General features: G+C 66.0%; 44 protein-coding genes, 2 tRNA genes and 3 rRNA genes (2 of these 49 cut by a window edge). 24 read left to right on the forward strand and 25 right to left on the reverse strand.

Going from position 1 to position 57,671, the window contains the following annotated elements:
* The 5 genes from OS889_RS09440 to OS889_RS09460 form a co-directional block, all read right to left on the reverse strand.
* Positions 1–873, reverse strand: partial view of an NAD(P)-dependent oxidoreductase gene (locus OS889_RS09440; protein WP_372389367.1) — the 5' portion only. It extends 75 nt beyond the left edge of the window; only the first 873 of its 948 coding nucleotides appear in the window; the start codon lies at positions 871–873; its stop codon lies off the left edge, out of view.
* A gap of 67 nt (positions 874–940) precedes the next feature.
* A complete protein-coding gene (gene lpdA, locus OS889_RS09445; protein ID WP_372389368.1) occupies positions 941–2,365 on the reverse strand; it encodes a dihydrolipoyl dehydrogenase in 1,425 nt (474 codons plus the stop codon).
* Positions 2,366–2,434: 69 nt separating this feature from the next.
* On the reverse strand, positions 2,435–4,147 hold the full coding sequence (locus tag OS889_RS09450; RefSeq protein ID WP_372389370.1) for a dihydrolipoamide acetyltransferase family protein: 1,713 nt from the start codon (positions 4,145–4,147) through the stop codon (positions 2,435–2,437).
* 60 nt (positions 4,148–4,207) lie between these two features.
* Positions 4,208–5,173, reverse strand: a complete 966-nt coding sequence (locus tag OS889_RS09455; protein WP_372389373.1) for an alpha-ketoacid dehydrogenase subunit beta — start codon at positions 5,171–5,173, stop codon at positions 4,208–4,210.
* A gap of 2 nt (positions 5,174–5,175) precedes the next feature.
* Positions 5,176–6,342, reverse strand: a complete 1,167-nt coding sequence (locus OS889_RS09460) for a thiamine pyrophosphate-dependent enzyme (protein WP_372389375.1) — start codon at positions 6,340–6,342, stop codon at positions 5,176–5,178.
* A gap of 138 nt (positions 6,343–6,480) precedes the next feature.
* Here OS889_RS09460 and OS889_RS09465 point away from each other — a divergent pair, with 138 nt between their 5' ends.
* The 8 genes from OS889_RS09465 (at position 6,481) to OS889_RS09500 (ending at position 14,557) form a co-directional block, all read left to right on the forward strand.
* Positions 6,481–6,981, forward strand: coding sequence for a universal stress protein (locus tag OS889_RS09465; protein ID WP_372389376.1), 501 nt, complete (start codon positions 6,481–6,483; stop codon positions 6,979–6,981).
* Positions 6,982–7,084: 103 nt separating this feature from the next.
* A complete protein-coding gene (locus OS889_RS09470) occupies positions 7,085–8,179 on the forward strand; it encodes a mandelate racemase/muconate lactonizing enzyme family protein (protein ID WP_372389378.1) in 1,095 nt (364 codons plus the stop codon).
* Between the two features lie 54 nt (positions 8,180–8,233).
* Complete coding sequence (locus tag OS889_RS09475; protein WP_372389381.1) at positions 8,234–8,980, forward strand: hypothetical protein; 747 nt, start codon at positions 8,234–8,236, stop codon at positions 8,978–8,980.
* 158 nt (positions 8,981–9,138) lie between these two features.
* Positions 9,139–10,206 carry a Bug family tripartite tricarboxylate transporter substrate binding protein gene (locus OS889_RS09480; RefSeq protein ID WP_372389382.1) on the forward strand — a complete coding sequence of 356 codons (1,068 nt, stop codon included), beginning with the start codon at positions 9,139–9,141 and terminating at the stop codon, positions 10,204–10,206.
* Between the two features lie 92 nt (positions 10,207–10,298).
* Positions 10,299–10,886 (forward strand): tripartite tricarboxylate transporter TctB family protein, encoded by a 588-nt coding sequence (locus OS889_RS09485; protein WP_372389383.1) that lies wholly within the window; start codon positions 10,299–10,301, stop codon positions 10,884–10,886.
* Entirely contained in the window at positions 10,886–12,379 is a 1,494-nt protein-coding gene (locus tag OS889_RS09490; RefSeq protein ID WP_372391594.1) for a tripartite tricarboxylate transporter permease, read from the forward strand. Before OS889_RS09485 ends, OS889_RS09490 begins: the two co-directional genes overlap by 1 nt.
* A gap of 114 nt (positions 12,380–12,493) precedes the next feature.
* Positions 12,494–13,465: an aminopeptidase gene (locus OS889_RS09495; protein WP_372389385.1), complete on the forward strand. Its 972-nt coding sequence runs from the start codon at positions 12,494–12,496 to the stop codon at positions 13,463–13,465.
* A 66-nt stretch (positions 13,466–13,531) separates the two neighbouring features.
* Complete coding sequence (locus tag OS889_RS09500) at positions 13,532–14,557, forward strand: ABC transporter substrate-binding protein (RefSeq protein WP_372389387.1); 1,026 nt, start codon at positions 13,532–13,534, stop codon at positions 14,555–14,557.
* 237 nt (positions 14,558–14,794) lie between these two features.
* Here OS889_RS09500 and OS889_RS09505 read toward each other — a convergent pair whose 3' ends face one another.
* From OS889_RS09505 to OS889_RS09535, 7 genes are all read right to left on the reverse strand, one after another.
* Positions 14,795–15,802 carry a malate dehydrogenase gene (locus OS889_RS09505; protein WP_372389388.1) on the reverse strand — a complete coding sequence of 336 codons (1,008 nt, stop codon included), beginning with the start codon at positions 15,800–15,802 and terminating at the stop codon, positions 14,795–14,797.
* A 71-nt stretch (positions 15,803–15,873) separates the two neighbouring features.
* Complete coding sequence (locus OS889_RS09510) at positions 15,874–16,254, reverse strand: Rieske (2Fe-2S) protein (protein ID WP_372389390.1); 381 nt, start codon at positions 16,252–16,254, stop codon at positions 15,874–15,876.
* Positions 16,251–17,339: an amidohydrolase family protein gene (locus tag OS889_RS09515; RefSeq protein WP_372389392.1), complete on the reverse strand. Its 1,089-nt coding sequence runs from the start codon at positions 17,337–17,339 to the stop codon at positions 16,251–16,253. The genes OS889_RS09510 and OS889_RS09515 overlap by 4 nt, the downstream gene beginning before the upstream one ends.
* A 148-nt stretch (positions 17,340–17,487) precedes the next feature.
* Positions 17,488–18,123 carry an IS6 family transposase gene (locus OS889_RS09520; RefSeq protein ID WP_372388799.1) on the reverse strand — a complete coding sequence of 212 codons (636 nt, stop codon included), beginning with the start codon at positions 18,121–18,123 and terminating at the stop codon, positions 17,488–17,490.
* A 112-nt stretch (positions 18,124–18,235) separates the two neighbouring features.
* Complete coding sequence (locus OS889_RS09525) at positions 18,236–19,021, reverse strand: ABC transporter permease (RefSeq protein ID WP_372389394.1); 786 nt, start codon at positions 19,019–19,021, stop codon at positions 18,236–18,238.
* Positions 19,012–19,803 carry an ABC transporter permease gene (locus OS889_RS09530; protein WP_372389396.1) on the reverse strand — a complete coding sequence of 264 codons (792 nt, stop codon included), beginning with the start codon at positions 19,801–19,803 and terminating at the stop codon, positions 19,012–19,014. The genes OS889_RS09525 and OS889_RS09530 overlap by 10 nt, the downstream gene beginning before the upstream one ends.
* 2 nt (positions 19,804–19,805) lie before the next feature.
* A complete protein-coding gene (locus OS889_RS09535; protein WP_372389399.1) occupies positions 19,806–20,588 on the reverse strand; it encodes an ABC transporter ATP-binding protein in 783 nt (260 codons plus the stop codon).
* Between the two features lie 557 nt (positions 20,589–21,145).
* Between OS889_RS09535 and OS889_RS09540 the strand changes: the two genes are divergently transcribed.
* Both OS889_RS09540 and OS889_RS09545 read left to right on the forward strand, forming a co-directional pair.
* Entirely contained in the window at positions 21,146–21,595 is a 450-nt protein-coding gene (locus tag OS889_RS09540; protein WP_372389401.1) for a universal stress protein, read from the forward strand.
* Positions 21,596–21,686: 91 nt separating this feature from the next.
* Positions 21,687–22,673: a hypothetical protein gene (locus OS889_RS09545; protein ID WP_372389403.1), complete on the forward strand. Its 987-nt coding sequence runs from the start codon at positions 21,687–21,689 to the stop codon at positions 22,671–22,673.
* A 33-nt stretch (positions 22,674–22,706) separates the two neighbouring features.
* Here OS889_RS09545 and OS889_RS09550 read toward each other — a convergent pair whose 3' ends face one another.
* From OS889_RS09550 to OS889_RS09560, 3 genes are all read right to left on the reverse strand, one after another.
* On the reverse strand, positions 22,707–24,536 hold the full coding sequence (locus OS889_RS09550) for a PAS domain S-box protein (protein WP_372389405.1): 1,830 nt from the start codon (positions 24,534–24,536) through the stop codon (positions 22,707–22,709).
* Positions 24,537–24,588: 52 nt separating this feature from the next.
* Entirely contained in the window at positions 24,589–25,185 is a 597-nt protein-coding gene (locus OS889_RS09555) for a cyclodeaminase/cyclohydrolase family protein (RefSeq protein WP_372389407.1), read from the reverse strand.
* 78 nt (positions 25,186–25,263) lie between these two features.
* Positions 25,264–26,454, reverse strand: a complete 1,191-nt coding sequence (locus tag OS889_RS09560; protein WP_372389409.1) for a redox-regulated ATPase YchF — start codon at positions 26,452–26,454, stop codon at positions 25,264–25,266.
* A 169-nt stretch (positions 26,455–26,623) separates the two neighbouring features.
* On the opposite strand from OS889_RS09560, the gene OS889_RS09565 reads away from it, so the two are divergent.
* Together OS889_RS09565 and OS889_RS09570 are read left to right on the forward strand one after the other, a co-directional pair.
* On the forward strand, positions 26,624–26,980 hold the full coding sequence (locus OS889_RS09565) for a DUF8124 family protein (RefSeq protein ID WP_372389410.1): 357 nt from the start codon (positions 26,624–26,626) through the stop codon (positions 26,978–26,980).
* The gene (locus OS889_RS09570; RefSeq protein ID WP_372389413.1) at positions 26,977–27,366 is read left to right on the forward strand and encodes a hypothetical protein; all 390 of its coding nucleotides are present in this window, start codon (positions 26,977–26,979) and stop codon (positions 27,364–27,366) included. The genes OS889_RS09565 and OS889_RS09570 overlap by 4 nt, the downstream gene beginning before the upstream one ends.
* Before the next feature lie 160 nt (positions 27,367–27,526).
* Here OS889_RS09570 and OS889_RS09575 read toward each other — a convergent pair whose 3' ends face one another.
* From OS889_RS09575 to OS889_RS09595, 5 genes are all read right to left on the reverse strand, one after another.
* On the reverse strand, positions 27,527–29,272 hold the full coding sequence (locus tag OS889_RS09575; RefSeq protein WP_372389415.1) for a hypothetical protein: 1,746 nt from the start codon (positions 29,270–29,272) through the stop codon (positions 27,527–27,529).
* Positions 29,273–29,501: 229 nt separating this feature from the next.
* Positions 29,502–29,623: ribosomal RNA gene (rrf, locus tag OS889_RS09580) — 5S ribosomal RNA — on the reverse strand.
* A gap of 211 nt (positions 29,624–29,834) precedes the next feature.
* A 23S ribosomal RNA gene (locus OS889_RS09585) occupies positions 29,835–32,748 on the reverse strand.
* Between the two features lie 349 nt (positions 32,749–33,097).
* Positions 33,098–33,169: transfer RNA gene (locus tag OS889_RS09590), tRNA-Ala, on the reverse strand.
* A 102-nt stretch (positions 33,170–33,271) separates the two neighbouring features.
* A 16S ribosomal RNA gene (locus OS889_RS09595) occupies positions 33,272–34,744 on the reverse strand.
* The 16S, 23S and 5S rRNA genes sit together here with 1 tRNA gene alongside, the layout of an rRNA operon.
* Before the next feature lie 560 nt (positions 34,745–35,304).
* Between OS889_RS09595 and OS889_RS09600 the strand changes: the two genes are divergently transcribed.
* Both OS889_RS09600 and OS889_RS09605 read left to right on the forward strand, forming a co-directional pair.
* Positions 35,305–35,865, forward strand: coding sequence for a TATA-box-binding protein (locus OS889_RS09600; RefSeq protein ID WP_372389416.1), 561 nt, complete (start codon positions 35,305–35,307; stop codon positions 35,863–35,865).
* A gap of 77 nt (positions 35,866–35,942) precedes the next feature.
* Entirely contained in the window at positions 35,943–36,716 is a 774-nt protein-coding gene (locus tag OS889_RS09605; protein WP_372389419.1) for a helix-turn-helix transcriptional regulator, read from the forward strand.
* Between the two features lie 62 nt (positions 36,717–36,778).
* Here OS889_RS09605 and OS889_RS09610 read toward each other — a convergent pair whose 3' ends face one another.
* Complete coding sequence (locus OS889_RS09610) at positions 36,779–37,984, reverse strand: Cdc6/Cdc18 family protein (protein ID WP_372389421.1); 1,206 nt, start codon at positions 37,982–37,984, stop codon at positions 36,779–36,781.
* An 810-nt stretch (positions 37,985–38,794) separates the two neighbouring features.
* Here OS889_RS09610 and OS889_RS09615 point away from each other — a divergent pair.
* The 7 genes from OS889_RS09615 to OS889_RS09645 all read left to right on the forward strand — a co-directional run bounded on the left by OS889_RS09615 (position 38,795) and on the right by OS889_RS09645 (position 45,985).
* The gene (locus tag OS889_RS09615) at positions 38,795–40,954 is read left to right on the forward strand and encodes a DEAD/DEAH box helicase (protein ID WP_372389423.1); all 2,160 of its coding nucleotides are present in this window, start codon (positions 38,795–38,797) and stop codon (positions 40,952–40,954) included.
* A 33-nt stretch (positions 40,955–40,987) separates the two neighbouring features.
* Entirely contained in the window at positions 40,988–43,573 is a 2,586-nt protein-coding gene (locus tag OS889_RS09620; protein ID WP_372389424.1) for a type I restriction endonuclease subunit M, read from the forward strand.
* 35 nt (positions 43,574–43,608) lie between these two features.
* Positions 43,609–43,682 (forward strand) — tRNA-Tyr (locus OS889_RS09625).
* A 224-nt stretch (positions 43,683–43,906) separates the two neighbouring features.
* A complete protein-coding gene (locus tag OS889_RS09630) occupies positions 43,907–44,770 on the forward strand; it encodes a hypothetical protein (protein ID WP_372389426.1) in 864 nt (287 codons plus the stop codon).
* Positions 44,771–44,812: 42 nt separating this feature from the next.
* Positions 44,813–45,118, forward strand: coding sequence for a divalent-cation tolerance protein CutA (gene cutA, locus OS889_RS09635; protein ID WP_372389428.1), 306 nt, complete (start codon positions 44,813–44,815; stop codon positions 45,116–45,118).
* 102 nt (positions 45,119–45,220) lie between these two features.
* On the forward strand, positions 45,221–45,511 hold the full coding sequence (locus OS889_RS09640; protein ID WP_372389430.1) for a DUF7999 family protein: 291 nt from the start codon (positions 45,221–45,223) through the stop codon (positions 45,509–45,511).
* 66 nt (positions 45,512–45,577) lie between these two features.
* Positions 45,578–45,985 carry an acyl-CoA thioesterase gene (locus OS889_RS09645; RefSeq protein WP_372389432.1) on the forward strand — a complete coding sequence of 136 codons (408 nt, stop codon included), beginning with the start codon at positions 45,578–45,580 and terminating at the stop codon, positions 45,983–45,985.
* Between the two features lie 9 nt (positions 45,986–45,994).
* Here OS889_RS09645 and OS889_RS09650 read toward each other — a convergent pair whose 3' ends face one another.
* Positions 45,995–48,502, reverse strand: a complete 2,508-nt coding sequence (locus tag OS889_RS09650) for an outer membrane protein assembly factor BamB family protein (protein ID WP_372389433.1) — start codon at positions 48,500–48,502, stop codon at positions 45,995–45,997.
* 147 nt (positions 48,503–48,649) lie between these two features.
* Here OS889_RS09650 and OS889_RS09655 point away from each other — a divergent pair, with 147 nt between their 5' ends.
* Together OS889_RS09655 and OS889_RS09660 are read left to right on the forward strand one after the other, a co-directional pair.
* On the forward strand, positions 48,650–49,552 hold the full coding sequence (locus OS889_RS09655; RefSeq protein ID WP_372389435.1) for a cell division protein CdpA domain-containing protein: 903 nt from the start codon (positions 48,650–48,652) through the stop codon (positions 49,550–49,552).
* A gap of 104 nt (positions 49,553–49,656) precedes the next feature.
* Entirely contained in the window at positions 49,657–50,685 is a 1,029-nt protein-coding gene (locus OS889_RS09660) for a disk-shape morphogenesis protein volactin (RefSeq protein ID WP_372389436.1), read from the forward strand.
* 113 nt (positions 50,686–50,798) lie between these two features.
* On the opposite strand, the gene OS889_RS09665 is transcribed toward OS889_RS09660, so the two are convergent.
* The 3 genes from OS889_RS09665 to OS889_RS09675 all read right to left on the reverse strand — a co-directional run bounded on the left by OS889_RS09665 (position 50,799) and on the right by OS889_RS09675 (position 56,531).
* The gene (locus OS889_RS09665; protein WP_372389438.1) at positions 50,799–51,398 is read right to left on the reverse strand and encodes a hypothetical protein; all 600 of its coding nucleotides are present in this window, start codon (positions 51,396–51,398) and stop codon (positions 50,799–50,801) included.
* Between the two features lie 11 nt (positions 51,399–51,409).
* On the reverse strand, positions 51,410–51,889 hold the full coding sequence (locus tag OS889_RS09670; RefSeq protein ID WP_372389440.1) for an SRPBCC family protein: 480 nt from the start codon (positions 51,887–51,889) through the stop codon (positions 51,410–51,412).
* Between the two features lie 85 nt (positions 51,890–51,974).
* Entirely contained in the window at positions 51,975–56,531 is a 4,557-nt protein-coding gene (locus OS889_RS09675) for a DUF7997 domain-containing protein (RefSeq protein ID WP_372389442.1), read from the reverse strand.
* Between the two features lie 145 nt (positions 56,532–56,676).
* Here OS889_RS09675 and malA point away from each other — a divergent pair, with 145 nt between their 5' ends.
* A protein-coding gene (gene malA, locus OS889_RS09680; RefSeq protein WP_372389444.1) for an alpha-amylase MalA crosses the window boundary here: on the forward strand, positions 56,677–57,671 show its beginning. It continues 1,105 nt past the right edge of the window; the window shows 995 of its 2,100 coding nt (coding positions 1–995); its start codon is at positions 56,677–56,679; its stop codon lies off the right edge, out of view.

A 57,671-nucleotide genomic window follows, 5' to 3' on the forward strand; every position in this document is an offset into this window, starting at 1 on the left:
GTCGCCGTACGTGACCGCCTGGGCGGCCGCGTGGGGCGTGACGATGACCTCCTCCATCTCCCAGAACGGCGAGTCCGCGGGCAGCGGTTCGTCGTAGAACACGTCGAGGGCCGCGCCGGCGATGTTGTCGGCCTCCAGCGCGTCCACGAGCGCCTCCTGGTCGACGATCTCGCCGCGGCTGACGTTGACCAGGTAGGCGTCTCCGCGCATCGCGTCGAGGACGTCGGCGTCGACGAGTCCGCGTGTCGCCTCGGTGAGCGGCGTGGTCAACACGACGAACCGCGCGTCAGCGACGGCTTCTTCGATGCGGGAGGCGTCGTAGACGCGGTCGAGACCCAGCCCCGAGACGGGGCGGATGTCCACGCCGTCGACGTCCATCCCGAGGACGCCGAGCCGCGTCGCGGCGCTCCCGCCGAGTTCGCCGAGCCCGACGACGCAGGCGCTGGATCCGCTCACCTCGAATGGTCGGCGCCACGGGAGGCGCTTCCACTCCCGGGCGGCCTGCTTGTCGCGATAGCGGTGGAAGCCCTTCGCCAGCGAGAGCACGAGGCCCGTGACGCTCTCGCCGACGAGGTCGCCCGCGACGCCCGTGCTGTTCGTCACCGTGATCCCTCGCTCCTCGTAGGCGTCCAGCGGGAAGTCCTCGTAGCCCGAGCGGATGTTGTGGACCCACTGGAGGCCCGATTCGAGGAACTCGTCGTGGTGATAGAGCGTGACGACCGCATCGAAATCCGCGAGATCGTCGGTCTCACACAGCTCGAACTCGCAATCAGGAAGAGACTCCGAAAGGAGATCGCGGAGGTAGTCGGGCGGACACGGGTGCGTGCCCCAGTCGTGGATGCCGATGCGCTCGATCGACGTGTCTCGGGCCATACCCCAGCCACCGCACGACGGAAAATAGTTCCTTGGTTCGGGGACGCCGACGATCGGCGTCGGACGCTCAGCGGTTCAGCGTGTGGATCGCCTGGCCCTGCGCGTTCTCGGCGGCCTCCATCACGGCCTCGGCGAGCGTCGGATGCGTGTGGACCGTGCCGGCGACGTCTTCGAGCGTCGCGCTCATCTCGACGGCGAGGGCGACCTCCGCGACGAGCTCGGAGGCGTTGGGACCGACGAGCTGGCCGCCCAGGACGATGCCGCTCGCCTCGTCGGCGACCACCCGGACGAAGCCCTCGGACTCGTTCATCGAGAGCGCGCGGCCGCTGGCCCGTAGCGGCATCTCGCCGACCACGGGCTCGAAGCCCTCTGCTTCGGCCTCCGCCTCGGTCAGCCCGACCGTCGCGATCTCGGGATCTGTAAACACCGCGGCGGGGATCGCCTGCTGGTCGAGCGCGTCCGGCTCGCCCGCGGCGACCTCGGCGGCGACGATGCCCTCGGCGCTGGCCGCGTGCGCGAGCATCGGCTCGCCCGCCACGTCGCCGATCGCGAAGACGTTCTCGACGTCGGTCCGGGCGCGGTCGTCGGTCTCGATGAAGCCGTTCTCGTTCGGCTCCAGGCCGATCGACTCCAGTTCGAGCGTGTCGGTGACGGGCTGGCGCCCGACCGCGACGAGGACGGCGTCGCCGGCGTACTCCGACACCTCGCCGTCTTCGGTCTCGGTCGAGACGACCACGCCGTCGCCCGCCTCCTCCCAGCCGGTCGCGCCCTCGCCGAAGTGGAACTCGACGCCGAGGTCCTCGGCGCGCGAGCGGACGATCCGCTTGATGTCGTCCTCGTACATCGGCAGCACGTCGTCCAGCATCTCGACGACGGTCACGTCGGTCCCGAGCTTCGCGAGCATCGTCGATAGCTCCATCCCGATGTAGCCCGCGCCGACGACGACGAGGCTGTCCGGGACCGACTCCATCTGGAGGAGTTCCGCCGAGGAGAGCACGGGGTCGTCGTCGAAGTCGAAGCCGGGAATCTGGAGGGGCCGCGACCCGGTCGCGATGATCGCCTGGTCGAACTCGACGGTCTCCATACCCTGCCCCTCGCCGCCGTGGGCGATCCGCGCGGTGTGTTCGTCCTCGAAGGCGGCCGTGCCCTCCAGGAGCGCGACGCCGTTGGCCTTACAGAGTTTCTCGACGCCGCTCGTGAGTTGGTCGACGACGCCGGACTTCCACTCCTGCATCTGGCGCATATCCACGGCGGGGTCGGCGTGGATGCCCAGTTCCTCGGCGTTCGCGGCCTCGTGTGCGACGTCGGCGCCGTGGATGAACGCCTTCGAGGGGATGCAGCCGCGGTTGAGACAGGTGCCGCCGTAGGCGTCCTTCTCGACGAGGGTCGTGTCCAGTCCGAGCTGTGCGCCGCGGATCGCGGCGACGTACCCGCCCGGTCCCGCACCGATGACGAGGAGGTCCGTCGCCGTCGCGATGTCGCCCATTACCATACCCGACTCCTCTCGGCCGCGAATCAAAAAGCCATCCGTCTGCGGTCGGGCGCCGGGGGAGATCCGGGCCTACTCCAGGAGGAGCCGCGTCGGGTCCGCCAGCAGTTCCTTCACGCGGTTCGAGAACCGCGCGGCGTCGGCGCCGTCGACGAGGCGGTGATCGACCGACATCGAGAATCGCATCGTGGTCCGCGCGACGACCTCGTCGTCGACGACCCACGGGCGCTTCTTGATCGGGCCCATCGCGAAGATGGCGGCCTCGGGGTGATTGATGATCGGCGAGGAGTACTCGCCGCCGATGACGCCGATGTTCGTGATGGTGAACGTCCCGCCCTGCATCTCCTCGGGCTTGATCTTCCGATTTCGGGCCCGCGTCGCGAGGTCGTCGATCTCGCGGGCCAGCTGCTTGAGCCCCTTCTCGTCGGCGTCGTCGACGACGGGGACCATCAGCCCGGCGTCGGTCGCGACCGCGATGCCGACGTTGTACTCGTCGTGGAGGACGATCTCTTCGGCCTCCTCGTCGAGGCTGGCGTTGAGGTACGGGTACTCCTTGAGCGCCGCGGTGATCGCCTTCACGACGAGCGGGAGGTAGGTGAGCTTCACGTCCTCGCCGGCGGCCGCGTCGAGTTCCTCGCGCAGCGAGACCAGATCGGTCGCGTCGAACTCGTCGTGGTGGGAGACGTGCGGCGCGGTGTACTTCGACTGGGCCATCTGCTCGCCGATCGTCCGCCGGACGCCGCGGTAGGGGACACGCTCGCCGGGGCGGTCCGAGAGGTCCGCCTCGCCGCCCCCGCTCGCGACGTCGGCCGAGGTATCCGCTTCCGCCGTCGACGCCGCGGTCGTCGCGTCCGCTTCGGATTCGGTCGTCGCCGACGCGTCGGCGACCGATTCAGCCGCGCCCTCGGCCGCCGCTTCCCCCCCGCGCTCGGCGAAGGCCCGGACGTCCTCGGGCGTCACGAACGGCTCGCCCTCCCGCTCCTCGCTGGCGGGCACGGCGTTCAGATCGACGCCGAGTTCCTCGGCCAGGCGCCGCGTGGCCGGCATCGCCAGCGTCCGCTCGCGGTCGGCGCTCTCGCTCGTGACGGCGACCGGCGCTCCGCCGGCTCGTCCCTCGTCGCTCCCGACGACGCCGTCTGTTGTCTGCGCGACGCTCGCCGCGTCGGCGCCCGATTCGGCCGCGCTCGCTCCGGCCGTCGCCGCTGTCCCGCTCGCTTCGGCCTCGCCCTCGGCGTGCGCTCGAACGTCCGACGCGGTCACGCGACCGCCCGGCCCGGTGCCCTCGACGCGGCCGATGTCGACGCCGAGCTCCCGGGCGAGCGAGCGCGTGCTCGGGGACGCGAACACGCGGCCGCTCGGGACAGAGGGCTCCTCGTCCCCGGCGGTCGATTCCGGTTCCGCGTCCGCGGCTGTTTGTGCGTCTGCCTCCGCGGCGGCGTCACCGCCTGCGGATTCGGCCGTCTCGTCGGCGTCTGTCGTCGACGACTCGGCCGCCGCTTCGGCCTCGCTCTCGGCGTCGGCGGTCCCGGCCGCTCCCTCGCCCTCGTCGACCTCGAAGGTCACGAACGTCGCGTCGACGGGGACGGTCTCGCCCTCGTCGTAGTGGAGTTCGGTCACGACCCCGTCGTACCGGCTCGGGATCTCTACGAGCGCCTTGTCGGTCTCGACCTCGGCGATGACCTGGTCTTCCTCGACGGCGTCTCCGGCCGCGACGAGCCAGGAGACGAGTTCGCCCTCGGCGATCCCCTCGCCGAGGTCCGGCAACTCGAAGGTGCGTTCTACCATACCGACCGGTCGACGCACAACCCTTTCAGTATTTCCCTGCGGTGTCGGACGGGGAGAAGCTCAGTCCGACAGCGCCCGCTCGATCCCGTCGCGGATCCGCGGCGGGTGCGGGAGGTAGAAGTCCTCCATCGAGAGCAGCGGGACCTGGGTGTCGAAGCCGGCCACGCGCTCGATCGGCGCCTCCAGGTACATCAGCGCCTCGTCGTTGATCCGCGCGACGAGCTCGCTCCCGACGCCGAGCGTCCGCGGGCCCTCGTGGACGACGACGCAGCGGCCGGTCTTCTTCACCGACTCCGCGACCGTCTCGGTGTCCATCGGCGAGATCGTCCGGAGGTCGATCACCTCGGCGTCGACGTCGCTGTCGTCGACCGCCTCCAGCGTCGGCGGCATCATCGCGCCCCAGCCGACGACGGTGACGTCCGCGCCCTCGCGGCGGACCGCCGCCTCGCCCAGCGGCACCTCGTGGTCGCCCTCGGGGATCTCCTCGCGCACGGAGCGGTAGATCCGCTTGGGCTCCATAAACAGCACCGGGTCGGGGTCGCGGATCGACGCCGTGAGCAGGCCCTTCGTGTCCGCGGGCGTGCTCGGCACGACCACCTTGAGCCCGGGGATGTGGGCGTAAGCGCCCTCCAGGCTCTCGGAGTGGTGTTCGAGCGCGCGGACGCCCGCGCCGTACGGCGTCCGTACCACCATCGGGGCGGTGAGTTCGCCGCGGGTCCGCCAGCGGATCCGGCTGGCGTTCGTGACGAGCTGGTCGAACGCCGGCGGGAGAAAGCCCGAGAACTGGATCTCCGCGACCGGACGGTAGCCGTACATCGCCATCCCGGTCGCGCCGCCGACGATCGCGATCTCCGACAGCGGCGTGTCGACGACGCGGTCGCTCCCGAACTCCTCGAGGAGGTCGTCGGTGGCGCGGAAGACGCCGCCGCTCTCGGCGACGTCCTCGCCGAAGACGACCACCCGGTCGTCGCGTTCCATCTCCCCGTGCAGTGCGTCGTTGACCGCCTGAACGATTGTTGCCTGCATCGTCATCCCTTGGGCCGCTGTTCGATGTGGTCGTACATCTCGGGTCGCTTTTCTAGCAACGCCTCGAACGCCTCCTGCTGCCGGGACAGCTCCGGCGGGAGCTCCTCGTAGACGTGCGCGAAGATCTCGGCGACCTGCCGCTCAGCCATCTCGTTGGCCGCCGCCAGCGCCGCGTCGAACTCGGCTTCGATGTCCTCGACGATGGCGTCGTGGTCGATCTGGGACCACAGCCCCTCCGACTTCAGGAAGGAGCGGTAGCGCTCGATGGGGTCGTTTTCCTCCCAGGCTCGGACCTCCTCGTCCTCGCGGTAGCGCGTCGGATCGTCGCTCGTGGTGTGGGCGTCCAGCCGGTAGGTGACCGACTCGACGAACACGGGCGTGCCGTTCTTCACCCGCTCGCGGGCGGTCTGGACCGCGTCGTAGACCGCGAGGACGTCCTGGCCGTCGACCCGGATCGCGTCGATGCCGTACGCCAGCGCCTTCTGCGCGAGCGTCTTCGCGCCGGTCTGTTCGTCGACCGGCATCGAGATCGCGTACTGATTGTTCTGGCAGAAGAACAGCGCCGGCAGCGAGAGCGCGCCCGCGAGGTTGATGCCCTCGTGGGCCGCGCCGGTGCTCGTCGCCCCGTCGCCGATGTACGCGGTCGCGACGGCGTCGGCGTCGTCCAGCTGCATCCCCCACGCCAGTCCGGCGACCAGGGGGACGTGCGAGCCGATCGAGATCGCGATCTGGGAGTTCTGCTTCGCGAACGCCTGCTGGCCCTCTTCGATCCCGCGCCAAAAGCGGATCATGTCGTCCATCGACGCGCCGCGCATAAACATCGGCGTCCACGCGCGGCCGACGTACAGCCAGTCCTGCGGTTCCAGCGTGAACGCGCTCCCGATGATGCTCGCTTCCTGTCCGCGGGTCGAGCCGAAGGTGCCCAGCTCGCCGCGGCGCTGGATGTTCACCATCCGGCGGGAAAACACCCGATCGGTCACCATCCAGCGGTAGAGGTCGCACAGTTCCTCCTCGGAGAGGTCGGGGACCACCTCGGGGTCGTAGGACCCGTCGGGCTCGACGATCTGGTGGGTGGGCACCGCGAGGTCCGCCTGGCTCAGGACCGCCACCTCTCCGTCGCCGTTGCCGACAGCCGACGGTACTCGCCTGTCTGATGCTCTGTCGCTCATTCGACGGCGGATGTGTTTCGTGGGCCCGGTAATAAAATCGCGGGTGCGCGGTCGCCGGCGTCGGTGCCACCGCCGGCGGTATCCGCGCGCGCGGAATCGGCACCACGATTTATGTGGACCCGCTCGGAGTATCCGGATATGACGATACTGACAGCGGTCGACGGCGAGACGACCCCGAGCGAGGCTGTCGAGCGGGGCGCGGAGTTGGCGGCGGCGCTCGGCGTCGAACACGTCGTGCTCCACGTGATGCCGCAGGACGTCTTCGAGGAGTTCCGGTCGGCCGCCGGCGGCTCGTCGAGCCGGTCAATCACGACGCCGGCCTCCTACGGGGGTGGCGACGCCCGGCCGCACCAGGAAGTCGACGAGTACACGATCGAGGACGGAGAGCGCCACGCGACCGGCGTCGCCCGCGACGTCGTCCGCGGAACCCTCGACGACCCCGCCGACACGGTCTTGATGGGTCGCGTCGGCGAGCCCGTCGAGGAGATCCTGGCCGAGGCGGACCGGCGCGAGGCCGACTACCTCGTCATCGGCGGGCGGAAGCGCTCGCCCACGGGGAAGGCCCTCTTCGGGAGCAAGACCCAGTCGATCCTGCTCTCGGCCGATCGCCCCGTGGTCGCCGTGATGGCTGTGGAGTGATCACCGGACGCGCGGCGTTGCTCTCCGTTCCCCGTTCGGTATCTGCTGCAGAGTTAGACATAGATTTTTGTCGGATAATGATCAATCACCGGGACAGATCCCAATGAGAATCACTGACGTAAGCGCCAACGCGTACGAGATCCCCGTGCAGCTTCCGTTACTCGACTCCACAGAAGATACTGCTGTCGTGTTCGCGACGGTGGAGACCGCCGACGGCGTCGTTGGCTACGGCGAGACAGGCTATCTTAATCCCCGCGCAACGGCGGATTTCATCAACAATGAGATAGCCGAGGAAATCGTGGGGATGGACCCACGCGAGACCAATCGGATATGGGATACCCTCTACGAGAAGTACAACCCCCGCTCCCAGACTGGTGTTTGGAGCACCGCCGTGAGCGCGGTTGACATCGCTCTTTGGGATATCAAAGGGAAGCACTACGGCGAACCCGTGTGGCGTCTTCTCGGCGGCGCGCGATCGGAAGTCCCTGCCTACGTCACCTTCGGATTCGCCGACTACGATATTGAACAGCTCCGGACCGCCGCGGAAAACCTCGTTGACAACGGCGCCGAACGGTTGAAGATGGTGGTTGCCGCCACCGAAAGCGCGACGCCACGGACCGACGCTGACCGCGTTCGCGCGGTCCGCGAGGCTGCGGGCGATGACGTCGAGCTGATGATAGATGCAAACTACGGATACTCTCTGCCAGAAGCGCTGGAGCTCAGCAACCGGATTGAGGACCAGCACATCGCTTGGTTCGAAGAGCCGGTCTACGGCAACGATGTCGACCTCCTATCGACGCTCCGGGAACGGACTCGGATCCCGATCGCTGCCGGACAGAACGAGGGCCACGCGTTCCGACACCGGGACCTGATCGAAGGCGGCGCTGTCGACATCAGTCACCCGAACGTCGCCTTCGTGGGTGGATTCACTGAGGCGCGGAGGGTTGCGGGGATCGCGAAGGCCAACAACGTGCGCGTCGCCAACGGAGGCGGCTGGCCGTTCCAGAATATGCACCTGCAGGGTGGTGTCTCCAACGGATGCCGCGTCGAGTTCCACGTCCCGGTATGGGAGGCAAACAAGCGGCTCTACGAGTCGCTCCCGGAACCCGAGGGTGGAACGGTCTCGCTTCCTGAGCGGCCCGGACTCGGGCTGCACCCAGATGAGGAGGCGCTTGAGAGCCTCGATACACTCGACTGAGCTGTTCTGGTCAGCGTAACTCTTTACTATCATCTGCGACCTTCGCTAACAATAATGTCTGAGTCGATCAGATCGGACGAGATGGTGAAGTTCCTCTGTTACGATGAGTTCTACGGAGAGATCCCGGAGCCGCGGCCGGCGAATCGCGAAGTCCCGAAGTGGTTCAGAGAAATGGACAACACTTTCGGCGACGGTAAGTCGACAGTGACGCAATGTCGGCCGTTCTTGGACGCGATGACCCTCGGTTGGATCGTCCCCCTGGCCGACCATGTGCGGGTGGAAGCTGACGAGGACGGTACGATCAACTTCCGCTGGAATTTCGATATCCCGTTGCTCCACCGTCAGGAAGAGGGAGTGATGAGCGACGAGTCTCCATTCGGAGGAGTGTCTATCTTTCAGTGGCTCAGTCCGTGGCGGATTCAGGTTCCCGAAAACCATAGTGTACTCGTAACTGCGCCGATGAATCGGCGAGAACCTCGTTTTAGCGTTTTCTCCGGAGTCATTGATGCCGATCAGGGATTTTTCAACCTCAACTGTCCCTTCATTTGGGAGCAGATTCCCTACGACGGGTGGGTCAAGAAGGGAACGCCGATTGTACAGGTGATTCCCTTCAACCGCGACGGGATCGTCTCCGACGGAGAGATCAGGAGTATGAATCCCGACGAGGAGAAAATTGCCGAAAAAGAGGACCAGCAAAAAATCGAACAGCCTTCCCGGTACAAGAACGAGAAGTGGGTTCCGAAGCGCGGTTCGCGCGTGGTCGCCGAGAAGCTAGATGACGGAAAAGGATCTGGGGAATAGGGTGCCAACATACTGCCTAACGGAATAATACCTAATTTTATCACGACAAAATATTGTTTTGCTTTTTGTAACTATTATTTCTCTATAGACATAACCAATATTGAGGGACTTATATACCACCCAAACATTTATTTACATATATTTTAACACAATAGGTGATGTCACGAAGTAGCAGACGTAAGTTTCTAGCATCGGTTGCCACCACCAGCGTCGCCGGCGTCGCCGGCTGTTCAGGAGGAGGTTCCGATGGTGGAGGGGGCTCCACGGATAGCGGCTCTATGGATAGTGGCTCGGGCGGAAGCACCGAAGCGAGCGGTGGGAGCAGCAGCGAGTTCCCCGACCAGCGGATCCGGGCGATCATCCCGTTCGGCCAGGGTGGCGGTACCGATATTTACGCCCGGAAGGTCTGGACGAAGGCGGCCGATATCGCAGGAGTCCCGGTCCAGTTCGAAAACATCACCGGCGCTGGAGGTATGCGCGGTGGCATCGAGCTCTACAACGCCGAGCCAGACGGTTACAGCGTCGCGCCGATGAATACTCCCGAGGTGACGACGACGCTCGTTGACCAGACGGAGTTCAAACTCTCCGAATTCCGGGGGATCGCGTCTCACGCAACGACGGCGATGGTTGTGATCACGAACACCGAACACAACGTCGAGAACTTCGAGGACTTCGCAGGGCGCTACGAGTCTGGAGAATTCGAATCCATCGGCGGGATGTCACCAGGAAGCCCGACGCACCTGATCGCCCTGCTATTCAAGAACGACTTCGAGATTCCGTGGGAGAACTACGTTCCCTACGACGGGTCGGGGCCAGTCGGACAGGCAGTGGCGAGTGGGGAATTGCCCGCGGGGATCGTCACGGAGACAACTGCGCAGAGCATCGAGGATACAGGCAACATCGACGTAGTCGCGGCACTGACGTCAGAGGGCAGCGCTGTTTTCCCTGATCTCGAACCTCACACGGAGTATGGTTACCCCAACATCGACTACGCCGGCCAGATTGGACGGTTCTTCCTCACCGCGCCGGAGACACCCGATGAACGCGTGCAGAAGCTCGCTGATCTCGTCGAACAGGCGATTAACTCGGACGAGCTCCAGAGTTGGTCTGAGGAAACTGGGAACCCCCTCCGGTTTATCGGCGGGCCGCAGTACGTTGATGACCTCATCAAACAGGCCTACGAGGAGATTCCGGAGAAGGTCGACATTGAACAGTTACGGGGATAAGATGAGAGGATTGGCTCATACCTACACCGTTCGGACGACGGCACCGAGGAGAGAATAACCGGTACGAAGATCGTTCACGACACATTATCAATATGGGAAAATCAGACAGTCTCTCACGTGCGTCGTCGCGGGTGAACTCCGAGCAGGTGATGCTGATGATTATGCTCCTCGTCGCTGGGTATATGTTCATCGGCTCCTACGATTTCAGCTGGGCGGCTGCCTTCTTTCCACGGTTTATGGCGGCGATGACCATTATTGGTGCGTCGCTCCTACTGTTCCGAAATTATCTTCCCGGCTTCCTTCAGCAGTACGTTACGACTTCTGTGAGCATTGTCAACGAGGACGTCCGCGCGGAGTCGACCGAAGAGATCGCAGAGGAGGCCGCGCAACGAGCAAAGGCAGAGCAGGCAGAAGCGGAGCCGTCTGAGGACCTGCTTTGGGGTTCGAACCCCGGTCTCATCACAGTGCTGTTGATGGCCGGGTACATCCTTGCGTCCTTCTTGGTAGGTATGCTGTGGATGACCCCTGTGTTCGTCTTCGCCTATCTCGTCTGGTTCCGCGTTCGCTTGAGCTACGCGGCGATCTTATCCGCGGTGTCGTTCGTACTCGCGTATACCTTTATGACCGTCCTGCTGCTCGATATCGATGGCGGGATACTCTTTGAGGGAGGGCTGCTGTGATCGAAGTCGCTCCACTCATACGAGCGTTCGACATCGTCACTAGTTGGCCCACTATCGGTTGGATCCTGTTCGGTCTCCTGTTCGGGACCGTGATCGGGATGATACCCGGACTCGGCCCGAATCTTGGGATGGCGGTCGTCCTTCCGCTCACTATCAAGATCGACGGTATCTCCGCCGTTCTGCTGCTCATCAGTATCTACAGCGGGGCGATGTACGGAGGCAGCGTCGCAGCCATCCTTATCAACGCGCCGGGGACCGCCGCAGCGGCCGCGACAACGTTCGACGGATATCCGATGTCGAGACAGGGAAGAGCCCGCGACGCCCTGTCAATATCTGCAATCTCCTCAGCGTTCGGCGGGGCGTTCACGATTTTGCTCCTCATCTTCCTTTCTCCCCTGTTGGTGTTCATCGTCCTGCTCTTCGGCTCTCCTGAGTACTTCCTGATCGCAATCCTCGGGCTGGCGCTGATAACGATAGTCGCCGAAGGGTCGATGGTTAAGGGGTTGACTGCCGGCGCGTTCGGACTACTCTTGACGAGTATCGGACTCCCTGTGATGACCGCCGAACCCCGCTACACACTCGGGCTCTACGAGCTGTACAATGGCATTCACTTCGTCGTCGCCCTCATCGGCGTGTTCGCCATCGGCGAGATGATCAAACTTGCCAACGAACAGGAGGGGAAAATCGCTCAGGGTGACATAGAAGTCGAGGGTAGCGTCCTCACCGGCGCGAAGGAGGTAATCTACAACCCGGTTACGACAATCAAATCGGCGCTCATCGGTGGTCTAATTGGCGCCATTCCGGGAGCGGGCGCCTCCATCTCGAATTTCATCTCCTACGGGGAGGCAATGCGGTCGAATAACGAGGAGGGCACGTTCGGAAACGGGGATCCGAAAGGCGTCATCGCTTCGGAGGCAGCCAACAACGGAACTGTCTCGGGGTCTCTCATCCCGACGTTGTCGTTCGGGATTCCGGGTAGTGGTTCGATGGCCGTGCTGCTCGGCGGTCTCCTTATGCACGGCATTAGGCCCGGCCCAGACCTGTTCACGACAAACCTGTACGTGACTCAGAGCATCTTCCTCGCGCTTCTGCTAGGCAACATCGTTATCCTCGTCGCGGGAGTACTGCTGTTCACCCGAGCGGGGATCATCACCCGTATCGACACCACATACATCATTCCCCTCGTGATCATCTTCGCCGTGCTGGGGTCATTCAGCCTGCGCGGCAACTGGTTCGACGTCCTCTCGGTGTTCGCGTTCGGTGTCCTCGGATTCTATATGAGTAAACACGATTACTCAATCATCGCGCTCGTATTGGGAATTGTCCTCGGGACGATCGTTGAGGAGAACCTATACCGGTCGATGCAACTGAGCGGGGACATACCTGTCTTCTTCACACGTCCGCTCTCGATCGTCTTGATCGTCGCGATTCTCGCGATTCTCTTCGCCCCCGTGATCAAAAACCGGTGGGGGCGAAGAGAGGCGACGTCCTGAGGCGACCCCCTCAGTGGGATGTCAACCGGGGCATCTTGCTCGCGACCACCTCAAAAAGGAAAATTTAACATAATTTACCGTTACTGTTAAGCGGTCCTGTACTGCAGTACGGATATGGCATTAGTCGAGGAAATCGATGGAGCAGCGACTATCGTCGAGACGTGTGCTGGAGTCAAGCCGGGAGAACAAGTCCTGATTGTCGGAGACTGGCGAACCGCAGACACCACGGAACGGCTCGCAACAGCGGCCGCCGGCGCCGGCGCTGATCCCACCGTCACGCTGATGGACATTCTGGACGAGGATGGGAACGAACCGCCTGAGACGGTCGCCGCAGCGATGCTCGAAGCCGACGTAATTATGCTGGTGCCGACGCGGGCGATCGCTCACTCGGCATCTGTGAAACGTGCCCTTGAGAACGACGCCCGCGTCCTCGCGATGGGACAGCTCTCCCCCGAAACGCTGGTCAACGACGGTTTGAAGATCGACTTCCACGAGGCGGCGACAGAGTGTGAGGCGATTGCTCGTCGGTTTACTGAGTCCGAGTCAGCGCGAGTCGTTGACGAGGGGACCGATCTGACGTTCGATCTGAGCGGCCGTGATGGGAACGCGTTCACGAGTCTCGTGGAGAACCCTGGTGAGTTCACGACCGCATACGCGACCGAGGCAAACGTGACGCCCTCGCCGATTGGGACTAATGGCCGGGCTGTCTTCGACGGTTCAATACCTAATCTTGGGATTGGACGGCTAGATGAAGCGCTAACCATCAAGGTCGAAGACGGTACAGTGACCGAACTGGAGGGCGGTGATGCTGCCCGAAAGGTGAAACGGACCTGGAATAAATACGACGATCCGGCGGTCCGGACCGTGGCCGAGTTGGCGGTCGGAACGAACCCGGGCCTCACCGAATTTACCGGTGGTGTAATCAATGATCACGGTGTCTATGGTACCGTCCACGTGGGGCTGGGAACAAGCAGCAACATCGGCGGCGAGACTCGCACACCCCTTCACTTCGACATCACGATGGACGATGCTTCGTTGTATCTCGATGGCGAGCTAGTGGTGGAGGATCGCGAGATCCTGCTCTGATCTACGGCAAGTTGTTCACGAAAGAACTGGCATAATTTATATACTATCGCTAATACCCTACGAGTGATGGTACAATATATCACAGGCCGCCGGTCTTTCCTGAAGGCCGGCGCAGCGACGGGAACAATTGGACTAACTGGACTCGCCGGCTGTTCCAGCATCACGGGTGGCGGGACCACTGAACTCGGCCTCGCGTACACCGTTCCGGTCGAGAATCTGGGCTCGCTCTTCGCGATTCCCGAGATCCAAGACGAACTGTCGAACCTAGGTTCCGCGTACGAACTCAGCGTCACGCGGAATGAGAGTACCCCCGACTCGCTGAACGCGATGGCGGCCGGCGAGGTCGATATGGCGTTGCTCACGACGGTGAGTTACGCGTCGGCCGTGCGTCAGGAGGCTGTCCCCGGAAACATCTCGATGATCTCGACGGACTTCTGGGACGCCCACCCCGAGTGGTACGGATTCAAGATTTATGCCCACCCGGACACTGACATCTCCGAGATCTCTGACCTCGAAGGGAAGAACGTCGGCGTCAACGCCCAGGGGACGGGAACCCACGCCGTTCTACGGAAGGGGGCGCGACAGGCGGGCTTCGAGTACGGCAGCGACGCCCAGATCGTCGAACTGCCGTTCCCGACGTTCGTCTCGGCGATGAACGACGGCCGGATCGACGCAGGTATTTTCCCGGCACTGTTCGCCGTCGCGGCGCGATCCGAGGGCTTCAACGAGGTGTACTCGAGCCAGGACCTCTGGGATGAGGCGTACCCGTTCGCCTACACGGTCGCCTCGAACAACTCACTCGATCAGAAGGGCGATGCGATCGGTGCGTTCGGCGAGGATCTCGACGAACTGGTCACGTACTGCTACGACAACCGCGACAGGGTTGTCTCGCTGGCCGCGGAGTACTTCGAGCTCCCGGAGGCCGTCGTTGACGGGTTCTTCCTCACGAACCAGGACTACTACCGACAGGACATCACGATCGACTACGAGCGCCTCCAGTTCGCGATCGACGAACTCGTCAACCTTGGGTTCGTCGAGGAAAGCTTCGACGTCCAGCAGTACGCGACCAACGAATACGTTCCCTCGAACTGAGTTCCGGTTCGACGGTCGGAGCGGCCATCCCGCGGCGTGAGCCGCACTCGCAGCCGCGGACGCCGCGAGCCGGTCCCGGATCGTCGCGAGGCGCTGTCGGCGAACGAACGCATCACGCGGGAACGCAGAGGCACCCCAGACACCCCCGCGTGATCGGCTTTCGGCCGAAAATCCACCCCCGGCGGTCGACCGCTGACCACCGGCCGCCACCCACGCTTTCTCGCTGTCGCTCCGGCGTCAGGGTAGGTCTGCCCGCACCGACTCGTAGGCCCGCCGGAGTTCCGCCGACTCGTCGTCTGCGAGGTCCCACTCGTGGATCGCCGCGACGCCGTCGGCATCGAGGTCGACCGGGACGCCGAGGGAGACGTCTTCGAAGCCGTATTCGCCGTCGAGCGGCGTCGACAGACAGAACGTCCAGTCGTCGCCCGCGGGCTCGACGCCCGCCGGCGTTCCGTCTATCGGGACGTCGTCGTCCGCGGCGGCCATCGCGCGGACCACCCGCGAGACGCCCGCGCTCGTCACCCACCGCGACGTCTCGTCGACGCCGCGCTCCTCGGCGATGTCGAACGGGATGTCGCGGACGTACTCCATCAGCTCTGTTCGCTCGGACTCGGTGACGTCGAGCGGGTCGCCGTCGACGCGAGCCCGGCTGAAGACTGGGACCATATGCTCGCCGTGTTCGCCCATCATCGGGCAGTAGACGTCGTTCCGGTGACCGTCGACGAGGTCGGCGATGCCGTCGACCATCCGGGCGGTCTCCGAGAGCGAGTAGCCGATGAAACACCGCCGCGGCCACTCCAACAGGGTATAAAAGTGGTAGACGAGCCGGTCGATCGGGTTCGTCACCACCAACAGCGGCGTCGGATCCAGCGACTGGAGGTCCTCGGCGACGTCCCGGACGATCGAGAGGTTCCGCTCCAGTTCGGCCTCCCGAGCGCTCGGATCGGTGGCGTCGTCAGGCTGTGGCGCCGCCGCGTTGAAGACGAGCAGGTCCGGGTCCAGGGCCCCGAGTTCGTCGGGCGTCGCCGACCGGATCGTCCCCACGGACTCCGTGTCGTGGCCGGGCACGGCGCCCGGCGCGTGCGCGAAGTGGTAGCTCGCGTGTTCGATGTCGGTCCCGTGGGCCCACGCGGCTCCCTCGTTGATATCGACGAGCGAGACGTCGACGCTCGGGGCCAGCCCCGACAGCGTGTACGCCACGGTCGTCCCGATCGTGCTCGCGCCGCCGATGATCGCAACGTGCATATCCGAACCTTACCGCTCGGACACAAGTAGATTGCCCCGGGGATTTCTGAAGTCCCCCGAACGCGCCCCGTTCAGTCGCCCTTATCGACGTAGACGATGCCGTCGTCGACGACGACGTCGTAGGTGGGGACGCGGATGCGGTCGTCGCCGATGTGGATGCCGGTATCGAGTTCGAAGGACCAGCCGTGCCAGGGGCAGGAGATGATGTCCGTGTCGCTGTACTGTTGGTCGACGCGCTTGCCCGTGCCTTTGAATTCGCCGACCAGTTCTTTCTGAACGTTGCCCTTGCAGACGGGGCCGCCGTCGTGGGGGCACTGATTGCGGATCGCGTAGAATTCTCCTTCTGCCCGGATGACGCCGACTTCCGCGCGACCGACCTGGACGATTTCCGCGTCGCCGTCCTCGAACTCCGAGGCGGGCCCGACCTCGACCAGATTCTCCGCATCACTCATATCTCGAACACCTCCAGGGCGTTGCCGCCGAGGATGGCTCGACGCTCGTCGTCGTCGAGCATCGGGAGTTCGTTGATGATCGAGGGGCTGTCGAAGTCCCAGTGGGGGTAATCGGAGGCATAGAGCAGGCGATCGGTGCCGATCATATCGAAGCACAGTTCCAAGAGATCGTTGCGCGCGGAGACTTCTAGTGGCTGAGTGCCGAAGTAGAAATCAGTGATGTACTCGCTGGGACGCGTATCCAAGAGCGGCGCTTCCTCGGGGCGCTTGAGATATTCTTCGTCCAGCCGGCTCACCAGGCCGGGAATATACGTAACGCCCGATTCCATGAAGACGATGTCGAGGTCAGGGTATTTCTCGGGGACGCCCTGGCAGGCGACGCTGACGATCTGGGACATATTCGATTCGAGGAAGCCGAGCGTGTGGGTCTCGATCATCTCCTGGTAGCCGGCGCGGACGTACTCGTCGAGACCCGATCCGCCCGTGTGATAGACGACGGGGAAGTCCATCTCCTCGCAGCGCTCGTAGATCGGGTCGTACTTCCGATTGCCGAGCGGGGGGCTCGCGCCCGCGGTGACGAAACACGCGCCCACGTAGGCTTCCTCGTCTTCGACGCGCTCTAAGATGTCGAGGGAGGCTTCGACGTCGCCGTAGGGCATCGGGGCGAGGCCGTAGACGCCCTCGTCGGGGTCCAGGACCTCTTCGAGCATGTACTCGATGTAGCCTTTGGTGAACGCTTGGACGCGCTCGTCGTCGGCGGTGACCCCGCCCATCGCGAGGATGAGATGCGAGATCTGCAGGGAGACGTCGATGTCGAGGAAGTCCATTCCCTCGGTGACGCGCTCGGGGTCCTCGGGCTCTTCGGGGTAGTTCGAGTGTTCGCGCAAGACCTTCCCGTAGTTCTGCCGATCCCCCGTCGACGTCGGAAAGAACGAACTGAGGTTCTGCTTCACGCCGGCGTCGTCCCAGTTGCTGTTCTTGTACTTGGTGTACCAGGGCTCGGGCATGTACTCGGCGACTTCCTTGAACGAGTCCTGGTAGTGCCAGTCGCAGTCGACGACGAGCTCCGACTCGGCGTCGATCATCGGTCTCCCTCCTGCTCACCTGCCGTCGCGCTCGCGACCGCTGGAGGGCGTTTCGACTCCGTCCGAACGTGCCTGGGTATGGCTGGCATACGGTCGTATCTTTGATGGACGACCATTTATGTTTTTGCGCTAGAATACGGGGCATTGTTCAGATTAGCTGATTGAAGCAGACGGCGAATGCTTGGAGCCACGCTTCTGCAGTGTTCGGATCGGCGTGTCTGAAGTGGTTTGCAAACGCCTCAGTTCGGCGTTTCAGCTCTTTAAACACGCGTTCGATGGCATTCCGATTCCCGTGGGTGACGTGTTGGAATCGGAGCGAGTGGCGGTGACAGGCCGCCTGGAGCCAGGGTGCGCCATCGACCAGGAAGATCGCGTCGGAAACGAGATGTTTCTCGCGGAGTTCCGCAAGGAACATCTCGGTCAGCGCTTGGGTCCTGGTCGGGAATAGTCGCACGTGCAGCAGGCGAGTCGTGTCGGGATCGACCGCCGCAAACAGCCAGTAGCGCTGGTCATTCACTCGAATTACAGTCTCATCAACCGCGACGTAATTCGGATTCTGTCCCTCGGCAGGCTGTAGGTCTGCCTTCTGAACCCAGTTGTGAACGGTCGAACGACACCGATCGACACCCAGGCTTGCAAGAACAGAGACGGTATCCGACAGCGATAATCCCGCCAAATGCAGTTGGATACCCAGCTTCATTGCCGACTCGGGTGTCGCCTCTCGCTCCACAAAACCTAACTCTGGAAAGTCGCTACCTCCGGTGAGGCGGTCCGGTTCTTGCATAGGCACCAACGAACTACGACCGCCTCACTTTTCGATCTTATCTGAACAGTGCCATACGGGCCGCCGGCGAGCGAAGAGAACGGGGGCGAAACGCGAGAGAGAGGTAGACGCCTCAGGTCCAGTGCAGGAGCCGACCGCGGGCGACCCGGAGCAGTCGGTCGAGGGCGATCCCGATGAGCATAATCGCGATGATCGCGGCGTAGACCTGCGTGGACTCGAACGACCGGACGCCCGCGATCTCCAGGGCGCCGAGACCGCCGCCGCCGGCGACCATCTCGAAGACGAAGGTGATGATGAGCGACAGCGGCATCGCGATCTGGAAGCCGGTCAGAATGCCCGGGAGCGCGGCCGGCATCACGACCCGCCACAGCAGGCGGCGGTCGTTCGTCCCCATCATCTTCGCCGACCAGATGAGGTTCGTCTCGACCTGACGGGTGCTGTCGCGGGCGTTGACCGCGACGGGCCAGAACGTCCCGACCGCGACCATGATGATCTTCGAGATGTCGCCGATGCCGAACCAGAGCATAAACACCGGGATCAGGGAGATGATCGGCACCGGGTATCCGATCTTGATGATCGGATCGAAGAACCAATCGACGAGGTCGTTCCGCGCCGACAGCACGCCGACGGCGACGCCGAAGACCGTGGCGATGGCGAGTCCGACGAGCGCGCGCATCAGCGTGAGATACGCGTTGTAGAGCATCTGGCCGTTGAGCGTCAGCTCGACGAACCGCAGGATGATGTCCGAAAGCGGCGGGAGGAAGTAGTAGTGAATCAGTCCGAGCTGGGCGACGGCTTCCCAGAGGACCAACACGATGACCAGCGAGTACACCGACTTCGCCATCTCGACCGCCTTCGAGAGATCGAACCGCGGGTTCGCGTCGGCGGTCACGTCCATACCAACCACCTCTCTCTGACCTCCTCGAAGAGGCGGACGGCGATGAAGGCGACCGCCGAGATGACGACGATGTTGGCGAACATCCGCGGGTAGTTACCGATCTGTCCGGAGGTGAGAATGAGGTAGCCCATCCCCTGATTCGACGCGATGAGTTCGGCGCTCACGAGGGCGATGAACGCGATCGGGACGGCCTGTCGAACCCCCGTCAGGATCTCGGGGATCGTCGCCGGGAAGACGACCTTGAGCAGGACGTCGCGGCCTTCGGTCCCCATCATCTTCGCCGACCAGATGAGGTTCTGGTCGACGTTGCCGGCGGCGTTGTACGCGTTGAGCACGATCGGGAGGAGACACGCGAGGAAGACGATGAGGATCGCGGTGCTCGTCCCCACGCCGAGCCACAGGATCGCAAGCGGCACCAGAGCGGTCTTGGGGATCGGGTAGGTCATCGCGAGGAACACGTCGAAGAAGTTCTCGATGGGGTCCGAGCGCGCCATCCCGATTCCGAGGAGGACGCCGACGAGGATGCTCAACGCGAGCCCGACGACGACGCGGAACAGCGAGATGTAGAGGTGGGAGAACACGCTGCCGGTGACGAAGAGGTCGACGATCTCGCCGGCGACCGTTGCCGGTGCGGGCAGGACGGCGGTCGCGACGATCGCGCCGCTGACCAGGTCCCACAGGACGACGACGATCGCCAGCGGGATCCAGTCGACGAGCGTCTGTGCGGCGCGCTGCAACGGCGCCGGGAGCCCTTCGATGCGTCGCGAGGTCGCGTATCGCACGGTTACAGGGTCACCTCGGTTTTCGTCTCCTCGTGGAGGGATTTCCAGACGGTATTCTTGTACTCGGCGAAGGCGTCGGACGTGACGATCTCCTCACGCGAGCCCGAGCGATCGAGGTCGACCTCGGTGACGGTCTTTTTCGTCCCGGGGTGACGCGTCATAATCATCACGCGCTCGGAGAGATAGACCGCCTCCTCGACGTCGTGGGTGATGAACACGATCGTCTTCCCGACGTCGTTCCAGATGTCGATCAGTTGATCTTGCAGGGCCTCGCGAAGCGGCTGGTCGAGCGCGCCGAAGGGCTCGTCCATAAGCAGGATCTTTGGTTCGTACGCGAGCGTGCGTGCGATGCCGACGCGCTGTTTCATCCCCCCGGAGAGCTCCTTGGGGTACTTGTCCTCGAACCCGTCGAGGTCGACCAGGTCGATGTACTGCTGGGCGAGGCTCTGGCGCTCTTCCTTCGGGACGCCGTCCTCTTCGAGGCCGTAGGTGACGTTCTCGAAGACGGTCCGCCAGGGGAACAGCGCGTAGTCCTGGAAGACGACGCCCCGGTCCGTGCCCGGTCCCTGGATCGGGTTGCCGTCGACCGAGATGGTGCCGCTCGTCACGTCGAGAAAGCCCGCGATGAGGTACAGGAGCGTACTCTTCCCGCAGCCGCTGGGCCCGACGACGCTGACGAACTCGCCGCCGTCGACCTCGAACGAGAGGTCCTCGATCGCTTTCGTTCGCTCTGCGCCCTCGCCGTACACCTTTTCGAGTTCGGAAATCGTGACTCGTCCGTCCATCAATACCACACCTCTGTTCTGGTGCGTCGAGCGTTCCGGTTCGTCGCGTGTTCGCCGTCGTCGCTGTCGTTCGTTATCATATGAATCTCCGTGTGAACCGCGCCGTGTCCCGTGTCCCCTCGCGCCGGCGGTCGCAAAGCGAAGACATCACCGACATCGCACCACCGGAGTACCGGACGAGATCCGCACGTATGACACGTTCAAGTGGTCGAGACCGCTATTGCTACCACGTAACACGATGTCGATACGGTCACCATCGTACAAAAACCTTCCTTCCGACGCATCGTGTGCCGCGCCGCGGCGATTCTATCGTGGTATCTTGGAATAGTATTATAAATTACAAACTTAAGTACTATTTTAGTTAATAAAGTATTATACGACTCAGAATCTATTTTGGGCCAACTCACAGTAGTAAATATAGAAACAACTCTTCTAGATTTATTTAATGACTCACTTTCCACCCTGTCGCCACGACCACTCGCCGATCCGACACCGCGATTCCGAAGACCCCGCAGCCACCATCGTGCTTTTTTACGGTTGGTATGCTACCTTCACCTATGTACAGTGACATCCTGCTCGCGACCGGCGGCGAGGCCGCATCGGACAGGGCGACGGACCACGCGATCCAGCTGGCGGCCCACCACGACGCCACGCTGCACGTGCTCTACGTCGTCGACAGCGACGTCTACGACGCCTACAGCGGCGACGAGTACGTCGACGAGCGCGAGGGCCCCGAACACGGGCTCGAAGAGGTCGGCGAGGAGGTGGTCGAAGCGGTCGCCGACCGCGCGCGGGACGCGGGCGTCGCCGTCGAGACGGCGCTCCGACACGGGCGTCCGCCCGAGACCATCGTCGAGTTCGCTCGCGAGACCGACGTCGACTTGGTCGTGATGGGGACGCGCCGCCGCCCGGACGAGTACCGGAGCCTGCTCGGCAGCGTCACCGACCGCGTCCTTCGGCTGGCCGAGATGCCCGTCACGGTGGTCAAAACCCCCGTCGAGGGGTAATCCACGCCTCTGGCGAGCGTCAGCCGAGAGGCCGACACCGCACCGCGGCTTTTTTGCGAGCGCGACGGAAATCGTGCGACGATCGTCCCCGATGACAGACCCTCTCCCCTCCAGACGACAGTTTCTCGGCGCCGTCGCGGCGTCGTCCCTGATCGCGACCGCCGGCTGTCTCAGTTCGTTCGACGGACGCACAGACGAGGCCGACGAGACCACGCTTGCGCTCGCGCTCTCGCGATCCGGCGATACGCTCCGGGACCCGTTCGTCGTCGACCTCGCCGATACGACCCCCGACTGGGACGAGGCCGCGTTCGAGGCCGTCCTCGACGGCGAGACGTACACGACCCAGTACCGGAAGCCGTTTTTCGCCACTCCCGACGATCCCGTCTACGCGAGGCGGGACGGGACGTACTATCGGCTCGGATCGATCGTCGTCGGCGAGGCCGAGGCGGTCCACCCGATCCTCCGGCTTCGCTGCGCCGACTCCGATACCGAGGACGGAGCCGACGCCGTCGCGGCCGATAGCCTCCCCGAGGGCGACGCGACGGCGGTTCGGATCGCGCAGATGGCGACCCGGGCCCGCGGGAATCCCGGCGGCGCGCCGTGGGGGCTCGTCCAGCGTGGCGGCTTCGTCTACCGCGGAACCGATCGGGTCGAGTCGAGCGAACTCCTCGCGAACGAACCGGCGTTCGTCACCTATCGCGACCGGCGGTACGCAGTCGAGATCTCGCGGGAGACGTTCTACGAGCCGATCTACCGCGCCGTCGCGGAGCCGGTCGCCGACTCGCCCGCGGAAATGGAGGCGATCCTCCGGGCGAGGTTCGTCGACGCGCGCTTCGACCGCGCCGACCTCTCGGCCGGCGCCCGCGACGTCGTCGACGCGGCCCGGCGGGACGCCTACGAGGAGTCACACCCCTACTCGGCGGCGTACCGGGAGCTCCTCCGGACGATGCACAAGCGGGCCTACCTCGACGGCAACATCAGGAAGGACGCCGGCGTCGACGACGAGGGGCGGACGTTCCTCCGCTACGATGGCGTGTACTACGACTATCGCCTCGCGTTCAGGGAGGCTCGGTCCTGACGGGCGGCGGCCCATCCCGGCGGAGCAGTCGCGTCAGGTATCCCTGATCTCGAACCGCGCCCCGCCGAGTGCGCTGGCGTCTGTCACCTCGATCTCCCAGCCGTGCCCGGCGACGACCTGGCGGACGCTCGCCATCCCCAGTCCGACGCCCGTGCCGTCCGGCTTCGTCGAGAACCCCGGCGCGAACAGCTCCTCCCTGATCGACGGATCGACGCCGGGACCGTCGTCCTCGTAGAAAAACCCGTCTTCGAGCGGGCCCATCCGGACGGTGACGTCGTCGTCGCCGTGCTCGATCGAGTTCCGCACGAGGTTCTGGAGGAGCCGGTGGAACGCCTCGGGGTCGGCCTCGATCTCGACGGGGTCGACGACCTCGTATGACGCCCCCGCGCCCGGGTCGGCCGTCGCCCACACGTATTCGAGGGCTTCCTCGACGGCGATCGGCTCGGGGTCGGCGACGACCTCGCCGTTCCGTAGGGTCTCGGCGAGGTCCGTTCTGAGTTCGTCGATCCGGTCGACGGCGTCGATAGCCCGCTCGATGTGCGCCTCGTCGTCGGTTTCGAGCGCGAGTTCGAGCCGGCCCCGAGCGGTCGCGATCGGCGTCTGGAAGTCGTGGGAGATGAAGCTCGCGAACTCGTCGAGCCGGTCGTGCTGCCGCCTGAGTTCCCGCTCGCGCTCCCGCCGGGCCGTGACGTCCCGCGCGGAGACGACGATCGCGGTCACGGCCCCCTCGTCGTCTGTGACCGGCCGGAACATCCCCTCGACGAAGACCGAGTCGCCGCCCGGAACCGGGTGTTTGCTCTCGAATTCGACGTACGCTCCCGAGGCCGCGCGTTCGATCCACTCGTCGACGTCCGGCCGCGACGTCTCGGGCCACCACGGCGTCTCCCGGAACGCCGCCCCGATCAGCTCCTCGCGCTCGGCGTCGACGTACTCCAGTGCGGTGCGGTTGACGTCCCTGACCGTCCCGTCGGGCGCGAGCAGTCCCACGAGGACGTTCGGGTCCTCGAAGATGGCGCGGAACCGCCGCTCGCTCCGCTCCAGTTCGGCCTCCCGCTCTTTGAGCGGCGTGATGTCCGTGATGAACCCTTCGAGCACCCGCTCTGTCTCACCGTCGACGGCCGTGAGTTCGGCGGCGCTCGGCGGCCGCTCGGTGATCCGCCCGCGCTCCCACATCCACTTGATCGAGCCGTCGGAGGCCACGACCCGATAGGTACACTCGAAGGGCTCGTCGTCCTCGATCGCCTCTTGGACGATCTCCCAGGTCCGCTCGCGTTCGTCGGGATGGAGGACGTCCGCGCCCCACTCGACGTCCCCGGACTGGAGTTCCTCGGGCGTGTATCCGACGAGGCGTTCGGTCTCGCCCGCGACGTACTCCATCGGCCACCCGGACTCGTTCCGGCACTGATAGATCATCCCCGGGAGGTTGCTCACGAGCGTCTCCAGGCGTCGCTTGCGGTTGTCCGCGGTCCGCTGGGACCGGAGCCGCTCGACCGCATGCTCGATGCGGTTCGCCAGCAGCTCGAACTGTTCGGTCCCGCGCTGCTTCTGGAGGTAGTCGGTGACGCCGGCGGAGATGGCGCGGCTCGCGACCTCCTCGGATCCCTTGCTCGTGAAGAGGATAAAGGGGAGATCCGGATAGCGCTCCCGCACCGTCTCGAGGAAGTCGATGCCGGTGGTCGCCGTGAGGTCGTGATCGGAGACGACGCAGTCGATCCGCTCGGCGTCGAGACGGGCGAGGGCGTCCTCGACGGTGTGGGCCGACTCGACCGTCAGGTCATCGCCGTGTCTCGGCAGAAACGCGGCGGCCAGGTCGGTGAACTGGGGATCGTCGTCGACGTGCAGCACCCGGATCCCCGAAGCCATAGACGATCCGTTCACGGGCGAGCGTATTAGAGATTTCTCGTCGCGACGACAGTTACGTGCCGGATCGACCGTGACGGTCGGCCCGGTCGCACGGGAGATCGAGGTCGGCGGCGGCCGCCTCCAGCGCGTCGACCCGCTCGCGGAGGTCGGCCCCGAAGTCAGGGTCGTCGAGCCACGCGAGGCTCCGGCGGGCCGTCGCCAGCGATCCCCGGAACGCGCTCTCGGCCAAACAGATCCCCGTTTCGGCGTCGGCGACGACCGCGCCGCGTCCCAGGTCGACGACGGTCTCGGCGAGCCGGAGGACTTCGAGTGTGGTCTCCGCGACCGTGAACGGGACGGTGGCGGCCCGCTTCCGGTCGCGCGCCGTCGACTCTTCCGACCCGCTCCCGAACAGTTCGTCGACGACGGCGGCGTCTTGGTCCGCGAGCGCGAGGAGCGTCTCGCGGTGGCGTTCGAGCGCCGCACGGCAGTCGGCGAGGCGCTCTGCGTCCCGGTCCGGAACGTCGCCCGCCGAGTGGACACAGCACATCTCACAGAGTGCGGCCCCCATCGCTCCCGAGACGGCGAGCGCCGTCCCGCCCGCCGGCGCGACGCGCTCGGCGGCGATCCCGTCGGTCAGTTCCGCGACCGTCCGCTCGGTTGGGGACATCGTCGGTGCTTCGGCCACGGCGGTGTTGAGTGTTTGGCCGTCGCCGGCGACGCCGCTTTGATCGGGTCGTCCCGACGCTCAGTTCGTGGTAACGATCTCGACGACGTCGCGGTGGGCGAGTTCGTGGTCGGCGCCGACCTGACGGTTCGAGCGGCAGTCGATGCCGTGGAGGAGGCCGTCGCCGATGTCCGAATGCAGGTGGTAGGCGAAGTCCTCGGTCGTCGAACCCTCGGGCAGGACGAAGCAGTCGCGGAAGACGCCTTGGGTGTCGGCGCGGCCGTTCGCGCTCCCGGGGAAGACCGCGATGGCGCCCATCACGTCGAAGAGCGCCGATTCGAGGACGTCCTGGACGCCCGTGCCGTCGTACTCCGCGACGTACTCGCGGATCTGTTCGAGCCCCGCGGCCTGCTCCTCGGAGGGGTCGCCGACGATCTCGAAGGTCGACGCGCCGGGCTGGTAGTCGACGACGCCGGCCTCGTCGGCCTTCTTGAGCGCCTTCTCCGCGTGCGCGCTCGTGGGGACGAAGGTGAGGTGGTCGTAGTCGGGGTCGGCGGTGATCTCCGCGTAGTTCTCCTGGGCCGCGTCGGTGTCCATCTTGTTCGCCGCGATCACGATCGGCTTGGTCCGCTTCCGGATCTCGCGGGCGACGCGCGCTTTCGTCTCGTCGTCCCACTCGTCGGGGTCGAGGCCCGCGCCCGTCGACAGCAGGACCTGCTTGATCTCGTCTTTGTTCGTCTTGAACGCCGACATCTGCTCTGCGAGGTCCTCCTCGACGTTCGCCTCCTCGCCGTGGTAGCCCGAGCGGTAGCGTTCGAGCCCCTTCTCCAAGATGTCGAGGTACCACATATCGAGCTCCTCTTCGAGGAAGTCGATGTCGTCGCGGGGGTCGTGGCCCTCTGTGGGCTCGCCCTCGATGTCCGTCGTCCCGGAGAAGTCGACGACGTGGACCAGGACGTCGGCCTCGTTGAGGTCGGTCAGGAACTGATTGCCGAGGCCGTTGCCCTCGTGGGCGCCGGGGATGAGCCCCGCGACGTCGACGAGCTTGACCGGGACGAACCGGACGCCGTCGTCGCAGAAGCCGACCGAGGGCGTGCAGGTCTCGTCGAACTCCGGGGCCGCGCAGTCGACGCGGACGTACGCCTCCCCCACGGAGGGATCGATCGTCGTGAAGGGGTACGCGCCCTCGGGCACGTCGTTCATCGTCGCCGCATTGAAGAAGGAGGACTTGCCGACGGAGGGCTTGCCGACGAGTCCGATCTTGTAGCTCATTGGGTCACGACAGCCCCTCGCCAGTCAAAAGGCGTGCTATCTATGCCCGCGCTGTGACGTGATCACATAGCTCAACGCGACCGTGTGGCGATAGCGTGACGGTCGCGCGCGGGTCGCTTCAGCCCCGTCCACCGCGGGGTATTTGCCTGACGCGCACGCACTGGTGGATATGACAGAGACGGGAGACGGGGACGACGCGCCGGCCGCCGGTGCCGACATCGACAGCGAAGGCGACGCTGCCGACCCGGACGCCGACACCTTCGGCGTCGGGATCCACGTCACCGAAACGGAGTTCCAGTTCGTGGTCCACGTGCCCGCCGACATCGATTCTGGGTGGTCCGACCCTGACGCGTTCCAGCGGCTCGTCGAGCGGACCGTCTGGGAGCGATTGGACCGGGAGGCGACGCTCCGGCGGATCGCGAAGGAGGCCGAGACGGGCGAGACGGTCACGCTCGGGCGCGTCTCGCTCCGCCCTGACGGGACCGTGACCGACGTCGACTTCCGGGAGACCGCGGTTCCAGCGTGACCGACGCGCTCGAAGATGTCGTCGACGCGGCGCTCCGACGGGCGCTCGTCGACGGGACCGACGCCCGCCGCTACTTCGCGCTCGCCGGTGCCCTCGACCGTGCGCGCGCCGGCGCGGAGGCGGATTCGCCGCCCGCGGAATCCGTGAGCGTCGATCGCGCGGGCGCGGCGCTCGTGAGCACCGTCGCCGTCCGGGCGCTCTCTGCCAGCCCGCGCGACGGCATCGACGCCGGTGCCTGGATTCCCGGCGACAGCGACCCGCACGAGGAGCTGGTCGTCGCGGGGGCGCGACTCGCCCGCCGTCGCTTCGACGTCGACGCGACGACCGTCGCGGCCGCGGCCGGCGTCGATCCCGTCAGGGTCGTTGACGCCGAGGCGTCGCGGTGAACTGACTGCGAAAAACGAATCGCGCGGAGTGTCGGAGGGCCGTTCGATGGGGATTCAGGGAGTCATAGTGATTACTCTCGCTGTTTACCGCCGAACGCCACCACCGGTGACGGCGTTGGGCGGGAAGAGACGAGAGTACTCACTATCAGTCGGGACTCGATTAGTTCTGGCCGGGGGCGTTGCCTGAGTTCCCGGGCGCGCCGCCCGAGTTGCCGTTTCCGTTGCCCGAACTGCTGGACGACCCGCCGCCGGCTTCGGACTCGTCATCCTCGGCTTCCTCGTTCTCGGCCTCCTCGTCTTCGGTCTCTGCCTCTTCGGACTCGACTTCGTCGTCTCCGTCCTCGTCCTCATCCGCGGCCTGGGGTCCGCCGTCGCGGCCGCGGTCGTCGGTCTCGTTTTCGGTGTCGTCGTCGGGACCGGCCTGACCGGAGCGACCCGGCGCGTCGCCGGACCGACCGGGAGCGTCTGCGGCGTTACCCGCGCCGCCGCTCCGCGCGCTCTCGGACTGTCCCGGTGCGTCGCCGGAGCGGCCGGGCGCGTCGGCAGCCTGCCCAGGGGCGTTGCCGGAGTTGCCCGGGGCATCGTCGGCCGCTTCGGGCGTTTCGGTCTCGTTTTCGGCCGTCTCGTTCTCGCTGTTGTCGTCCTGCCCGGGGGCGTTGCCTGAGTTCCCGGGCGCTTCGTCGGCGTTACCGGGGTTGTTGCCGGTGACGAAGTCCGAGATGATCTGTCCCGGCGGGCCGTCGAAGCCGGCCGACTGGAGCGCGCTCACGAACCCGGCGACGGCCTGGCCGAAGGGCCCCTGCTGGGCGAACTCGACGGTCAGCCGCTCCGTGGTCGTCGCGGTCTCGTTCTCCGCGCTGGCGGTCACGGTGATCGTGACATTCTCCTGCGGGAGCGGGAGGGCGACCTCGCCGTCGGCGTCGGTCGCGTACGTGCCCGTGCCCGAGTAGTCGCCGTCGGCCTCGATCTCGACGGTGGCGTTCTCGACCGCGTCGTCGCCGTGCGTGACGCGCACGAAGACGCCGTCGTCGTTCTGGACCGCCGAGACTTCGAGCTTCGCGTAGCCGGCGAGCTCGGACGTCGTCTCGGCGCTCGCACCTTCGACGCTCGCGGTCACCGTCACCTGCTGGGTATCTTCGGGCTGGTCCAGCGTGACGGTGCCGTTGGCGTCGGTGGCGTAGGTCCCCGCCTCGGAGTAGTTCTCCTCGCCGGTGACGTTCACGGTGGCGCCCTCGACGACCTCGCCGTACTGGGTGACCGTCACGGTCGCCGTGCCGTCGTCGCTCTGTTCGACGGCGACGTCAAGGGACTCGGAGAGCGGCACCAACTCGACGCTCGCGCTCGCGTTCGCGCCGTTGGCGCTCGCTTCGACGGTCACCGAAACCGTCTCGTTCGGGTTCGGCAGGGCGACCTCGCCGTCGGCGTCGGTCTCGTAGCTCCCGTTCCCGTCGTAGGCCGTCTCGGAACTGACCGCGACGGTCGCGTTCTCGATCGCCTGGTCGTACTGCGTGACGGTTATCGTCGCCGTGCCGTCGTCGTTCTGCGCCGCGGAGACGGCGAGTGCGTCCTCGCGGGGGCGCAGTTCGACCTGCTGGCTCGCGTTGACGCCGTCGCTGGAGGCGTTGATCGTCACGGTGACTGTCTCGGCCGGCTCGGGGAGCACGACGGTGCCGTCGGCGGCTGTCGTGTACGTCCCGTTGCCCGCGTACGCGCTTTCCCCTGTGACTTCGACTGTCGCGTTCTCGACTGCGCTCTCGTTTGCGGTCACGGTGACGACTGCCTCGCCCGTCTCGGGGCGCTGGTCGACGTCGACCGCGAGTCCGGTCGCCGCGCTCGCGGCCGACGGGACGACGGCCATCCCGAGGACCACGAACGCCGCGACGAGTGCGAACGTGCTGCGGTTCATTGCACTCGGCCGTTACACCGTATCCATCATAAACCGGGAACTCGCTCAGCCCGTCTTCCCGCCGATTTAGCCCGATTTAGCCCGATTTAACGGTCTTTGGACTCGGTTCGGCGGGCTGGCCCAGCGAGCGGAGTGCTGAGGCTATGGTGTGGGATGGTAATAATCGAGAGCGGTGCGCTCGCTTGGGCGAGCGCGTCGCTCTCGGTGTGTGATGAGTGTAGTATGAGTGGTGAGGCGGCGAGTCAGTGTTCCCAGAGGATCGCTCACTCCAGTACTTGCTGACACGCTGGCAGGCTTAACTTCCGTGTTCGGGATGGGTACGGGTGTTTCCCTGCCGCTCTGGCCGCCTTCAAGCCGACTGATGGAATCGAACCATCTTGAACTGCTCGGTATCGAACAGTTCGTCGACCACTGTCGGTGGCGTCTCGCTGATCGGTCCGATGGATTCGACCGTGTGTAGTGCGCGCAATCCAGTTACCGCCTGAACCCGCTCGCACGGTGGTTCGTGAGCGTCTCACGTACCAGTCGTGTTGCGGTTCTGTCTGACACTCAAGTCTCGATATGAGTGTGGCTTTGGACTGTTAGTGCTCGCGGGCTCACACCTCGTTGCCTCGGTGCGTACACCCCGAGTCTATCGAACTCGTCTTCTACGAGTGTCCTCGGTGGTACCTCTTTTTGAGGTGGGTTTCGAGCTTAGATGCGTTCAGCTCTTACCCCGTGGTGCGTGGCTGCTCGGCATCTGCCCTCTCGGACAACCGATACACCAGCGGCACCCAGTCGTAGTTCCTCTCGTACTATACGACCGTTCCTCGCAGGTACCAATACACCCCCAATAGATAGCAGCCGACCTGTCTCACGACGGTCTAAACCCAGCTCACGACCTCCTTTAATAGGCGAACAACCTCACCCTTGCCTGCTTCTGCACAGGCAGGATGGAGGGAACCGACATCGAGGTAGCAAGCCACCCGGTCGATATGTGCTCTTGCGGGTGACGACTCTGTTATCCCTAAGGTAGCTTTTCTGTCATCAACGGGCCCCATCCAGGAGCCTCGTTGGTTCGCTAGACCACGCTTTCGCGTCAGCGATCCTCGTTGGGAAGATCACTGTCAGACTTCCGTTTGCTCTTGCGCTCTTCTCCGGGTTTCCGACCCGGATGAGGAAATCTTTGGGCGCGCTCGATATCTTTTCGAGCGCGTACCGCCCCAGTCAAACTGCCCGGCTACCGGTGTCCTCCGCCAGGAGTGAGGGTCGCAGTCACTAACGGGTAGTATTTCAGGAGTGTCTCGGTGGCCCGCTAGCGCGGGTACCTGTGTAATGACTCCTACCTATCCTGCACGTTAGCGACCACGTCCCAGCGACAGCCTGCAGTAAAGCTCTATAGGGTCTTCGCTTCCCCTTGGGGGTCTCCAGACTCCGCACTGGAACGTACAGTTCACCGGGCCCAGCGTTGGGACAGTGACGCTCTCGTTGATCCATTCATGCAAGCCGCTACTGAAGCGGCAAGGTACTACGCTACCTTAAGAGGGTCATAGTTACCCCCGCCGTTGACGGGTCCTTCGTCCTCTTGTACGAGGTGTTCAGATACCCGCACTGGGCAGGATTCAGTGACCGTACGAGTCCTTGCGGATTTGCGGTCACCTATGTTGTTACTACACAGTCGGAGCGTCCGAGTCACTGCGACCTGCTCGATGAAAAGCAGGCATCCCTTCTTCCGAAGGTACGGGACTAACTTGCCGAATTCCCTAACGCCGGTTGGTCCCGACAGGCCTTGGCTTTCGCTGCCTGAGCACCTGTGTCGGATCTCGGTACGGTCACCGTGCGCCTTTTCACGGGCTCTCGGTACCAGCGACTTGCGCTGTCTCGCGATTCGATCGCTTCTTGCCGTTACGGCGTCCACGATCTTCCACGATTCGACGGGGCGAAGGCCCCGCTCGCTGTTTCCCAAAGCGTCGGCGTGATGCACGGTGGCACTGGAATATTAACCAGTTTGCCAATTGTCCTAGTCGAGTTACGGTAGGACTTAGGACCGGCTAACCCTCGGCTGAGTGGCAGTGCCGAGGAACCCTTGCTCGTTAGGCCGTCGGGGTTCGCACCCGACTCTCGCTGCTACTGTGACCAGGATTTTCGTTACTAATCGGTCCACGCGAGCTCTCGCCCGAGCTTCCGCCCGATCAGTACGCCAAGCCTACTAAGTCGCCCTGTGATGGGCGTTGCCAGGTCTCGGTGGTGGATTTGAGCCCCGATCATTTTGGGCGCCTCGAACCTCGGCCGGTAAGCTGTTACGCTTTTCTTAGAGGGTAGCTGCTTCTAAGCTCACCTCCCGGCTGTTTAGGGCTCGAGACCACCTTCGGTTGCACTTAATCCACACTTGGGGACCTTAACCCGGCTCTGGGTTGTCTCCCTCACGGACCACAGGCTTACCCCGCAGTCCGGATTCCCGACGTCTACGGCGTCTGCAAGTTCGGAGTTCGACAGGATGGCCGACTCCTCTCGGAGGCGGGTCATCCAATCGGTCGCTCTACCTCGCAGACTACCTCGGTCGAGGTCATGCTTCGACATGTTTCGGCTGGAACCAGCTGTTGCCGAGTTCGATGGGCCTTTCACCCCTACGCACGGGTCACGAGAGGGTATTGTAGGACACCAACTCTTGCAGGCCTCCACGCAGCTTTCGCCACGCTTCACCTTGCCCGCGCGTAGATCACTCGGTTTCGGGTAGCATCACTATGACTCCCCGCGCTTGAACACGGTGGCCCTGGCACAAAGTGCTGCGGCCATATCGGTTTCCCTGCGCCTGCCTGGATGATCCAGTTAGGCTTGCCATAGGGATGCACTCCCTGGGTCGTTTTTCAAAACGCACGACGTGACACCGGCTTCCTCAGGTTTCTACTGGTGGGTCGCCCCACGGTCGTTTTCTTGAGGACCTTTTGTGCCGCGTCGTTCTATCACTGACTGAGTTCAGGCCCTATTGCACCGCCCTGTTCGGGGTGCTTTTCAGCGTTCGCTCACGCTACTTGTTCGCTATCGGTCTCGAGGAGTGTTTAGTCTTCGCAGTTGATGCCTGCGATGTTCACGAGGAATATCCAATCCTCGCTACTCTGGAGCTGACCCAGAGACTCGCTCTCACGATACGGGGCTGTCACCCTGTATCGCACTCCGTTCCAGGAGATTTCTCGTGAGAGCGTGTCTCATTATGGTCAGTCCGAACACCACATTGCCCGTGAGGGCTTCGGTTTGGACTGTGTCGTGTTCACTCGCGGTTACTAGCGACATCGCGGTTGCTTTTTGTTCCTGCTCCTACTGAGATGTTTCAATTCGGAGCGTTCCCCATTGCGCGAGGCAATTGCGGTGGGGATTCCCATTCGGAGATCCCGAGTTCTTAGTCTCCGTGCGACTCCCTCGGGCTTTTCGCAGCTTGGCACGTCCGTCGTCGGCTCTCGAGCCGAGCCATCCACCAGCCAGTACAGTAGCCAACGGTATTGAGTGTCGTTGGAACCAGTCTCGCCTGGGTAGGCGAGACCGTCTGTTAGGTGCCTATCGTAGTGATAGGCGGTGTGTCTGTCTTCCGACAGACGGACTGTCCGTAGTGGACAGTATACTGGTACAGTGATCTGTGACGTCCACGAGCCGTTCGTGTGAACGGGTTCAGTGGGCGTCTGGATTGCGCGCGTACACACGGTCGTCATTGCACGTCCGGTGGCGGCCGGAGCGTGCGTCGAACCCTTCCCATCCGCGCTTTCACGGGATGGTGCATCAGTTCGTTGGGATCTCATCCTCGCGCTGTCTCCCACTTAAGGGATGTGTTTCGCGATGATGAGCGCCCAAGTATGGACCCGCTGGGATTTGAACCCAGGGCGTCCTCCTTGCAAAGGAGGTGCTCTACCGCTGAGCTACGGGCCCTGTTAGCCTTGGTGGTTCTAAGGTGCCTGTCCGGTCGATCTGGTACACGATCCACGCGATGAGTGAAAGTGAGCCAGGCGCGTCGGCCTGGTCTCGGTCTGTAGGAGGTGATCCAGCCGCAGATTCCCCTACGGCTACCTTGTTACGACTTAAGCCCCCTTGCGAAGCCCAGATTCGACCATCGTGAGATGGCCTCATCCGGACCTCACTCGGGTGCTTTGACGGGCGGTGTGTGCAAGGAGCAGGGACGTATTCGCCGCCTTCTTGTGAAAGGCGACTACTACCGAATCCAGCTTCGTGAGGGCGAGTTTCAGCCCTCAATCCGAACTACGACCAAGTTTCGGAGATTAGCGTCCTCTTTCGAGGTTGCAACCCATTGTCTTGGCCATTGTAGCCCGCGTGTAGCCCAGCTCATTCGGGGCATACTGACCTACCGTTGCCCGTTCCTTCCTCCAGTTTGGCACTGGCAGTCCTCCTAATGTACCCAGCCAGTCGAGACTGCTGCTGGCAATTAGGAGTGCGGGTCTCGCTCGTTGCCTGACTTAACAGGACGCCTCACGGTACGAGCTGACGGCGGCCATGCACCTCCTCTCTACAGCGTCGTGGCGAGGTCATCAACCTGACCGTCATCACTGTAGTCGGAGCTGGTGAGATGTCCGGCGTTGAGTCCAATTAAACCGCAGGCTCCTCCGGTTGTAGTGCTCCCCCGCCAATTCCTTTAAGTTTCATCCTTGCAGACGTACTTCCCAGGCGGTTCGCTTCTCGGCTTCCCTACGGCACAGCACTGGCGCGTAGCCAGTGCCACACCTAGCGAACATCGTTTACGGCTAGGACTACCCGGGTATCTAATCCGGTTCGAGACCCTAGCTTTCGTCCCTCACCGTCGGATCCGTCTTCTCGAGGTGCTTTCGCCATCGGTGGTCCGTCCGGGATTACGGGATTTCACTCCTACCCCGGACGTACCCCTCGAGCCTTCCGGTCCCAAGCCTCGGAGTTTCCGCCGGACGCCCACGCGTTGGGCGCGTGGATTTCCCGACGGACTTTCGAGGCCGGCTACGGACGCTTTAGGCCCAATAAGATCGGCCATCACTTGGACTGCCGGTATTACCGCGGCGGCTGGCACCGGTCTTGCCCAGTCCTTGTTCCAGCACCACCCTACGGTGCTGAAAAGCGAGGACGATATGCCCTCGCACTCGGAGTCCCCTTATCGCACTTGCGTGCAGTGTAAAGGTTTCGCGCCTGCTGCGCCCCGTAGGGCCCGGAATCTTGTCTCAGATTCCGTCTCCGGGCTCTTGCTCTCACAACCCGTACCGATTATGGGCACGGTGGGCCGTTACCCCACCGTCTACCTAATCGGCCGCAGCCACATCCTCTAGCACCGTAGTGTTTGCAGCTCTCGGCATTCCAGCGTGAGAGCGGTATCACGGGTTAGCCTCAGTTTCCCGAGGTTGTCCGTGTCTAGAGGGTAGTTTGGCCACGTGTTACTGAGCTATTTGCCGCGAGTCTGAACTCGCGCGACTAGCATGGCTAAATCGGACTCCGATAGCAATGGCCTCCGGCAGGATCAACCGGAATGGGTCTCTCCCCGTGTGGGGAGAGGGGTGTGGCGGGATTTCCCATCAGAAGATGGGAGAATCACCATATATCATTGCGTGGTCCGTGTGGTTCGGATCGACCAGACAGGTGTCACCGAACCACCAAGGCTAACATCAGATCCCATCTGTACGGCGGACCGCAGGGGTGGAATCCTCATATCGTGTCCGACTCAAGCGAAACGGCGGATGGGTATAAACCCGTTGGATCCGTTTCGCCCCACGGCGCGATGGTCCGCGGCGGTCGGAAAGCGAGCGCGAGCGGAGTTCAACCGCCCGCAGTCGCGTTGTGTTCTTCGCATTACCGTCTGATGCGAGGGTCGTACTTAACCCCGTTGATTCCGAACGATCTCCGAAAATTCCTGTGAGATATGTGTGATCGTCTAACACCGCGGCCGAACGACGACATCGAGTGACCGTTCGCCCACCCGTGTCCGGGCGCGAGTCACGCGTGCTCGCGCACGATGATGAAGAGAATTCGGTCGTCCCGTTCTTTATAACGGGGGCCTTTATAAGGGAGGGCAGAGATAATAAAAACAGAGCATGAGTTCGCCGGCAGATTCAATCGAGATTCAGAACGTTGTCGCATCGACCGGAATCGGCCAGGAGCTCGACCTCGAAGCGCTCGCGGAGGACCTCCCCGGAGCCGACTTCAATCCGGACAACTTCCCCGGGCTCGTCTACCGGACCCAAGAGCCGAAGGCCGCCGCGCTCATCTTCCGCTCGGGCAAGATCGTCTGCACGGGCGCAAAGAGCATCGACGACGTCCACGAGGCCCTCGGCATCATCTTCGAGAAGCTCCGCGGACTGCAGATCCCCGTCGACGAGGACCCCGAGATCACGGTCCAGAACATCGTCTCCAGCGCGGACCTCGGCCACAACCTCAACCTCAACGCGCTCGCGATCGGGCTCGGTCTCGAAGACGTCGAGTACGAGCCCGAGCAGTTCCCCGGGCTCGTCTACCGGATGGACGAACCCGAGGTCGTCATCCTCCTGTTCGGATCCGGTAAGATCGTCATCACGGGCGGCAAGCGGACCGACGACGCCGAGACCGCGGTCGAAGAGATCGTAAAGCGGATCGACGACCTGGGCCTGCTCGGATAGGATTACCGTGACCAATCGGACGTTCCAGCGAGGTGTGAGAGTGTGACCCAACGGGAGGGTGTCGCGCCGCCGAACCGATGACCGCGCGGGAGGATATCGCGTTCCTGGCCGGCTCGGAACTCCGCGTGGAGGCGCTGTTCGCGCTCCGCTCGGAGACAGCCACGCCGACGGAGTTGGCCGAGCGCTGCTCGTGCGCACGCGAGACTGCCCAACGGACCATCTCGGCGTTCGTCGACCGCGGGTGGGCCGAGAAGGTCTCGACGGCCGAGGGCTATCGCCTGACGCGCGCCGGCGGACTCGTCGCGAGCGGCTACGAGGACTTCGAGAGGTGCGTTGCGGTCTCGAAGGAGTACCGCGAGTTCCTGGTCCACCTCAGCGGCGTCGACCCGGACCTGAGCTGCCGTGAGCTCGACGCGCTCACCCTCACGCGGGCGACCACCCAGAACCCCCACGCGCCGATCAATCGGTTCCGAGACGTCGTCGGCGACGAGCCGGTCGAGGAGTTTTTCGGGATCACGCCGATCGTGAGCCGGATGTTCAACGAGGCCGCGGCGCGGGTCATCGGCCCCGACACCCGGATCGACCTTGTGATCGACGAGAGCGTCCTCACCGCCTCCGCCTCGGAGTTTCCCGAGGCGCTCGAACGCGCCGAACGGCTCGATCAGTTCACGCTCTACGTCTCGCCTGAGACGCTGGAGTTCGGGCTGATGCTCGTCGACGGTCACGCCTACCTCGGCGCCTACGACGACGGGACCCTCGTCGCGAGCGTCGACGGTCGGACCGACGCCTTCCGAGAGTGGGCGGCCGACACCTTCGAGCGGATCCGCGAGCAGTCAAAGGCGAGATTGTAGGGCTTCTGAAGCTCAGAATCCAGGGCCGACGAGATCGGCCGAGACAGACCGAGGCGAGGACCTCACTCGTCGATGTCTTCGAGCAGGACTTCCTTGACGACTTCGGGATCTTCGAGCAGCTGGTGTTTCGTGTAGCTGCCCTCGGCGCTCCCGCCGCTGTGTTTGGACTGTTCGATGATGTCGAGGAAGGCGTGTTCCTTGAGCAGATCGCGCACCCGGCGCAGTGAGAGCGTGTCGGAGCCCTGGCCGTCGCAGATGTTCTCGTAGACCTCGTAGACGCGACTCGTGCGGAAGCCCTCCTGCCGCTCGCTCGACAGCGAGAGGATGGCCAGCGCCTGGAGGACGTACCGGGAGTGCGGCGTCGAGCCGCGGATGAGCTCCCTGAAGCGGTCGGTCTCGGCGCGCTCGCGCGCCTGGGTGACGAACTCTTCGCGGACGGTCTGGGCGCCCTCGGACTGTGCGATCTCGCCCGCATAGCGGAGGATGTCGATCGCCTTGCGGGCGTCGCCGTGCTCCCGCGCCGCCAACGCCGCCGCGCGCGGGATCGTCGAGGGGTCGAGGACGTCGTCGCGGAAGGCGTCCGACCGCGCGTCCATAATGTTCCGGAGTTGGTTCGCGTCGTAGGGCGGAAAGACGAACTCCCGCTCGCAGAGGCTGGATTTGACCCGCTCGTCCATCCGGTCTTTGTACTGGATCTTGTTGCTGATCCCGATCACGCCGAGCTTGCACTGCTCGATCTTGCCGGCCTCGCCCGCTCGCGAGAGTTGCATCAGGATGTCGTCGTCCGAGAGCTTGTCGATCTCGTCGAGGATGATCAACACGACGTCGTACTGCGCGTCGAGGATTCGCCAGAGCCGCTTGTAGTAGGTCGACGTGCTGAGGCCCTTGTCGGGGACTTTGATCCCCGTCGCCCCCGATTCGTTGACGCTGTCGGCGATGGTCTGGACCGCCTGCGTCTCGGTGGTGTCCTGGGCGCAGTCGACGTAGGCGAACGTCGCCTCGACGTCCTCCTCGCCGGCGGTGTCGACGAGGCGCTGGGAGACGTACTTCGCACACAGGGATTTCCCCGTCCCGGTCTTCCCGTAGATGAGGACGTTGCTGGGGCTCTGTCCGAAGATCGCGGGATTGACCGCGGCCGCCAGATCCGAGATCTCGTCGTCGCGGCCGACGATCCGACCCTCACCGGGGAGGTGATTGATCTCCAGGAGTTCCTTGTTGGCGAAGATGGGGTCCTCCCGAGTGAAGAGGTCGTCGCTGGTGTTCGGCATACCGTAGGACACCGGGTTTCCGATGAAATGCGTTGTTATTCGGAACGGGCGTCGTCGCCGACGACACACACACCGCGTTTCCGGTGAATGGGCGAAAAGGGGCGTGGAGATCCACTCGAAAGCCCGATCTGTTTCACCGGAAACGTGGTGTGCTCGGAACAGCGAACGGTGGCGACGGTCGAAAGCAACGGTGAGATCACGACACTCGTCGGATCCGGACACGACCCGGGATTTCACCGCATTTTCACCACGCGGCAGCGGGATCGGTTCAGGTGGTGAATCGGAGACAAAAGCGACTCACTAGCGTGCGACTGGAGTCAGCGGTAGGTACGAAACGCCCCTACTTATTTGTTGCTTTCTAAAGGTCGGAATATTTACGCCGGCGACGGATATCAGCCCATTACCAGCCCATTTCACCGGAAACGTGGTGTGTCTCCCGATGACGGTGTTCCAGTATTCGCGGTTTTGCACCCACTAGCGATCGCTTCGCGTTCACCAGAATCACCGATAGCCGAACGGGCGCAGTTTCATCGGAAATCCGGTGTCACCGCCACGGATCTCGCCCTCAGTTTCACCGGAAACGAGGTGTACGGCCTCTGAATGCCGCCGGCGGCGGCCGCAACATCCGCACCCATTTCACCGGAAACGTGGTGTGGGTTCCAGTGACGTCCGGGAAGGTCCGCCGGGGGTTCCCGTTGGCAGCCGCGGGGGAGTTCGCGCTGGCGACTCCCCTATTTCGCTCCCGCCCAATCGTATCGCACACCGACCCAGTCGCAAACCGTTTCCCGGTCGGGACCGTTCCGTGAGACGATGACGGACGACGACGGGACGGCCGGACCGGAGCCATCGGATCCGGATGGCGTCCCAGAGACGGCCGGATCGGCCGCGGACTCCCTCGTGGACGCCGACACGAACGCCGGGGGCGATCAGGGGACCGAGCGCGGCTCCGCCGAAATCCGGGCGGCCGACGGCGTGGATCTGGAGCAGTTCCGCGACGCCTTGGAGGCCGAAGGCCGTCCCCTCGCGAGCGCCTCGGCCGTCGCACGGCGGCTCGGTCTCTCCCAGGCCGACGCGGCCGAGGGACTGGACGCGCTGGTCGAAGACGGCGAGGTCGAGCGCGTGAACGTCGAGACCGATCCCGTCGTCTACTACCCGAGCGAGTGGGATCGGCTGGCCGAGCGCGAGCGCATCATCCTCTTTCCCGAACGCCGCGAGATCGTCGTCGACCAACCGACCCAGTACACGCGAGCGCGCCTCTCGCAGTTCGCGCACCTGGTCGACTCCACCGGCGAGCGCGAGCGGACGACCGTCGACCGCGAGACCGACACCCGCGGCTACATCTACGAGATCCGCCAGGAGGACGTCTGGCAGGCGCCCTTCGACGACGTCGAGGACCTGCTCTCGCTGGTCCGGTCGGTCCTGCCGCGGCGCTCGCCGCAGCTCGAAGACTGGATCGCCTCGCAGTGGAAGCGGGCCAACCGATTCCGGCTCTACACCCACGAGGACGGCTACGTCGTCCTCGAAGCCGCCTCCGAGAGCCTGATGGGCAACGTCGCGCGCCAGAAGCTCGACGACGAGCAGTTGGTCGCGCCCATCTCCGACACCGAGAGCTGGGTCCGCGAGGGGAAGGAGGCCCAGATCAAGCGGGTCCTCTACGAGGCGGGCTACCCGGTCGAGGACGACCGCGACCTCGACACCGGCGATCCCCTGGACGTCGACCTGACGGTCGAGCTACGCGACTACCAGCGCGACTGGGTCGACCGCTTCCTCGACCAGCGCGCCGGCGTGCTCGTCGGGCCGTCGGGCGCCGGAAAGACCGTGACCGCGATCGGCGTCCTCGCCGAGATCGGCGGCGAGTCGCTGATTCTGGTCCCCTCCCGGGAGCTCGCGGGCCAGTGGCGCGAGGAACTCCTCCGGCACACGACCCTCAGCGAGGACCAGATCGGCGAGTACCACGGCGGCCAAAAGGAGATCCGGCCGGTCACGATCGCGACCTACCAGACCGCCGGGATGGACCGCCACCGCTCGCTGTTCGACTCCCGCGGGTGGGGGCTCGTCGTCTACGACGAGGTCCACCACATCCCCTCGCGGATCTACCGCCGGAGCGCCGACCTCCAGGCCAAACACCGGCTCGGGCTCTCGGCGACGCCCGTGCGCGAAGACGACAAGGAAAAAGAGATCTTCACGCTCATCGGCTCGCCGATCGGGACCGACTGGTCGCGGCTCTTCGAGGCGGGCTACGTTCAGGAGCCGGAAGTCCAGATCCGCTATCTCCCCTGGAGCGACGAGTTCGCCCGCAACGAGTGGGCGAGCGCCGAGGGCCGCGACAGGCACCGCATCGCGGCGGAGAACCCAGAGAAGATCGAAGAGACGCGCCGCCTGCTCGATGCTCACTCCGACGCGAAGACGCTCGTGTTCGTCGATTGGCTGGACCAGGGCGAGCGGATTTCCGAGGCGCTCGACGTCCCGTTCGTCAGCGGGGAGATGGCCCATTACCGCCGCGAGCGCGTTTTCGAGGCCTTCCGCGAGGGCGACCGTCGCGTCCTCGTGGTCTCGCGCGTCGGTGACGAGGGCATCGATCTCCCGAACGCGGAGGTCGCGATCGTCGCCTCGGGACTCGGCGGCTCGCGTCGCCAGGGCGCCCAGCGCGCGGGGCGGACGATGCGTCCCGCGGGCGGCTCGACGGTGTACGTGCTGGCCACCCGCGGGACCTCCGAGGAGGACTTCGCCCAGCGGCAGATGCGACACCTCGCGGAGAAGGGCGTCCGCGTGACCGAACGCGACCGGAGCGAGACTGAACGAGACCAGAGCGAAACCGAACCCGATCGGAGCGAAACCGAACGCGATCGGAACGGCGACGGTACCGATCACGACGGCGCGGACGCGGCGGAGACCGAACCGTCCGAAGGGGAGACCGAGAACGACACGGTCTCGCCGGAAACGTCGTTGGACACGACCGGCGGAGCATAGACGGAACCGACCGAAGATGGGACGGACACTCTGATGACCGATTCGCGCTCGCCAGAGGGGACCGATACCGCCCCTGCGTCCGCGACTCCAGCGGACGGCTCGGGCGACTGGCAGGACCTGGTCGACGGCGACTACGTACGCCGATACCGGACCGCACTCCGGGACTCCCTCGACGCGCGACCCGTCGCGGACGCGTTCGAATCGTGGCGCCGGTACGTCCGAGACCGGCACGGGGGCGTCGTCGACGACCTGGCGAGTGATCGCGACGACCTGGCAGGCGACCGCGACGACCCGGTAGACGACCACGACGACTCCCGGACCGAAATCGCCCGGTCGCTGTTCGTCGAGACGCTCGCGTTCGACTTCCGACTTCGCTCCGTGCTGGAGGCGTTCGAACGCCAGTTCGACTGTTCGGTGCGGCGACCTCTCGGAGTCGGCTCGTCGATCCCGTACGACCCCGGATTCGAGTCCGTCCACGACTACGTCTGCCCCCGAATCGACGCTGCCGACGACGAGCGCTCGGCCTTCGTCGCCGCCGCCAACGGATTCGCTCGCGGGGCAGACCCGGACGCCGTCGCCCGACTGCACCGGGCGTCCGTGTCGCTGTCGTTCCGACGGGCGTTCGGCCGCTACGACACCCCGACCGGCATCGCCGAACTCGCCGTCGAGGAGGCGCTCGGTCCGTTTCTCGACGATGCGAGCGGCGACCAAACCTCACTCCCGACCGTCCTCGATCCGGGCTGCGGCGCCGGAGCGTTCCTCGCGGCCGCGACGCGCGCGATGATCCCGGGGTCTGATCCTGACTCCGATTCCGAGTCCGACTCCGCTCCTCCTTTCGATCCTGCTCCCAATTCCGCTACCGATCGCGACCCCACCGACCGAGTCCGATCGATCCTCGACGCCGTCCGCGGATTCGACGTCTCGCCGACGGCCGTTCGCGCGTCGCGTCTCGCGATGGTCCTCGCGATCCGGTCCCTCCTCGCCGAGATCGCCGCTGAGAGGAGCGCCGACGGCACCCCCACCTTCGCGCCGCGGGTCGTCCTGGGCGACGCCGTCGACGCCATAGCGGCGGACCCGCCGCTTGACGGCCGCCGGGCCGACGCGCTCCTCGCGAATCCGCCGTGGCTGACCTGGGACGGGCTCACAGAGCGGACGAAGTCGCGCTGGCGGGACGGCCCGATCGCCGACGCGGCGCTCGACCTGTTCGACCGCGAGGGAGCCGACGCCCGACTCGGCTACGCCAACGACGACCTCTCGGTCTCGTACGCCTGGGCGTGTCTGGACCGGCTCCTCCGGGACGGTGGGCGCGCTGCGGTGGTGCTGAAGCGCGACGTCCTCACGGGCGTCGCGGGGGCCCGCGCTCGACGGTCCACGCTGGGCGAACGGGGCCTCGAACACGAGCGGATCCACGATTTCGGCCCGCTCTGTCCCTTCCCTGACGTCGACGCCGGCACGGCGCTGTTCTCGCTCCGCGTGGGCGATCGGGCGGCTGATCAGATAGCTGGAGAGGCCGATGGAGACGGAACCGAAGCCGGTTCGGACGGAACCGGAGTCGATAGAGACGAAATCGGTGGCGACGGTGGCGTCCCGACGACCGAGTGGCGCGCCCGAAGCGACGACCCCGACGCGACTCCTTCGGCGGATGACGGCCGCGACCGATTTCGGTCCCTGGCGAGGATGCGGGCGTCGCTCGACCGCTCGACGACCCGGCTCGTCCCGGCGGCGCCCGACGAGCCGACGTCGCCGTGGATCCGCGCCGACGCGGAGCGGCGAGCCCTCGGTGACAGCGCCTACCGGATCCGCCACGGCGTGAAGGACGACGCGAAGTCCGTCTACGCCGTCGACCGGGAGACGATCGACCGCCACGACCTCGAACCCGACTACCTTTACCCCTACCTCAAGTCCAAACACGTGGTCAAATACGGCCTGTTCGGCTACGATCGGCAGCTGATCCCACAGCGGAAAGCCGGCGAGGACAACGAAGCGGAGCTCCGGAGGCAGGCCCCACAGACGTACGCGTACCTCGACGCACACCGCGACCGTCTGACCGACCGCGGCTCGACGTGGTTCGACGACGGCCCGTTCTACTCGCTCTTCGGCCTCGGGCCGTACACGTGGGCGGACTACAAAGTCGTCTGGTGCCGGCTCGGGTTCAAGCCCCACTTTGCCGTCGTTTCGACGGTGACCGATCCGCTCCTCGGCGAGAAGCCCGTCGTCCCGGGCGATCACTGTATGTTCGTCGGGACCGACGACGAACGCGAGGCGCTCTATCTCTGCGGTCTGCTCAACTCCGCCCCCTATCAGCGATGCCTCCGCGACGTCGCCTCCGGCGGGAAGTCCAGCCTCTCGAAGTCGACGGTCGAACGGCTCGCGCTGCCGGCGTGGACGGGCGACCGAACACAGCGACGACTGGCGGAGCTGACTCGAACCGCCCACGACATCGTCCCCCAGCACGTCGACTGCTCGAAGCGAGCCTACAACCGCAAGACGATTCCGGAGCTCGCGTCGGTCCAGGCGGAGATCGATCGCACCGCGGAGGAATTCCTGACCGCACGCACCCAACACGGCTCGGACGAGACCGACCGACGGGACCGGGCCGTCCGCGACCCCGATGAGTAACCCTTAAGTCCGACAGCGGCGCTACCTTGAGGTGCCCGCTCTTAGCTCAGCCTGGTAGAGCAGCCGACTGTAGATCGGCTTGCCCCCCGTTCAAATCGGGGAGAGCGGACTCGATCTCCTGTCGAACCCGAATCGACACCGATGGTCTCGCCGACCGCAGAGCAGTCTCCGATTTCTCGCCAAGAGGCGACGAATATCGAACGTAGTACCAAGCAACGGATCTGTCGGTATCGGCCGTCTGACTCGGGCCAGCGGCGCTCCCACTCAAACATAATTATCATTTATAATAATAAACGCCTAAAGCTATCACCTCTCCCCGACGAACGTCACAGTATGGCACACGCTCCCACAGACGGCGCCGACCGGCCCGACGGCCCAGCGGCCGCCCCGGAGGGGGCGTCGACGAACGAGCCGCGACCCCGCTTTCGAGCGGCGGTCTTCGTCCTCGCGGACGGGGGCACCTGCGCCGAGATCGCCGACTCGATGCCCGACCGGCTCCCCGTCGAGACGTTCACGACGTCCGCGTCGTTCGAGGCGGAATTCTCGGAGAACGTGGCCGTGGCGGTGTTGTCTCTGGCCGTCCCCGAATCGCGGCTCTCGAAGCTCGTGCCGCGGATCATCGCGACGTCGCCGTCCGCTCGGATCTGCCTCTCGGCGTCGAGCGGTGCGGAACTCGACGCCAGCGACGTCCCGCACGACGAGGCCGTCGTGCGGCCCGTCGACCGCGAGTCGTTCACCGACCTGATCACGCGGCTGTACGTCCGCGCGTACTACGTCGTCACGATGGAGCGATACTTCAAGATCGCCGTCTCGATCCGGCACTGCGAATTCCGGCATCGGAGTGCGGACGCGCCCGACGACGAGACGATCGAGCGCCTGGAGCGCCTCAAACGGGCGCGGGACCGCACGGAGAGGTACCTCTCGTACTTCCGGGGCTACCTCGGTCAGGACGACATCAGGGCGATCAAGAGCCGTCCGGATCGGCTCGACGACCTGGTGCGGTCATCGAAACGGGGGCCGGACCCCTCGGACGTCGGGCTCCCCGAGACGTGTCCGGGGTGCGGTCTCGACTGGACGGCGTGGCACGGTCCGGGCCTCCGCGACGGCTACCAGCGACTCGGGGCCGACACCTGGGAGTGTACCAAGTGCGGCCACGTCGTCGCCGACACCGACCCGCAGGGCTACTACGTGAACTGAGTCCGGAACGGCTTATTACCGAGCGACGCACACGGGGAGACGATGCCGACAGCCTACGTCACGGCCCCGCGGGCGGCGGCCGAAGACCTCGCGTCGTTCCTCGTCGACGAGCGCCTGGCGGCCTGCGTGAACGTCGTCGACTGCCGATCGACCTACCGCTGGGACGGCGACGTCCACGAGGCCGAGCCGGAAGCGATCCTCCTCGCGAAGACGACGGCCGAACGCTACCCCGACCTGAAGGCGGCCCTCGAAGCCGAACACCCGAACGACGTGCCGTGTATCGAGCGCTTCGACGAGGCCGACGTGCTCGATTCCTTCGCCGGGTGGATCGACAGCGAGGTCGCGTGACCGGAGTCGAGTACTCCCAGAATGCAACGATACGTAGCTCCCAATACCGGCTAGTAGGCCTCATATATCGGCTTATGCGCCGCGGGCGTCTGTTTCGAAACGATGTCCGATCGCGACTGCCCGGCCCGCGTCGTCGTTCGGCGGCCGATGAACGACCACGGGACGATGACCGTCGAACTGTGTGAGACGAACGAGATCCGCCACGTCTGCGAGTACGCGACGCCCGAACTCGAACGCCGGCTCGGCTCCCTCCCGGCCGAGGCGGTCCTCCCGTTGGCGATGGCTCGCGTCGGCGTCCGCGCGAACGTGTGGCGCGCCGTGGCGATCCCCGATCGGAGAGCCGCCGACGCGGCCGCCGTCGAATCCGATCGAGGACTCCGACAGCCGCCGTAGCCGGAGCACCACGTCCCGCGGTGATCCGATCGGACGTTTTTCTACGGTCCGCCCCGAGGGAGCGGTATGTCGACTGACTCGATCGCGTTCCCCTACGAGACGGAGCACGAAGTCCGGTTCCGCGACCTCGACGCCGTCGGCCACGTGAACAACGTCGTGTACGCGACCTACTGCGAGCAGTGCCGCGTCAGATTTCTCGAAGCGGTTCTCGGCGAGCGCGCCGCCGACCTCGGCGTCGTCGTCGCGCACCTGGAGCTCGACTATCGGACGCCGATCGAAGGGACAGGCACCGTCGCCGTCGCGATGGAGCCCGGCGACGTCGGCGACTCCTCGTTCGAGCTGACCTACGAACTCACCTTCGAGGGCGAGGTCGTCGCCACCGGCTCGTCGGTCCAGGTAGTCGTCGATCCCGAGACCGGCGCGTCGGCGCCGCTCCCGGACGGCTGGCGGGCGGTGCTCGACGCCGAGGCCTGAGCGCTCGCCTCACTCGCCCACGACGGCGTAGACGCGCCCGGTCCCGTCGGCGAGGAAGACCGCGCCGTGGCCGAGCGCCGGCGGCGCGTCGGCCCACCGCCCGAGCGAGAGCCGCCACCGGACGTCTCCCTTCGCCGCGTCGAAGGCCGACAGCGTTCCGGCGTGATCCCCGGCATATACCGTCGCCGTACCCGCCTCGCCGGTCCCGCCGGTTCCGTCGGCCTCGGTAGCGACCGCCGGGGAGGCGTGAATCGCTCCCTCGGCCGGCGCGCGCCACGCCACGGAGCCGCCCTCCCGAGCGAGCGCGACCACTTCACCGGCTGTCGTCCCGACGAAGACGTGCCCACCGGCGACCGCGACCCCGCCGTAGATCGCGCCGTCGAGCGACTGCGACCACCGGCGGTCGCCGTCGACGCCGACGGCCGTCACCGTCCCGGACTCGTCGGCGACGTAGACGCTCCCGTCCGCGACCGCCGGCCCCGAGCGGACGTCGCCGTCGAGGGAGACTTCCCAGGCGACGTCGGTATCCGCGGTCGATCCGCTTCTCCCGTCTGTCACGACCTCCAGCGCGACGAGTCGACCCGCGCGCGTGGCGGCGAACAGCCGGTCGTCGACCACGGCTGGCGCGCCGGGGACAGGAGAGCCGAGTCCGCGCCGCAGACGGAGGCTGCCGGTCCGCGCGTCCACGGCCGCGACGCCCTCGCTGGTCCCGACGTAGCCCCAGCCGTCCGCGTAGGTGATCGGCGAGCGCGGCTCGACCTCGGGGGTCGATTCCCACAGCGACTCGGGCTCCGGAAAGTCGATGTGGGGAGTCGGCGTGATCGTGGGCTCCCCGGGACCGGGGATCGCCGTGGGCGTCGCCGTCGGCGGGAGGTCCGCGCCCGGCGCGTCGCCGTAGTCGATCGTTCGCACGCGGGCGAACGAGCCGTCGGTACCGCCTGCGAGGAGCGTCTCGCGCGAGCCGTCGGCGCCGTCGAGGAACGCCGGCGTGAGGCCGGTCCCGCCGATGCTCCCGACGACGCCGAGTTCCAGCCCGTCGACCGCCAGCAGGTCGTACGTCCCGCCGTCGCGGCTCCCGCCAGCGACGGTCCGCGGCCCGACGACGGGACCGGGCACCGTCTCGGGCTGGAACGGCAGAGTCCACCGCTGTTCGCCCGAGGCGGCGTCGACGGCCACGACCGTCCCGTACCGGTCGCCCGCGTACGCCGTGCCGTCCTCGACGCGGACGTCGAACTGCACCGCCCCGTCGGTCGGTGCCCGCCACCGGACGGCGCCGTCGTCGCGTCCGACAGCGACGAGGCCCTCGGTACCGCCGAAAAGCGCCGCCTCGTCGGTCAACACGGGGTTCGTTCCGACCTCCAGGCCGGGGCCGTCGCCCTCGCCGGTGCGCCACGCGACCGAGCCGTCGGGGGTGAGTTTCGCGGGGCCCTCGCCGAGCACGACGACGTAGACCCCGTCGGCCGCGGCGGTCGGGCCGCGGGTCACCCAGTCGCCGACGGTCTCGCGCCAGCGCTCCCGCCCGGACCCCGCCTCGACGGCGTGGACGGCGCCCCTGTGCGTCCCCGCGAACACGACGCCGTCGTGGACGCCGGGCGGGGCCGTCGGGTGCCCTTCGAGGGGCTCCGTCCAGCGCACCGTCCCGCTTTCGACGTCGACGGCGACGAGGACGCCCGCGTCCCCCGAGCCCCCGCCGTCGTCGGCGTCCCACCGCCGTGCCGCGACGTACGCGACGCCGTCGACCACGACGGGCGGGAACGCGCGGCTCGGTTCGCCGGCCTGCCACAACTGCTCGCCGGAGGCGAGGTCGACCGCGACGACGCCCCCGGAGAAGGTGCCGACGAACGCGCGGCCGCCGTCGAGGGTCGGCGCGTAGAGGATCCCGCCGGGGACGTCGATCGTCCGTCGCAGTTCACCCGTGTCCGCGTCGAGGACGGTGAGGCGCTCGCGCGCGGGGACGACGACGCGTCCGTCCGCCGCGCTCGGCGGGAAACGCCCCGCCTCGACCGTGGTGCGCCAGCGGACGGTTCCGTCTCCGTCCACGGCGGCGACTCGCCCGTCCTCGGCGACGGCGTAGACGGCGGCTTCGGAGTCGTCCCCGTCGCCGGTCTCGAACGACGCCGTCGGCCCGCTCGGACCGGGGACGCCCACCGCCGCGCCGACGGTGCCCGCCGCGGTGGTCTCCCAGCGCACGCTCGGGTCGCTCGTCGGCGCCGTCGACTCCGCCGCGCCGGTGTTGGCGGCGTCCGCGCGGGCCTGGGGCCACGGCCCCACGAGCGTCGGCGCCGGGCCGAGGTTGGCGTCCGTCCCCGATGACGGCGATGCGGTCGATCCCGCTGTCCTGTAATCGGTCTCCGGCGACGACGTTCCCGGCAGTCCACACCCCGCGAGCGGGAGGCTGATTCCGACGCTCGCGAGCGCGGCGACGAGGGACCGACGCGTCGTCGCGGCGGTGGGATCGTCCGGCTCGCGAGCGTCGGACACGGCAGCGTCCGAATCCGACGGAGGAGGGCTGTGCATACCCTCCCTGACCGACCGAGGGATAAGTGCTTTCGGCGGGCCGCCGCGGTGCGGTGATCGGTCCGAGGACGACCCGCGGACCGCTTCCGAGGCAGGGAGCGATACCGGGGGCGAAATTATTTGACGCTCGTCGCAATCAGTGTACATATGGAACGAACCGGGCCCGGAGCCTTCCTCCACTCCTTGTACCGCCGGTACGTCGGACCGGTCCGAGACAGCCGCGACGTCTACGCCGGGTTCGGCCTCTTTTTCACCGGCGTCGGGCTCGTGGTCGTCTCGATCGCCGTCTTCCTCTGGAGCACGACCGTCTCGCCCAGCGGGACGTTCAAGTTCGTCCTCCGGGAGTTTGCGGTGACCGCCGGCGCCGCGGGACTACCCATCGTGCTCTTTGGCGTCACGGTCCTGCTCCCCGTGTCGCGCCGGATCGACGCCGCCGCCGGATTCGGCGTCGTCGCGTGCCTGATCGCGGCGGTCCGCTTCACCCAGATCTACCCGCAGGCGTGGTACACGTACAGCAGCACCGTCGTCGGCATCTACGCGCTCGGCGCGGTCGTCGTCGTCGCGACCGCCGGCACGGCGCTGTCCGGCTACCACGTCGAGCGGGCGACCGTCCGGACCGAAGCCGAACTCTCCGGCGGCTCGACGTCCGGTGAGTCGGAAGCCGCCGCCGACGAGCCGGAGGTCACCGACGAACAGGTCCGCCGAGACATCGAAGACGCGATGGAGGGCGCCGAGATCAACTGGGGCGGCGTCGAGCGCGACAGCGGCCGGACGCTGACGCTCACCGACTCCTCGCTCGACGACGCCGACAGCGTCGGCCTCGGCAACGCCTCGGCGAAGGAGTCCCGCGGCGGCAGCGTCGACGACGCGGTGGCGGGGCTCCAGAGCCTCCGCGGCGGCCAGAAGAAGACGGCCACGAGCGACTCCGGCACGTCCGATCAGGTGAACGCGCTGGCGGAGTTGCGGGCCCAACAGCGCGAACGCGAGGAGGCGGCCGCTGACGACGACGCCGACGGCGTGTTCGACCGCCTCCGCTCGCTCTTCTCGTGAGGTCGGCCGTCGGCTGACGGCGCCCCGCCGCGCCCGGTCGCCGAGCGAGATATGACAACAATCTACACAGTGCAATTTTTGTGGTATCCTAACAAGGGTTACCTATGGCCAAAGGCCTGGACGTCGGTACGATGAACATCCTGTCATCGAGCCCTGACGGTGACGGGACGAAGTTCGTACAGCAGCGCAACTCCTTCGTGGAGATCGAGTACAGCGATATGGCCGAACAGATGCTCTCGCGGAGCGAGGTCCTCCATATCCGGAAGGACGACAAGGTGTACGTCGTCGGCGACGACGCCCTCAACTTCGCGAACATCTTCAACAAGGAGACCCGCCGGCCGATGCAGCGCGGCATCCTCTCCAGCGAGGAGGCTTCCGCCATCCCGATGATCAAGCTCATCACCGAGCAGGTCGTCGGCGAGCCGAGCACCGACGGGGAGAATCTGTTCTTCTCGTCGCCGGCGGACCCGATCGACTCGGAGCTCTCGACGCTCTACCACCAGAAGACCCTGGAGTCGATGCTGTCGGACATGGGCTACGACCCCGAGCCGATCAACGAGGGGATGGCCGTGATCTACAGCGAGCTCGCAGACCACAACTTCACCGGCCTCGGCGTCTCCTTCGGCGCCGGGATGACGAACGTCTGCCTGGCGTACTACGCGGTGCCGGTGATGAAGTTCTCGATCGCCCGCGGCGGCGACTGGATCGACCAGCAGGCCAGCCAGGCGACCGGGACGCCCGTCGACAAGGTGACCTCGATCAAGGAAGACGACTTCGCGCTCGACTTCCAGACCGACGTCGGCGGCGTCGAGGGCGCGCTGTCGATCTACTACGAGAACCTCCTGGACTACGTCGTCGAGAAGCTCTCGGCGGAGGTCGACGAGGAAGACGTCGAAGAGGACCTCGACGTCCCCGTCGTCGTGACCGGCGGCACGTCGAGCCCCGACGGCTTCGAGGAGCTGTTCGAGCGCCACCTCGAAGACGTCCAGATCCCGTTCTCGATCAGCGACGTCAGGAGCGTCGACGATCCGCTCTACAGCGTCGCCCGCGGGGCCCTCGTCGCCGCCCGCTCGGAAGAAGAGTCCGACGGCGCGGCGGCCGCCGCGAGCGCGCCCGAACCGGAAGAAGACTGAGCCCTCACCACGGTCCGATCCCCGATCCGCTACCACCGGCGCTGTGAAACAGGCCGGTCCCCGCTTTTTCGACGTCGCCGACGGTCCCGATCAGTCGACGGACTCCGCCGAACTCACTCCTCAGCGTCACGCTCCTCGTGACCTGCCGAATCGGTCGGAGTCGAATCGCTATCGGATTCGGTTGCCGATTCCGACTCCTCAGCTGAGTCCGCTTGGGGTTGTACGTCCGACTCCGCGTCGGACTCTGACTCTGACTCTGACTTAGCCTCGGCGTCGGATTCTGTCTCTGCCTTCACTTCCGAGTCGGCATCCGACTCTGCTTCCGTTTCCACTCCCGCCTCGATATCTGACTCTGCTTCCGCCTCAGCATCCGACTCTGCTTCCGCCTCCGTGTCCGTCTCCACTTCCGCTTCAGCGTCCGCGGATTCGTCCGATTCCTCCTCCTCCGATTCGTTGGCCGTCTCTCCGGCCGCGCCATCCTCGTCGTCGTTCCGCAGGGGCGCCTCTGCGAGTGACTGGCGGAATCGATCGATCGCCTCGTCCCAACTCTCTTCGGCGTCCGGGTTCGGCTCGAACTCGGAGGTGACGTCGGCGAACCGACAGCGTTCGCAGTACGTCGCCTCGCCGTCACCCCCGGCGATCGTGATCGTCGACAGCGGTCGGCCGCAGCGGGGACAGTCCATACGCGACCGTTCACGCCCCCGGTAGTTCAATATAGCCGACGTTATTCCAGCAGCGCCTTCGTCTTCCGGTGGCGCCCGCGGAACATCGGCTCGAAGCCGACCACCGCGAGCGGCGACGCCGACCGCCCGAGCGGGCCGCCCGGCAGTTCGTACTCGACCTCGTCTTCGACGATCGTCTCGTCGCCGTCGGCGACGAAGCGGTGCGTGTGGATCCACGTCGCGAACGCCCCGCCGCGCATCTCGTCGCGGAAGGTCGCGCTGTCCTCGTCGGACTCCCGCGCGACGATGACGGACGTCCAGCGCTGGCGCGGCCCGAGACCGAGGGGCTGCATCGACATCTCGATTTCCGCGCCCGTCTCCAGAACGTCGGGATCCGGCTCGCCGTCGGGGCCGGTAACGGATTCGATCCGGAGGTTCATCCACTCCGGCGTCAACGCCTCAAGTCCCGAAACGCGCGAGTGGAACTCCCAGACGTCGGAGAGCGGCGCCGACACCCGAGTCAACCGCGAGTACGTGGCCATACGGGAGCGAGGCGCCGACGAAGTAAAAGCGCCGTGGCGGATGGCGGATCCGACGTCCGTGGGTCGGGTCCGCGTCGGCCGCCGCTTACAGCGTGAAGCGGGTCACGTTCGTTCCCGCGGCGGTCAGGTCCTCGTCGCTCGCGGCCGCGACGATGATCTGGTTCTCGCCGTGTTCGATGTCGAGCGACGCCTCGAAGCCGCCGTCCTCTGGCCGACGGAGGGTGATCTCCGACGGCGTCTTCACCGCGACGACCGCGGCGTCGGTCTGTCCGGACACGACGATCTCGTCGCCCTTGAAGCGGGTGCTCACGTGGAGGGAGGGGGCCTGCTCCCGGTCGCTCTCGACGTAGCGCTCCCGGAGGACCGACGGCGTCTCGATCGGCTCGCCGACGTCGATCCCGTGGGCCAGCCGGACGTACTGCGCCATCGACCACGCCAGCGGGGTCGCCGCGCCGGTGCCCTCGCCGAACGCCCAGTTGTACTCGGTGCTGTGCTCGCGGTCCCAGACCTGCTCGGAGAGCATCCGCCCGGAGTTGGCGAATCCCGCCATCGTCTCCAGGAGGTTCTGCGGCTCCAGCGCCTCCTCGTCCGGGTCGTGCAGGAGTTCGTACTCCCCGCGCTCGCCGGTGAAGATGGGCCAGAGCCGCCCTTTGCCCTTCGCCTCGATCGACCACGGCGCGCCCTCCTCGTCGACGGCGCGCTCCCCGTAGCCGTCGCCGTTGTAGCGGTAGAACGCCGGCCCGTGCGGCGTGTCGACGCGGATGGTGTCGTCGACCTCCTGGACGGAGTTCACGACCGTCTCGTCGTCGGGGGGCTTGATCCCCAGCCGCGTCAGTTCGAGGAAGCCGGCGTCGATGATCTCCCGCTCGTCGAGCGTCGGGCCGTTGTTCGCCAGCGTCCGGAGGTGTCCCGCGTCGGGGTCGCCGTCGCGGGTGATGCGGACGAAGTACGGCGTGTTCTCGTGCCGCTTGGTGCCGGTCTCGGTCGCGGTCCACTCCTCGACGCGGTCGGCCCAGTCGTCGGCGAGCGCCTGCCAGATGAGCGCGTCGGCGTCGTGGCCCTCCTCGCGGGCGATGGCGGCCGAACACCCGAGCCCGGCGATCTCGGCGGCGATGGACGACGGCGAGTAGCCCGCCTCCTCTTCCCAGCGCTCCTGGGCGGTCGGCGGGCCGTTCCGCGCCACGTAGTCGGCCGAGCGCTTGACGTTCTCGTACTCGTATGCGGCGGTGTCGAAGTCGACCCCGTGCTGGCGGAGCATCCACGCCATCACCGCCGGGAACGAGATGTTGTCCATCTGCTCGCCGCCCCAGCGCGTCCGCCCGTTCAGGTAGGTGTTCTGCGGGATGAAGCCGCGGTCGTCCTGCTGGTAGCGGTAGATGTACTCTAAGGCCAGCCGACCGGTCTCGATGTCGCCGACCGCCTCGAAGGCGGTGAACACCTGATAGAGGTCCCGCGACCACACGAAGTTGTAGCCGTAGCCCTTCGCCTCCTCGGCGCTCACGGCCTCCCCCCACGGCACCGACGGGGAGGCGATCCCCGCGCCGAGGAACGTCTTGTCCTCGACGGCGCGGAGGCTCATCAGACAGGCCTTGTACTGATTCGCGAGCGTCTCGTCGTGGGCGACCGAGTCGGGCAGGTCCTTATCGGCGAGGAACGCCCGCCAGGAGTCGACGTAGCCCTCGCGGACCGTCTCGTAGTCGCGGCTCAGCGCCCCCGCGGCCTCCCCGAGCGCCGCGGCGGTGTCGGCGTCCTCGGCGAACCCGAGCGCGAGGTGGTTCGCGACCTCCTCGCCGGTGCCGATGCGACCCACGAGGACGACGTTCTCGTCGTCGACGCTGTCTTCGGGCTCCGGCGCGATGCCGTCCGAGAAGAGCTCCGCGAGGTAGTCCGACCCCGCGACGCCGACGGTGGCCCACTCGAAGCGGCCGGCGGCGGCCATCGCCGCGGCGACGCTGTACTCGTCGCCGTCCTCGTCGATGAGGAGCGGCTCGGCGTCGCCGGCCGGGTCGTAGGCGCTGGCGTCGCGCGCGACGAGGTTGTAGCCGGTCTCGCCGCCGAGGCGGATCCCGCGGTCCGTGGTGCCGGTGTTGACGAGCGCCGTGTCCGCGACGGCGTACAGTTCGTACTCGTTTCCGTCGTCGGCCTCGAAGTCGACGTCGACGAGCAGGGCGTCGTGTTCGGGGTCGGCGACGTACTCCGCGGTGAGCGTCCAGCGGTGGCCGCGGCCGTCGCCGGTCTCCTCGATCACGTGCCTGAAGAGGAGGGCGTCGTCGTCGGCGACCTCCACGCGCCGCTCGATGGTGTCGGCCTCGTCGTCCCGCCGGGTCTCGTTGTGCGTGCGCGCGGTGTACGACGACCCGTCGGCGCCGACGACGAGCAGATCGAACGTCCGGAGGTTCATCAGGTCGACCCGCGGGAAGCGGACCTCGGTCAGCGACCCCTCGGTGAGCGTGAACCAGATCCGCGAGGGGTCCGCCTCGGTGTGGTCGGCGACGGTTCCGACGCCGTACTTCTCGCCGGTGGTCCAGCGCGGCCGACTCCCCGGCCCCGAGGGCGCGGGCTTCGGCGCGGGGAGCGCGTCGTGTCGCTCCAGCAGTCCGGTCGCCCGCAGGCGCGTCGCGTGGGACCACGCCAGCGGCGTCGCGCAGTCGTGGGTCCCGTCGTCGAAGACCTGCTCGGAGAGGTAGCCGGCTCCGGTGGCGAACGGTCCGTCGGGCTGTAAGAGCTCGTAGAGTCCGGTCGCCTCGTCGAGGAACTCCGCCGCGGCGTCCTCCCGTCCGTAGGATTCGAGGAGCTCGGCGAACTCCGCGGCGGCGGTCGCCCCCCAGGCGGTCGAGACGGACCAGATCTTCTCGTCGTCCTGGTCGGCGCTCCGCCAGTAGTCGCCCTCGAACCGGATCAGCCCGGCTACGTCGCCCTCCTTGGACTCGCGGTAGAGGTCTGTGAACGCGGCGCTGAGGTGGGTCTCCAGCCGCGACAGCTTCGACTCGGGAATCTCGGGCAGTCGGTCGACGTCGTCGTAGGCGGCGAACGCTTCCACCAGCGCGAACGACCCGGAGTCGATCCTGGCGTCGAGCCCGCCGTCGTCGCCGTCCCGCAGTCGGAGCGCGTAGATCTCGTAGGACTCGTCCCAGAGCAGGTCCAGGCCGTCGAAGACGGCGTCGGCCTGCGCGCCGGCGTGCTGGGCGAGGTCGTCGGAGACGGGGGCGGCCGCGACCGTGGCGTAGGCCTGGAGGAACGTGGCCGCGGTGTGGACGAACCGCCCGACCATGTTCTCCCAGGCGTTCTGACACGACTCCGGGAGCCCGTCCTCGGCGAGGCTGTCGTCGAGGGCGTCGACGCCGTCTTCGATCGTCCCGAGGACGCGCGACCGGAGCCCCTCCGAGAGGTCGCCCCCGCGCTCTGTGAGGAGCGTTGCCAGATAGGTGACGACGCTCGCCGTTTGGTCGGCCTGGTACTCCGGCGAGTCGGAGTCCTCGACGCGGGCGTTGGCCCACCCGGGCGCGAGCGAGCCGTCGATCGCCCACGCGCGGTGCGGCCACGAGCCGTCCTCTAACTGCGTGTCGCAGAAGAACCGGGCGATGGCCGTGAGCCGGGCGTCGACCCCGAGGTCGAACTGCGCGTCGCTCCGCAGCAGGTGTCGCGCGACCTCGGCCTCGTCGCGGAACCACGTGTAGCCGTAGCCGCCGGTGTGCGTGTAGAACGGGTCGAACTCGGGGCCGGCGACGTGCGCCCCCGACGGCGCCGTCAGGAGCGACAGCGCGCGGAGGTCCGAGCGGACCGAGCGCGACCGGGGAACGCCCTCGGGGACGAACACCTCCGCGCGCTCGCGGGCGGCCTCGCGGATGTCGTCTGCGGTCGCGTGTTCGAGCGCGCAGTGCCGCAGGTCGCGGAGGGCGTCTTCGCGTTCGACCTCGTCGTGATCGGACAGCTGGGTGACGAGCGTCGTCTGGACGCCGCGGTCCTCGGGTTCGAGCGGGGCGGAGACGACGATGTCGCCGCTGAGGTGGGTGTCCTCGTAGCGTTCGAGGACGGCCTCCCGGGGGAACTCGAAGGCCTCCTCGGAGAGGATCTCCTCGAACCGCTCGGGGATCTGCCCGCGGACGTCGTCGATGCCGGTCGAGGCCGTGACGTAGTCGTGCTCGCGGCGGTGATACACCTCGACGGCGGTGGTGTCTTTCGGCCCGGCGGACTCGTGGATGAGTCTGCCGACCCGCGTCTCCCGACCCTCGGGCGCGAGGGTCAGAAACGCCGTCAGGTGTGCGTCCGGCGGGATCGCCCCGCGGAGTTCCACGTGGGTCACGTGCGCCCGCCCGAGCGTCAGGTCGTACTGGTGTACCGTGTACGAGCCGGCGTTGTACTCGGTCTCGACGAGGCTCGTCTCGCGGTAGTAGTGCTGACGGACGCGCTCTAGGTCGTCGAACCACCGGATCTCGCCGTCCGCCTCGATGGCGAACCGCGAGCGGTCGATGCCGTACAATCCCGAAAGCGCCGACGAGTAGTCTCGGAGGGCTCCGTCATCACCGACGTGGACGAGGCGGTCGCCGTGCCCGGAAAACGCGCCGTCGCTCGTGGACACCTCCCCCGGAAAGTGTCCGTCGCGGTCGCGCTTGTACTCGTTCAGCACGGTCCGAAGTCTCATACACACGGACCAGTGGGCCCGTGACATAAGTATTGACGGAACACGTCGAACACCCGAGATATACGGCGGAATCTTACACGAACGATAACCGAACACCCTCGCGACCGGGGCAAAGCCAAAGGTCTAACATCTCCTTGGGAACCCTATGGAACATCCAGGGCCTCCCCGGTTCGTCGCGGTCGGCGACGCGGTCGAGCTCGCGCCGCGCGACCCCGACCCGGCGGCGACCTACGAGTGGCGGATCCGGGCCGCCCCGCTGAACAGCACCGTCGAGCTCGACCCCGATTCGGCCGTCGTGGAGTTCGTCCCCGACGCCCCGGGGACCTACGAGATCGAACTCGACGCCCCGGACCGGACGCACCGGCTCACCGTTCGTGCGTTCCCGGGCGAACTGGCGCCGACGGCCCGCGCCGGCGGCGCGAGCGGCGCCAGCGGGATCAGCGGGTTCCAGAGCGGATCGGCGCGCTCGCCCGGCGAGAGCGGCGGCGTCTCCGGGTCGGGATCGGGAACCCACTCCGAAGGCGGTGGCGGCGGCCGCCCCCGCGTCCAACTGCACGGCGCCGTCGAGGGGAGCGACCTCGTCGTCCGCGCCGATCCGCAGCCGCACCCCGACAGCGACACCGACCGCGACGACGTCGTGGTCGAGTTCCTCGTCGACGACCGCGACGACGTCGACGAGAGCGACGTCGCGGTCGACGGCTGGGAGCTTCGTATCCCCACCAGCGCAGTCGGCGACCGCGTCCGCGTCCACGCCGTCGCGGTCGCGGATTCCTACAGCGTCCCCGACACCATCGAGTTCGCCCGCGAGGCCGTCCCCGACGGCGGCGACGGCCGCGTGGTGACGATCGGCCCCGAGGGGTCAGGGACGGAGGCAGGGAGCGCCGACGCCGACCGGACCGCCGACCGGGACCGCACCCCCGACGGCGGCCGCGCGGGCAACGACTCCCGGGACGACCCCGAGACGGAGGCCTTCGAGATCGTCCGCCCGAACGACCCGCCGGCGTGGGCGACGGAGGTCACGCTCTATGAGATCTACGTCAGAGGGTTCGCTGGCCCGCCCGAGGAACAGGACGCCGACACCGTCTTCGACGCGATCGCGGAGCGGCTCGACTACCTCGAAGATCTGGGCGTCGACTGCCT

This window comes from Halobellus sp. MBLA0158 (assembly GCF_041477585.1).
In the GTDB taxonomy this organism is placed as follows: Archaea; Halobacteriota; Halobacteria; order Halobacteriales; family Haloferacaceae; genus Haloquadratum; species Haloquadratum rubicundus.

Excerpts from the sequence above, each read along its gene's own strand:
- lpdA (WP_372389368.1), bottom strand. The coding sequence starts at position 2,365 with ATGGTAATGGGCGACATCGCGACGGCGACGGACCTCCTCGTCATCGGT.
- OS889_RS09450 (WP_372389370.1), bottom strand. The coding sequence starts at position 4,147 with ATGGTAGAACGCACCTTCGAGTTGCCGGACCTCGGCGAGGGGATCGCC.
- OS889_RS09455 (WP_372389373.1), bottom strand. The coding sequence starts at position 5,173 with ATGCAGGCAACAATCGTTCAGGCGGTCAACGACGCACTGCACGGGGAG.
- OS889_RS09460 (WP_372389375.1), bottom strand. The coding sequence starts at position 6,342 with ATGAGCGACAGAGCATCAGACAGGCGAGTACCGTCGGCTGTCGGCAAC.
- OS889_RS09465 (WP_372389376.1), top strand. The coding sequence starts at position 6,481 with ATGACGATACTGACAGCGGTCGACGGCGAGACGACCCCGAGCGAGGCT.
- OS889_RS09470 (WP_372389378.1), top strand. The coding sequence starts at position 7,085 with ATGAGAATCACTGACGTAAGCGCCAACGCGTACGAGATCCCCGTGCAG.
- OS889_RS09475 (WP_372389381.1), top strand. The coding sequence starts at position 8,234 with ATGTCTGAGTCGATCAGATCGGACGAGATGGTGAAGTTCCTCTGTTAC.
- OS889_RS09480 (WP_372389382.1), top strand. The coding sequence starts at position 9,139 with ATGTCACGAAGTAGCAGACGTAAGTTTCTAGCATCGGTTGCCACCACC.
- OS889_RS09485 (WP_372389383.1), top strand. The coding sequence starts at position 10,299 with ATGGGAAAATCAGACAGTCTCTCACGTGCGTCGTCGCGGGTGAACTCC.
- OS889_RS09495 (WP_372389385.1), top strand. The coding sequence starts at position 12,494 with ATGGCATTAGTCGAGGAAATCGATGGAGCAGCGACTATCGTCGAGACG.
- OS889_RS09500 (WP_372389387.1), top strand. The coding sequence starts at position 13,532 with ATGGTACAATATATCACAGGCCGCCGGTCTTTCCTGAAGGCCGGCGCA.
- OS889_RS09505 (WP_372389388.1), bottom strand. The coding sequence starts at position 15,802 with ATGCACGTTGCGATCATCGGCGGCGCGAGCACGATCGGGACGACCGTG.
- OS889_RS09510 (WP_372389390.1), bottom strand. The coding sequence starts at position 16,254 with ATGAGTGATGCGGAGAATCTGGTCGAGGTCGGGCCCGCCTCGGAGTTC.
- OS889_RS09515 (WP_372389392.1), bottom strand. The coding sequence starts at position 17,339 with ATGATCGACGCCGAGTCGGAGCTCGTCGTCGACTGCGACTGGCACTAC.
- OS889_RS09520 (WP_372388799.1), bottom strand. The coding sequence starts at position 18,123 with ATGCAAGAACCGGACCGCCTCACCGGAGGTAGCGACTTTCCAGAGTTA.
- OS889_RS09525 (WP_372389394.1), bottom strand. The coding sequence starts at position 19,021 with ATGGACGTGACCGCCGACGCGAACCCGCGGTTCGATCTCTCGAAGGCG.
- OS889_RS09535 (WP_372389399.1), bottom strand. The coding sequence starts at position 20,588 with ATGGACGGACGAGTCACGATTTCCGAACTCGAAAAGGTGTACGGCGAG.
- OS889_RS09540 (WP_372389401.1), top strand. The coding sequence starts at position 21,146 with ATGTACAGTGACATCCTGCTCGCGACCGGCGGCGAGGCCGCATCGGAC.
- OS889_RS09545 (WP_372389403.1), top strand. The coding sequence starts at position 21,687 with ATGACAGACCCTCTCCCCTCCAGACGACAGTTTCTCGGCGCCGTCGCG.
- OS889_RS09550 (WP_372389405.1), bottom strand. The coding sequence starts at position 24,536 with ATGGCTTCGGGGATCCGGGTGCTGCACGTCGACGACGATCCCCAGTTC.
- OS889_RS09555 (WP_372389407.1), bottom strand. The coding sequence starts at position 25,185 with ATGTCCCCAACCGAGCGGACGGTCGCGGAACTGACCGACGGGATCGCC.
- OS889_RS09560 (WP_372389409.1), bottom strand. The coding sequence starts at position 26,454 with ATGAGCTACAAGATCGGACTCGTCGGCAAGCCCTCCGTCGGCAAGTCC.
- OS889_RS09565 (WP_372389410.1), top strand. The coding sequence starts at position 26,624 with ATGACAGAGACGGGAGACGGGGACGACGCGCCGGCCGCCGGTGCCGAC.
- OS889_RS09575 (WP_372389415.1), bottom strand. The coding sequence starts at position 29,272 with ATGAACCGCAGCACGTTCGCACTCGTCGCGGCGTTCGTGGTCCTCGGG.
- OS889_RS09600 (WP_372389416.1), top strand. The coding sequence starts at position 35,305 with ATGAGTTCGCCGGCAGATTCAATCGAGATTCAGAACGTTGTCGCATCG.
- OS889_RS09605 (WP_372389419.1), top strand. The coding sequence starts at position 35,943 with ATGACCGCGCGGGAGGATATCGCGTTCCTGGCCGGCTCGGAACTCCGC.
- OS889_RS09610 (WP_372389421.1), bottom strand. The coding sequence starts at position 37,984 with ATGCCGAACACCAGCGACGACCTCTTCACTCGGGAGGACCCCATCTTC.
- OS889_RS09615 (WP_372389423.1), top strand. The coding sequence starts at position 38,795 with ATGACGGACGACGACGGGACGGCCGGACCGGAGCCATCGGATCCGGAT.
- OS889_RS09620 (WP_372389424.1), top strand. The coding sequence starts at position 40,988 with ATGACCGATTCGCGCTCGCCAGAGGGGACCGATACCGCCCCTGCGTCC.
- OS889_RS09630 (WP_372389426.1), top strand. The coding sequence starts at position 43,907 with ATGGCACACGCTCCCACAGACGGCGCCGACCGGCCCGACGGCCCAGCG.
- cutA (WP_372389428.1), top strand. The coding sequence starts at position 44,813 with ATGCCGACAGCCTACGTCACGGCCCCGCGGGCGGCGGCCGAAGACCTC.
- OS889_RS09640 (WP_372389430.1), top strand. The coding sequence starts at position 45,221 with ATGTCCGATCGCGACTGCCCGGCCCGCGTCGTCGTTCGGCGGCCGATG.
- OS889_RS09645 (WP_372389432.1), top strand. The coding sequence starts at position 45,578 with ATGTCGACTGACTCGATCGCGTTCCCCTACGAGACGGAGCACGAAGTC.
- OS889_RS09650 (WP_372389433.1), bottom strand. The coding sequence starts at position 48,502 with ATGCACAGCCCTCCTCCGTCGGATTCGGACGCTGCCGTGTCCGACGCT.
- OS889_RS09655 (WP_372389435.1), top strand. The coding sequence starts at position 48,650 with ATGGAACGAACCGGGCCCGGAGCCTTCCTCCACTCCTTGTACCGCCGG.
- OS889_RS09660 (WP_372389436.1), top strand. The coding sequence starts at position 49,657 with ATGGCCAAAGGCCTGGACGTCGGTACGATGAACATCCTGTCATCGAGC.
- OS889_RS09670 (WP_372389440.1), bottom strand. The coding sequence starts at position 51,889 with ATGGCCACGTACTCGCGGTTGACTCGGGTGTCGGCGCCGCTCTCCGAC.
- OS889_RS09675 (WP_372389442.1), bottom strand. The coding sequence starts at position 56,531 with ATGAGACTTCGGACCGTGCTGAACGAGTACAAGCGCGACCGCGACGGA.